This is a genomic window from Enterobacter sp. ECC-219, from assembly GCF_043966805.1.
Classification (GTDB): Bacteria; Pseudomonadota; Gammaproteobacteria; order Enterobacterales; family Enterobacteriaceae; genus Enterobacter; species Enterobacter cloacae_N.
Genome location: NZ_CP143680.1, coordinates 4,462,905 through 4,519,051, shown reverse-complemented (window position 1 = coordinate 4,519,051; position 56,147 = coordinate 4,462,905). Strand labels below are relative to the sequence as shown.

General features: G+C 54.2%; 53 protein-coding genes, 1 tRNA gene, 3 rRNA genes, 1 other RNA gene, 1 pseudogene and 1 other annotated feature (1 of these 60 only partly in view). Of the genes and pseudogenes, 35 read left to right on the top strand and 24 right to left on the bottom strand.

Annotated features, from left to right (window positions below):
* Positions 1-88 precede the first annotated feature (88 nt).
* From V1603_RS21495 to smpB, 3 genes and pseudogenes are all read right to left on the bottom strand, one after another.
* Positions 89-453 (bottom strand): annotated as a pseudogene (locus V1603_RS21495) (integrase arm-type DNA-binding domain-containing protein); the annotation flags it as partial.
* A 190-nt stretch (positions 454-643) separates the two neighbouring features.
* Positions 644-1,007: a transfer-messenger RNA gene (gene ssrA, locus V1603_RS21490) on the bottom strand.
* Between the two features lie 89 nt (positions 1,008-1,096).
* Positions 1,097-1,579: an SsrA-binding protein SmpB gene (smpB, locus tag V1603_RS21485; RefSeq protein ID WP_008502505.1), complete on the bottom strand. Its 483-nt coding sequence runs from the start codon at positions 1,577-1,579 to the stop codon at positions 1,097-1,099.
* Positions 1,580-1,735: 156 nt separating this feature from the next.
* On the opposite strand from smpB, the gene V1603_RS21480 reads away from it, so the two are divergent.
* Positions 1,736-2,173 (top strand): type II toxin-antitoxin system RatA family toxin, encoded by a 438-nt coding sequence (locus V1603_RS21480; protein ID WP_008502504.1) that lies wholly within the window; start codon positions 1,736-1,738, stop codon positions 2,171-2,173.
* Positions 2,163-2,450: an RnfH family protein gene (locus V1603_RS21475; protein WP_116343797.1), complete on the top strand. Its 288-nt coding sequence runs from the start codon at positions 2,163-2,165 to the stop codon at positions 2,448-2,450. Before V1603_RS21480 ends, V1603_RS21475 begins: the two co-directional genes overlap by 11 nt.
* 103 nt (positions 2,451-2,553) lie before the next feature.
* Here V1603_RS21475 and bamE read toward each other — a convergent pair whose 3' ends face one another.
* The 3 genes from bamE to nadK form a co-directional block, all read right to left on the bottom strand.
* Positions 2,554-2,892 carry an outer membrane protein assembly factor BamE gene (bamE, locus tag V1603_RS21470; RefSeq protein WP_116343796.1) on the bottom strand — a complete coding sequence of 113 codons (339 nt, stop codon included), beginning with the start codon at positions 2,890-2,892 and terminating at the stop codon, positions 2,554-2,556.
* A 138-nt stretch (positions 2,893-3,030) separates the two neighbouring features.
* Positions 3,031-4,692, bottom strand: a complete 1,662-nt coding sequence (gene recN / locus V1603_RS21465; RefSeq protein ID WP_116343794.1) for a DNA repair protein RecN — start codon at positions 4,690-4,692, stop codon at positions 3,031-3,033.
* An 85-nt stretch (positions 4,693-4,777) separates the two neighbouring features.
* Positions 4,778-5,656 (bottom strand): NAD(+) kinase, encoded by an 879-nt coding sequence (gene nadK, locus V1603_RS21460; RefSeq protein ID WP_008502500.1) that lies wholly within the window; start codon positions 5,654-5,656, stop codon positions 4,778-4,780.
* 122 nt (positions 5,657-5,778) lie between these two features.
* Here nadK and grpE point away from each other — a divergent pair, with 122 nt between their 5' ends.
* Entirely contained in the window at positions 5,779-6,372 is a 594-nt protein-coding gene (grpE, locus tag V1603_RS21455; protein ID WP_032644906.1) for a nucleotide exchange factor GrpE, read from the top strand.
* 51 nt (positions 6,373-6,423) lie between these two features.
* On the opposite strand, the gene V1603_RS21450 is transcribed toward grpE, so the two are convergent.
* Together V1603_RS21450 and V1603_RS21445 are read right to left on the bottom strand one after the other, a co-directional pair.
* Positions 6,424-7,710, bottom strand: coding sequence for an HlyC/CorC family transporter (locus V1603_RS21450; RefSeq protein WP_032644905.1), 1,287 nt, complete (start codon positions 7,708-7,710; stop codon positions 6,424-6,426).
* A 19-nt stretch (positions 7,711-7,729) separates the two neighbouring features.
* Complete coding sequence (locus V1603_RS21445; protein ID WP_116343829.1) at positions 7,730-8,521, bottom strand: inner membrane protein YpjD; 792 nt, start codon at positions 8,519-8,521, stop codon at positions 7,730-7,732.
* A 166-nt stretch (positions 8,522-8,687) separates the two neighbouring features.
* Here V1603_RS21445 and ffh point away from each other — a divergent pair, with 166 nt between their 5' ends.
* From ffh to V1603_RS21410, 7 genes are all read left to right on the top strand, one after another.
* On the top strand, positions 8,688-10,049 hold the full coding sequence (gene ffh / locus V1603_RS21440) for a signal recognition particle protein (protein ID WP_014884878.1): 1,362 nt from the start codon (positions 8,688-8,690) through the stop codon (positions 10,047-10,049).
* A 297-nt stretch (positions 10,050-10,346) separates the two neighbouring features.
* Positions 10,347-10,595: a 30S ribosomal protein S16 gene (gene rpsP / locus V1603_RS21435; RefSeq protein WP_022649067.1), complete on the top strand. Its 249-nt coding sequence runs from the start codon at positions 10,347-10,349 to the stop codon at positions 10,593-10,595.
* 15 nt (positions 10,596-10,610) lie between these two features.
* Positions 10,611-11,150, top strand: coding sequence for a ribosome maturation factor RimM (gene rimM / locus V1603_RS21430; protein WP_003863136.1), 540 nt, complete (start codon positions 10,611-10,613; stop codon positions 11,148-11,150).
* Positions 11,151-11,181: 31 nt separating this feature from the next.
* Positions 11,182-11,949 carry a tRNA (guanosine(37)-N1)-methyltransferase TrmD gene (trmD, locus tag V1603_RS21425; protein ID WP_008502493.1) on the top strand — a complete coding sequence of 256 codons (768 nt, stop codon included), beginning with the start codon at positions 11,182-11,184 and terminating at the stop codon, positions 11,947-11,949.
* A 43-nt stretch (positions 11,950-11,992) separates the two neighbouring features.
* Entirely contained in the window at positions 11,993-12,340 is a 348-nt protein-coding gene (gene rplS / locus V1603_RS21420) for a 50S ribosomal protein L19 (RefSeq protein ID WP_002914145.1), read from the top strand.
* Between the two features lie 132 nt (positions 12,341-12,472).
* Positions 12,473-12,877, top strand: coding sequence for a DUF2946 domain-containing protein (locus tag V1603_RS21415; RefSeq protein ID WP_395313240.1), 405 nt, complete (start codon positions 12,473-12,475; stop codon positions 12,875-12,877).
* A gap of 39 nt (positions 12,878-12,916) precedes the next feature.
* Positions 12,917-14,287 (top strand): PepSY-associated TM helix domain-containing protein, encoded by a 1,371-nt coding sequence (locus tag V1603_RS21410; protein WP_395313239.1) that lies wholly within the window; start codon positions 12,917-12,919, stop codon positions 14,285-14,287.
* Positions 14,288-14,289: 2 nt separating this feature from the next.
* On the opposite strand, the gene V1603_RS21405 is transcribed toward V1603_RS21410, so the two are convergent.
* From V1603_RS21405 to V1603_RS21390, 4 genes are all read right to left on the bottom strand, one after another.
* Entirely contained in the window at positions 14,290-14,775 is a 486-nt protein-coding gene (locus V1603_RS21405; RefSeq protein WP_166712105.1) for an OmpA family protein, read from the bottom strand.
* A gap of 12 nt (positions 14,776-14,787) precedes the next feature.
* On the bottom strand, positions 14,788-16,008 hold the full coding sequence (gene dgcN, locus V1603_RS21400; protein ID WP_395313238.1) for a diguanylate cyclase DgcN: 1,221 nt from the start codon (positions 16,006-16,008) through the stop codon (positions 14,788-14,790).
* A complete protein-coding gene (locus tag V1603_RS21395; protein WP_226857725.1) occupies positions 16,001-16,489 on the bottom strand; it encodes a YfiR family protein in 489 nt (162 codons plus the stop codon). The genes dgcN and V1603_RS21395 overlap by 8 nt, the downstream gene beginning before the upstream one ends.
* Positions 16,490-16,690: 201 nt before the next feature.
* Positions 16,691-17,065 (bottom strand): DUF2799 domain-containing protein, encoded by a 375-nt coding sequence (locus tag V1603_RS21390; RefSeq protein WP_395313237.1) that lies wholly within the window; start codon positions 17,063-17,065, stop codon positions 16,691-16,693.
* Between the two features lie 213 nt (positions 17,066-17,278).
* Between V1603_RS21390 and aroF the strand changes: the two genes are divergently transcribed.
* From aroF to V1603_RS21375, 3 genes are read left to right on the top strand one after another with little or no spacing between them, the layout of a single operon-like run.
* A complete protein-coding gene (aroF, locus tag V1603_RS21385) occupies positions 17,279-18,349 on the top strand; it encodes a 3-deoxy-7-phosphoheptulonate synthase AroF (protein ID WP_395313236.1) in 1,071 nt (356 codons plus the stop codon).
* 10 nt (positions 18,350-18,359) lie between these two features.
* Positions 18,360-19,481 carry a bifunctional chorismate mutase/prephenate dehydrogenase gene (gene tyrA / locus V1603_RS21380; protein WP_116343786.1) on the top strand — a complete coding sequence of 374 codons (1,122 nt, stop codon included), beginning with the start codon at positions 18,360-18,362 and terminating at the stop codon, positions 19,479-19,481.
* A 60-nt stretch (positions 19,482-19,541) separates the two neighbouring features.
* Positions 19,542-20,414, top strand: coding sequence for an SMP-30/gluconolactonase/LRE family protein (locus V1603_RS21375; protein WP_163330192.1), 873 nt, complete (start codon positions 19,542-19,544; stop codon positions 20,412-20,414).
* On the opposite strand, the gene pheA is transcribed toward V1603_RS21375, so the two are convergent.
* The 4 genes from pheA to bamD form a co-directional block, all read right to left on the bottom strand.
* Positions 20,411-21,571 carry a bifunctional chorismate mutase/prephenate dehydratase gene (pheA, locus tag V1603_RS21370; RefSeq protein WP_116343784.1) on the bottom strand — a complete coding sequence of 387 codons (1,161 nt, stop codon included), beginning with the start codon at positions 21,569-21,571 and terminating at the stop codon, positions 20,411-20,413. The two genes, V1603_RS21375 and pheA, sit on opposite strands and share 4 nt — an antisense overlap.
* A 30-nt stretch (positions 21,572-21,601) precedes the next feature.
* Positions 21,602-21,727 (bottom strand) — a sequence feature (Phe leader region).
* Positions 21,679-21,726: a pheA operon leader peptide PheL gene (gene pheL / locus V1603_RS21365; protein WP_100249759.1), complete on the bottom strand. Its 48-nt coding sequence runs from the start codon at positions 21,724-21,726 to the stop codon at positions 21,679-21,681. It overlaps the preceding feature by 48 nt.
* 103 nt (positions 21,728-21,830) lie before the next feature.
* Positions 21,831-22,172, bottom strand: coding sequence for a ribosome-associated translation inhibitor RaiA (gene raiA, locus V1603_RS21360; RefSeq protein ID WP_003863162.1), 342 nt, complete (start codon positions 22,170-22,172; stop codon positions 21,831-21,833).
* Between the two features lie 268 nt (positions 22,173-22,440).
* Complete coding sequence (gene bamD, locus V1603_RS21355) at positions 22,441-23,178, bottom strand: outer membrane protein assembly factor BamD (RefSeq protein ID WP_023308867.1); 738 nt, start codon at positions 23,176-23,178, stop codon at positions 22,441-22,443.
* Between the two features lie 131 nt (positions 23,179-23,309).
* On the opposite strand from bamD, the gene rluD reads away from it, so the two are divergent.
* From rluD to V1603_RS21315, 8 genes are all read left to right on the top strand, one after another.
* Positions 23,310-24,290 (top strand): 23S rRNA pseudouridine(1911/1915/1917) synthase RluD, encoded by a 981-nt coding sequence (gene rluD, locus V1603_RS21350; protein WP_080330260.1) that lies wholly within the window; start codon positions 23,310-23,312, stop codon positions 24,288-24,290.
* Positions 24,287-25,018, top strand: a complete 732-nt coding sequence (gene yfiH, locus V1603_RS21345; RefSeq protein WP_233003687.1) for a purine nucleoside phosphorylase YfiH — start codon at positions 24,287-24,289, stop codon at positions 25,016-25,018. The genes rluD and yfiH overlap by 4 nt, the downstream gene beginning before the upstream one ends.
* A gap of 129 nt (positions 25,019-25,147) precedes the next feature.
* On the top strand, positions 25,148-27,721 hold the full coding sequence (gene clpB, locus V1603_RS21340) for an ATP-dependent chaperone ClpB (RefSeq protein ID WP_116343782.1): 2,574 nt from the start codon (positions 25,148-25,150) through the stop codon (positions 27,719-27,721).
* A 426-nt stretch (positions 27,722-28,147) separates the two neighbouring features.
* A 16S ribosomal RNA gene (locus tag V1603_RS21335) occupies positions 28,148-29,687 on the top strand.
* An 85-nt stretch (positions 29,688-29,772) separates the two neighbouring features.
* A tRNA-Glu gene (locus tag V1603_RS21330) sits at positions 29,773-29,848 on the top strand.
* Positions 29,849-30,031: 183 nt separating this feature from the next.
* Positions 30,032-32,936: ribosomal RNA gene (locus V1603_RS21325) — 23S ribosomal RNA — on the top strand.
* Between the two features lie 73 nt (positions 32,937-33,009).
* Positions 33,010-33,125 (top strand): 5S ribosomal RNA (gene rrf, locus V1603_RS21320).
* Together the 16S, 23S and 5S rRNA genes with 1 tRNA gene alongside form the textbook arrangement of a ribosomal RNA operon.
* A 211-nt stretch (positions 33,126-33,336) precedes the next feature.
* Positions 33,337-34,632, top strand: a complete 1,296-nt coding sequence (locus V1603_RS21315; RefSeq protein ID WP_163330604.1) for an MFS transporter — start codon at positions 33,337-33,339, stop codon at positions 34,630-34,632.
* On the opposite strand, the gene V1603_RS21310 is transcribed toward V1603_RS21315, so the two are convergent.
* From V1603_RS21310 to trxC, 5 genes are all read right to left on the bottom strand, one after another.
* The gene (locus tag V1603_RS21310; RefSeq protein ID WP_116343333.1) at positions 34,629-34,952 is read right to left on the bottom strand and encodes a YfiM family lipoprotein; all 324 of its coding nucleotides are present in this window, start codon (positions 34,950-34,952) and stop codon (positions 34,629-34,631) included. The genes V1603_RS21315 and V1603_RS21310 overlap by 4 nt on opposite strands.
* Before the next feature lie 45 nt (positions 34,953-34,997).
* Entirely contained in the window at positions 34,998-36,353 is a 1,356-nt protein-coding gene (gene pssA / locus V1603_RS21305; protein ID WP_116343332.1) for a CDP-diacylglycerol--serine O-phosphatidyltransferase, read from the bottom strand.
* Between the two features lie 110 nt (positions 36,354-36,463).
* A complete protein-coding gene (gene pat / locus V1603_RS21300) occupies positions 36,464-39,127 on the bottom strand; it encodes a protein lysine acetyltransferase (protein ID WP_395313235.1) in 2,664 nt (887 codons plus the stop codon).
* A 35-nt stretch (positions 39,128-39,162) separates the two neighbouring features.
* A complete protein-coding gene (tapT, locus tag V1603_RS21295; RefSeq protein WP_116343330.1) occupies positions 39,163-39,861 on the bottom strand; it encodes a tRNA-uridine aminocarboxypropyltransferase in 699 nt (232 codons plus the stop codon).
* A gap of 69 nt (positions 39,862-39,930) precedes the next feature.
* A complete protein-coding gene (gene trxC, locus V1603_RS21290; RefSeq protein WP_061097357.1) occupies positions 39,931-40,350 on the bottom strand; it encodes a thioredoxin TrxC in 420 nt (139 codons plus the stop codon).
* A 204-nt stretch (positions 40,351-40,554) separates the two neighbouring features.
* On the opposite strand from trxC, the gene V1603_RS21285 reads away from it, so the two are divergent.
* Positions 40,555-41,685, top strand: coding sequence for a tRNA/rRNA methyltransferase (locus tag V1603_RS21285; protein ID WP_316380677.1), 1,131 nt, complete (start codon positions 40,555-40,557; stop codon positions 41,683-41,685).
* Between the two features lie 39 nt (positions 41,686-41,724).
* Here V1603_RS21285 and ung read toward each other — a convergent pair whose 3' ends face one another.
* Positions 41,725-42,414, bottom strand: coding sequence for a uracil-DNA glycosylase (ung, locus tag V1603_RS21280; RefSeq protein WP_023333064.1), 690 nt, complete (start codon positions 42,412-42,414; stop codon positions 41,725-41,727).
* A gap of 314 nt (positions 42,415-42,728) precedes the next feature.
* Here ung and grcA point away from each other — a divergent pair, with 314 nt between their 5' ends.
* Positions 42,729-43,112, top strand: a complete 384-nt coding sequence (gene grcA / locus V1603_RS21275) for an autonomous glycyl radical cofactor GrcA (protein ID WP_006176733.1) — start codon at positions 42,729-42,731, stop codon at positions 43,110-43,112.
* 52 nt (positions 43,113-43,164) lie between these two features.
* Here the strand turns inward: grcA and srmB are convergent, their stop codons facing one another.
* Positions 43,165-44,493 (bottom strand): ATP-dependent RNA helicase SrmB, encoded by a 1,329-nt coding sequence (gene srmB, locus V1603_RS21270; protein WP_395313234.1) that lies wholly within the window; start codon positions 44,491-44,493, stop codon positions 43,165-43,167.
* A 132-nt stretch (positions 44,494-44,625) separates the two neighbouring features.
* On the opposite strand from srmB, the gene V1603_RS21265 reads away from it, so the two are divergent.
* On the top strand, positions 44,626-45,363 hold the full coding sequence (locus V1603_RS21265) for a tRNA1(Val) (adenine(37)-N6)-methyltransferase (RefSeq protein WP_023344703.1): 738 nt from the start codon (positions 44,626-44,628) through the stop codon (positions 45,361-45,363).
* Here the strand turns inward: V1603_RS21265 and nadB are convergent.
* Complete coding sequence (gene nadB, locus V1603_RS21260) at positions 45,348-46,967, bottom strand: L-aspartate oxidase (protein ID WP_116343324.1); 1,620 nt, start codon at positions 46,965-46,967, stop codon at positions 45,348-45,350. The two genes, V1603_RS21265 and nadB, sit on opposite strands and share 16 nt — an antisense overlap.
* Before the next feature lie 344 nt (positions 46,968-47,311).
* Between nadB and rseD the strand changes: the two genes are divergently transcribed.
* From rseD to pdxJ, 11 genes are all read left to right on the top strand, one after another.
* The gene (gene rseD, locus V1603_RS21255; protein WP_233002681.1) at positions 47,312-47,395 is read left to right on the top strand and encodes a rpoE leader peptide RseD; all 84 of its coding nucleotides are present in this window, start codon (positions 47,312-47,314) and stop codon (positions 47,393-47,395) included.
* Complete coding sequence (rpoE, locus tag V1603_RS21250; RefSeq protein ID WP_006176728.1) at positions 47,392-47,967, top strand: RNA polymerase sigma factor RpoE; 576 nt, start codon at positions 47,392-47,394, stop codon at positions 47,965-47,967. Before rseD ends, rpoE begins: the two co-directional genes overlap by 4 nt.
* Positions 47,968-47,998: 31 nt before the next feature.
* Entirely contained in the window at positions 47,999-48,649 is a 651-nt protein-coding gene (gene rseA, locus V1603_RS21245) for an anti-sigma-E factor RseA (RefSeq protein ID WP_014832926.1), read from the top strand.
* Positions 48,649-49,602 (top strand): sigma-E factor regulatory protein RseB, encoded by a 954-nt coding sequence (gene rseB / locus V1603_RS21240; RefSeq protein ID WP_041908666.1) that lies wholly within the window; start codon positions 48,649-48,651, stop codon positions 49,600-49,602. The genes rseA and rseB overlap by 1 nt, the downstream gene beginning before the upstream one ends.
* On the top strand, positions 49,599-50,075 hold the full coding sequence (gene rseC, locus V1603_RS21235) for a SoxR-reducing system protein RseC (RefSeq protein WP_116343322.1): 477 nt from the start codon (positions 49,599-49,601) through the stop codon (positions 50,073-50,075). The genes rseB and rseC overlap by 4 nt, the downstream gene beginning before the upstream one ends.
* A gap of 185 nt (positions 50,076-50,260) precedes the next feature.
* Positions 50,261-52,060: a translation elongation factor 4 gene (lepA, locus tag V1603_RS21230; protein WP_014884847.1), complete on the top strand. Its 1,800-nt coding sequence runs from the start codon at positions 50,261-50,263 to the stop codon at positions 52,058-52,060.
* 16 nt (positions 52,061-52,076) lie between these two features.
* Complete coding sequence (lepB, locus tag V1603_RS21225; protein WP_116343320.1) at positions 52,077-53,051, top strand: signal peptidase I; 975 nt, start codon at positions 52,077-52,079, stop codon at positions 53,049-53,051.
* A gap of 222 nt (positions 53,052-53,273) precedes the next feature.
* Complete coding sequence (gene rnc / locus V1603_RS21220; protein WP_003860711.1) at positions 53,274-53,954, top strand: ribonuclease III; 681 nt, start codon at positions 53,274-53,276, stop codon at positions 53,952-53,954.
* Positions 53,951-54,856: a GTPase Era gene (gene era / locus V1603_RS21215; RefSeq protein WP_025757643.1), complete on the top strand. Its 906-nt coding sequence runs from the start codon at positions 53,951-53,953 to the stop codon at positions 54,854-54,856. The genes rnc and era overlap by 4 nt, the downstream gene beginning before the upstream one ends.
* A 17-nt stretch (positions 54,857-54,873) precedes the next feature.
* The gene (recO, locus tag V1603_RS21210; RefSeq protein WP_116343316.1) at positions 54,874-55,581 is read left to right on the top strand and encodes a DNA repair protein RecO; all 708 of its coding nucleotides are present in this window, start codon (positions 54,874-54,876) and stop codon (positions 55,579-55,581) included.
* Between the two features lie 33 nt (positions 55,582-55,614).
* Positions 55,615-56,147: the 5' portion of a pyridoxine 5'-phosphate synthase gene (gene pdxJ / locus V1603_RS21205; RefSeq protein WP_116343315.1), read on the top strand. It continues 199 nt past the right edge of the window; 533 of the gene's 732 nt are visible here — the first part of the coding sequence; its start codon is at positions 55,615-55,617; its stop codon lies beyond the right edge, outside the window.

Genomic DNA, 56,147 nt, shown 5'->3' with positions numbered 1-56,147 from the left:
CTGGTGATACAGGGTATATATCAGGAGTTTTATTCGCTACGCTCCTGACCTGCTCCCGTTGATTAATACACCCCGATGTTAGTAATGTCTTCACATTCAACCAACGCTCAGCAACTAACAGGAAAGCGTTGGTTTGGCCTCTTGAGAATTTCTCACCTGTTCTTTCTGATGTTCCTGAGGATCAATGTCTTTCGCCAATAAAACTTTAGATTCGGCTCTAAGTTTACGTGCATCAGAAAGCGAGACGGCAGGGTAGGCACCAAAGCTCTGCTTCGTTCGCTGCTTTGTCAGAGGTCGATAGTAACGGAACTGCCAGAGCTTACTGCCGCTGGACTTTATTAACAGAGTAAGCCCGTCACCATCATAAAGCTGGTAATCGGCATCTTTAGGTTAGGCGGGTTTGATTTCCGTCTCAGTTAACGGCTTAGTTTTTCTTGCATGGGGAATCTCCATGCGTTTAGGCCCAACGAAAACAATTGAGCTTTTCGTTGGGCCTATCAATGGACCCAAAAGGTTCGGATTTAATGAGTTCTCTTCGGATTTCGCGGGAAAAATTGCAGGCACAAAAAAGCCCGCAGGGCTTGCGCCGTGCGGGCTCTTAGGACTTCATCGGATGACTCTGGTAATCACCGATGGAGAATTTTGGTGGAGCTGGCGGGAGTTGAACCCGCGTCCGAAATTTCTACATCCTCGGTACTACATGCTTAGTTTGTCTTTACATTCGCACGCCAGCTGCGGACAGACACGCCACTAACGAACTAGCCTGATTAGTTTTAACGCTTCAACCCCAGGCAGGGCTTCCACGCGATCTCTTTTGGGTTTGACCTCTCTTTGATCCCCGTCTTAAGAGCGGAAGCTAGGGAGAGAGGGCTCAGAGCAGGTTATTAAGCTGCTAAAGCGTAGTTTTCGTCGTTTGCGACTATTTTTTTGCGGCTTTTAACGAGGCAAACCGCCCCTCGGCATGCACCTTGGGTTTCGCAAATCCCGTCGAATCCAGAATCAGCCCCAATAGTGTTGAACTGAGTATACCAGATTTCACTTCCTGGATACCAGCCCGGAACGCTAACTTATTGAATAGTACAATAAGTGTGCAGAATCAACGTCCTGCGTTTTTCATGATGCGCGCTTTATCCAACTGCCACTCGCGCTCTTTCAGGTCAGTACGTTTATCGTGCTGTTTTTTACCTTTCGCGACGCCAACTTTCACTTTGCACCAGGCGTTTTTCCAGTACAGCGACAGGGCGACCACGGTGAAACCTTCACGGTTGATGCGTCCGTAGAGGGATTCCAGCTCACGCTTGTTCAGCAGCAGCTTGCGGGTGCGCGTTGGGTCACATACGTAGTGTGATGAGGCGACGGTCAGCGGCGTAAAGTTCGCGCCGAACAGGAAGGCTTCGCCATCTTTAAGGATCACGTAGCTGTCGCCGATGTTGGCTTTCCCGGCGCGCAGCGATTTTACTTCCCAGCCCTGCAACGCAAGGCCAGCTTCGAATTCTTCTTCAATGAAATACTCGTGGCGAGCACGCTTGTTGAGCGCAATGGTCGCCGAGCCTGGTTTATGTGCTTTTTTCTTCGTCATAAGTGTCGTAAAGCCGTCGGTAATCTGATTTCAAAAAGTCACCTCATTGCGTCCTGTGAGGTCTAACGCGCTATCTTAGCACGAGATGAGCCTTAGCGTTTTTTTAACAGGTGATAAATGTTATTATTTGTCCGTTGTGTGACCATGGAAAATGCTATGCCTCAGATTAGCCGTACTGCGCTTGTGCCTTACAGCGCGGAACAAATGTATCAGTTAGTGAACGATGTTCAGTCTTATCCAGAGTTTATCCCGGGATGTACCGGGAGCCGCGTTCTGGAGTCTGGCCCGACGCAGATGACTGCGGCGGTGGATGTCTCCAAAGCGGGGATCAGCAAGACGTTCACCACCCGCAATACGCTGACCAACAATCAGAGTATTTTGATGCATCTGGTGGATGGTCCGTTTAAAACGCTGATGGGGGGGTGGAAGTTCACACCTCTGAGCGCTGATGCCTGCCGCATTGAGTTCCATCTGGACTTTGAGTTCACCAATAAGCTGATTGAGCTGGCGTTTGGCCGCATCTTTAAAGAGCTGGCGTCGAATATGGTTCAGGCGTTCACCACCCGCGCCAAAGAGGTTTACAGTGTCGCATAAGATCGCTGTTGAAGTGGTATACGCGCTGCCGGAGAAGCAGTATCTGCAGCGCGTGACGCTGGAAGAGGGGGCAACCGTAGAAGCGGCTATCCTCGCGTCCGGTATCCTTGAGCTTCGTAGCGATATCGACCTGGCGAAGAATAAGGTCGGGATATACAGCCGTCCGGTGAAGCTTGGCGACGTGCTGAAAGAGGGAGACCGGGTGGAGATTTATCGTCCGCTGATCGCCGACCCGAAAGAGCTGCGTCGCCAGCGTGCGGAGAAAGCGGGTAAGTAGCGTGTTTTCCCCTCAACCTGACCCTCTCCCCAAAGGGGCGACGGGATAAAAGAAATACAAAAAAGGTGCTCAATGAGCACCTTTTTGCATTTCTGGCTTCTGATTATTTGGTCAGGGCAGGCTTGTTGTCGATGTTGGTCAACACGCCGGCGCTGCTGAAGGTCAGCGTCAGGGTCTGCTGGGTCGCGTCTTCATGACCCGGCTTCTGACGGAATACATAGAACCAGGTATTAGTGCCGAATGGATCGGTCATCATCGGGGTTCCCAGTGTATAAGCGACCTGCTGTTGTGTCATCCCCACACGGATTTTGGACACATCGTTAGGGGTAAGGTAGTTCCCCTGGTTGATGTCAGGACGGTAAACCACTTTCTCCAGAGTGGAACAGCCTGCGGTCAACATCAGAAGAACCGCTGCGGCAGCGGTCAGCATTTTACAACGCATAGTGATTTGATTCCTTTTCGGGCCCGAGCAGAACGCGGCTCATATGTAATATGCCGATGATAATAGACCTTGCCCCACTTTGAAACCGGTCTGGCGGCGTTTTTGTTGTTCTGTATGACCCTGAGATCCCGAAAAAGTTTATGCCGCCAGCAGTTCTTTCGCGTTCGCGAGGGTATTACGCGTGACTTCGCTGCCGCCGAGCAGGCGTGCCAGCTCCTGCAGACGCGCACGTTTATCCAGCGGCTTCATGTGCGTTTCGGTCATTTCGCCGTCGGTTTCTTTACTGACGATGAAGTGATGATGACCGCAGCCCGCGACCTGCGGCAGGTGGGTGACACACATTACCTGCGTTGATTCACCTAGCTGGCGCAGCAGTTTACCTACCACCGCCGCCGTTGGGCCGCTGATGCCGACATCCACTTCATCGAAAATCAGCGCCGGGGTTTCCATTTTACGCGCGGTAATCACCTGAATCGCCAGCGCAATACGCGACAGTTCACCGCCGGAGGCCACTTTGGAGATAGCCTGCAGCGGCTGCCCCGGGTTGGTAGTGACGCGGAACTCGATGCGATCCGCTCCTTCTGCCGTCAGGTGGTTCTCTTCAAAACGGACATCAATGGTGAACACTCCGTGCGGCATCGCCAGCGTGTGCATGCTATCGGTGATGTGCTGGCCGAGCTCCTGAGCGTAATGCTGGCGGATCTCATGCAGCTTTTTCGCCGTGGTCAGCGCCTGCTGATGATGCAGGTTAACGGCCAGAGAGAGGGTTTCCTGCGAATCAGCCTGATCGTCAAGCTGCTGCTGTTCTTCCAGCAGAGACTGATAGTAGCCTGGCAGTTCTTCCGGCGTGACATGGTGCTTGCGCGCCAGTGAGATCTGACGGGAAAGGCGCTGCTCCAGCTCAAACAGACGGTTCGGGTCGAGGTCCAGCCGCTCACAGTAATGACGCAGTTCGTCACTGGCTTCAGAGATTTGAATCGCGGCCTCTTCCAGCATATCCAGCACGCCAGAAAGCTTGCTGTCCATGCCGGCCAGCTCGGTGACCAGTTGACGGACATTATACAGCTGGCTTTGGAGATTCACGTCTTCGCCATCTGCCAGCATGTTGAGGGCATTCTGGCTGGTTGAGAGCAGGTGGCCGCTGTTGGCCAGGCGCTTGTACTCTTCGTCGATTTGCTCAAACTCACCCGCCTGCGGGTTGAATTCGTTCAGCTCTTTTAGCTGATACGCCAGTAGCTCCGCACGTGCGGCGCGCTCCTGGCTTTGCTGCTGGTGCTGAGCGAGCTCGCGGCAGCTCTGATGCCACAGGCGGTAGTGCTCCGCCATGAGTTGAGTAAGCGCATACTCACCCGCATAGCCATCAAGCAGGGCTTTCTGCTGTTCTGGTTTGACGAGTTGCTGATGCGCATGCTGACCGTGGATCTGGATAAGCAGCTGGCCGAGTTCGCGGAGCTGGGAGAGCGGGACCGCCGTGCCGTTGATAAAGCCACGTGAGCGTCCGTCGCTGCTGATCACGCGGCGAAGTAAACACTCACGTCCATCTTCGAGCTGATTCTGTTCCAGCCAGCGCTGGGCCGCAGGGGTGTCTTTCAGAGAGAAACGCGCGCACAGGTCGGCACGGTTTGCGCCCATGCGCACCATGTCGCCCTCTGCACGGCCGCCAAGGCACAAGCCGAGGGCATCAATGGCAATGGATTTACCCGCACCGGTTTCCCCGGTGATCGCCGTCATGCCGCTGTGGAAATCGATCTCAAGCTCACGAACAATGGCAAAGTTGCTGATGGTCAGTTGTGCCAGCATAATTGTTTTCCTGTATGAAAAACCATAACTGTGTTTTCATACAGTATAAACTGGTTTTTTATACAGTAAAGTCCTGGATGCAAAATCAGAACAATTTTTTTGACCAGCCAAGCTTCGAGCTTAATGTATTGAAATAGCTGTAATCTTTCGGGTGAATCAAATTCAGGTGGTAATCACACCGGCGAATAAGAACATCTTCACCTTCCTGGATCGGCAGCGCGATCTGGCTGTCGCAGCTGATCTCCAGGTCGTTACGGCGGTGCGAGAAGCGCAGACGTATCGTGCTGTCTCCGTTAATCACCAGCGGGCGGGCGGAGAGCGTGTGCGGGAACATCGGTACCAGGGTGATGGCATCAAGAGAGGGCGTCAGGATCGGGCCGCCCGCAGAAAGTGAGTAGGCGGTTGAGCCGGTTGGCGTGGAGATAATCAGCCCGTCAGAACGCTGGGAGAAGGCAAAGATTTCATCGATATAAACTTCGAACTCAATCATGTGCGCCACTTTACCGGGGTGAAGCACCACCTCGTTAATCGCGGTGCTGATGCGCTTCTGACAGTCCTGCTGGCACACCTGCGCTTCCAGTAAGAAACGTTTTTCACTGATATAGTGACCTTCCAGCACGTCGGCCAGCTGCTGTTGCGCATTGTCCGGGTCGAGGTCGGTTAAAAAACCGAGATTGCCGCGGTTGATACCGATGACCTTGATGTCATAACGCGCCAGCGTGCGTGCCGCGCCGAGCATATTGCCGTCGCCGCCCACCACCACGGCGAGATCGGCCTGTTGGCCAATTTCCGCCAGCGTGCCGGTTTTGACGCTCTTCAGCTGCAGCTCCTGCGCAATCTGCTGCTCGACCATCACTTCATAGCCTTTGCTACACAACCAGCGATACAACATTTCATGTGTCGTCAATGCGGTAGGGTGACGCGGATGCCCGACGATCCCAATACACCTGAAATGATTATTCATTTTCTGGAGGTCCTTGTGCCTGATGAATGATGACAATCTCTCTTGTTCCCTTGAATCCAGGAAACTGATCCCCATAATAAGCGAAGTTAGCGAGATGAATGCAGAAAAACGCGGAGAAATTCATGAGTAGTAAAGAACAGAAAACGCCTGAGGGGCAAGCCCCTGAAGAAATTATCACGGAACAGCACGATGAGGTTGAGGCTGTAGAGCCAGACGCATCTGCTGAGCAGGTGGACCCGCGCGATGAAAAAATTGCGAATCTGGAAGCCCAACTGGTAGAAGCACAGAATCGCGAACGCGACACCGTTCTGCGCATCAAGGCGGAAATGGAAAATCTGCGTCGTCGTACCGAGCAGGACGTTGAGAAAGCGCATAAATTTGCGCTGGAGAAATTCGTCAACGAACTGCTGCCTGTGATCGATAGCCTCGATCGCGCGCTGGAAGTGGCTGACAAAGCGAATCCGGACAACGCGGCGATGATCGAAGGTATCGAACTGACGCTGAAATCCATGCTCGACGTGGTGCGTAAGTTTGGCGTGGAAGTGATTGCGGATACCGATGTGCCGCTGGATCCAAACGTTCACCAGGCCATCGCGATGGTTGAATCTGAAGAGATTGAAGCCGGTAAAGTGCTGGGCGTGATGCAGAAAGGTTACACCCTGAACGGCCGTACCATTCGCGCTGCGATGGTGACCGTCGCGAAAGCGAAAGCGTAATTTGCTACCTGTAGTGCCGGGTGGCGGCATTCGCCTTACCCGGCCTACGTTTTATTCGGCAATACTTTCCCGAAGTGGCGTGACGGGCAGCACCTTCACCTGCTTAATCATATTGTCCTGCACGTCCAGGATATCAATATCGTACTGCTCAATGCGCACCCGCGTGCCCGCCGCCGGGATCTCTTCCAGCGCTTCCAGAATCATCCCGTTCATGGTACGAGCTTCATCTTCCGGCAAATGCCAGTTAAAGGCTTTGTTGAGTTCCCGAATGTTCGCGCTACCGTCAATCAGCACCGAACCGTCGTTTTGCGGGGTGACCTCTTCCGCAAGGGAAGGAGACATTGACGTAGTAAAGTCCCCAACAATCTCTTCCAGAATATCTTCGACCGTCACCAGCCCCTGAATATCGCCGTACTCGTTGACCACCAGGCCGACCTTCTTCTTGTTGCGCTGGAATTTCACCAGCTGCGTGCTGAGCGGGGTTCCTTCCGGCACGTAGTAAATCTCGTCGGCGGCGCGCAGCATCACCTCTTTGGTGAACTCTTTTTTCTCGGTCATCAGACGGTAGGCTTCGCGCACGCGCAGCATGCTGATGGCGTCATCCAGCGAGTCGCGATACAGCACGATGCGCCCGTGCGGGGAGTGCGTCAGCTGGCGGACAATGGCTTTCCAGTCGTCGTTGATGTCGATACCGACGATTTCGTTACGCGGCACCATGATGTCGTTCACGCTCACCTTTTCCAGATCCAGCACCGACAGGAGCATATCCTGATTGCGCCGGGAGATCTGCGAGCGGGATTCGTTCACAATGGTGCGCAGCTCTTCTTTGCTGAGCGCGCTGCTGATAGTGACGTCCGCTTTGATTCCCACCATCCGCATCAAAACGCGCGTCACCATGTTCAGCAGCCAGACCAGCGGCATCATCAGGATCTGCAGCGGCGCCAGCAGGAAGCTGCTCGGGTAGGCCACCTTTTCCGGGTAAAGCGCGGCGATGGTTTTTGGCAGTACTTCGGCAAACACCAGCACCACAAACGTCAGCACGCCGGTGGCAATCGCCACCCCGGCGTTGCCGTACAGACGCATCCCAACGATGGTGCCGAGGGCTGAGGCCAGAATGTTGACAAGGTTGTTGCCGATAAGCACCAGGCTTATCAGCCGATCCGGTTTGCGGAGCAGTTTTTCAACGCGACGGGCGGCACGGTTACCCTGTTTAGCACGATGACGCAACCGGTAACGGTTTAAGGTCATCATGCCGGTTTCCGAGCCGGAGAAATAGGCGGAGATGACCACCATGACGATCAGGATAACGATCAGCGTGGTGGTAGAGATGTGTTCCAGGGGGAACTCCTTTTGTTACTTAGCCAGCAAATTGCTGTATGAAGCGGCTGCCAAAATAGGCAAGGGTGAGAATGCCCGCACCCGCGACGTTGAACCAGACGACGCGACGACCGCGCCAGCCTTCATGGTAATGGCCCCACAACAGGACAATATAGACAAACCACGCGATGATGGAGAGCACTGCTTTATCGATATTCTCCACGCTGAACAGGTTCTTCATGTAAAACAGGCCCGTGCAGAGCGTGAGCGTCAGCAGCACCACGCCTATCTGCGTGATGTGGAACATCTTACGCTCAATGACCATCAGCGGAGGCATTTCATGGTTGAACGCCAGCCTTTTGTTTTTCAGTTGGTAGTCAATCCAGGCGAGCTGCATGGCGTAAAGCGCGGCGATAATCAGCGTCGCGTAGGCAAACAGCGACAGGCCGATATGCACCAGCATCCCCGGCGTCGCCTCCAGATGCGTAATGAATTCATTAGGCATAAAGGTGGCGAGGGCCAGATTGATCAGCGCGAAGGTATAGACAATCGGCAGCAGCAGCCAGCCGCGATTTTTAGACGCGACGATGGTCATTACCGTACAGATCATCAGGCTGACCAGCGAGCCGACGTTGAGGACGCTCAGGTTTTGCACGCTGCCGTCGCCGGGAATAATGCGTGATTCCAGCGCAAACGCGTGGCTTATCAGTGCAATGACCGCCGAAAGAATAGCCATGCGCCGCCAGCCGCTGTTTTTTTGCAGCAGTCCGGGAATAATCAGCGCGAGGCTGACAGAGTAGGCAACAAGGGCGATCAGTGCGAAAACAGGCATATAGGCATCGACAGTTGTCTTAATAAGAAAGAGAAGCAGTATAACGTTACGTGACGCCTGCTCCAACCGTTGCATAACAACAAAGGCGCCTTCATGTTATACTCCGGCAAAATTCTGTGTATGTGTCGCTCAATGCGGCCCAACGTTTCTACTCAGGCGAGAGACAATGTTTGATAATTTAACCGATCGTTTGTCGCGCACGCTGCGCAACATCAGCGGCCGCGGACGCCTTACTGAAGAGAACATCAAGGAAACGCTGCGCGAAGTGCGCATGGCGCTGCTGGAAGCAGACGTGGCGTTGCCGGTTGTTCGTGATTTTATCAACCGCGTAAAAGAGAAGGCGGTTGGTCATGAAGTTAACAAGAGCCTGACCCCGGGTCAGGAGTTCGTCAAAATCGTTCGTAACGAACTGGTTTCGGCGATGGGCGAAGAGAACCAGGTGCTTAACCTGGCCGCTCAGCCGCCGGCCGTGGTGCTGATGGCGGGCCTGCAGGGTGCGGGTAAAACTACCAGCGTCGGTAAACTGGGTAAATTCCTGCGTGAAAAGCACAAGAAGAAAGTGCTGGTGGTCTCTGCGGACGTCTATCGCCCGGCGGCGATCAAGCAACTGGAAACCCTGGCCGAGCAGGTCGGCGTAGATTTCTTCCCGTCCGACGTTGCCCAGAAGCCTGTCGACATCGTTAACGCCGCGCTGAAAGAAGCGAAGCTGAAGTTCTACGACGTGCTGCTGGTGGATACCGCCGGTCGTCTGCACGTTGACGAAGCGATGATGGACGAGATCAAACAGGTGCATGCCTCTATCAACCCGGTAGAGACCCTGTTTGTTGTCGATGCCATGACCGGTCAGGATGCGGCGAATACCGCGAAAGCGTTTAACGAAGCGCTGCCGTTAACCGGCGTGGTGCTGACCAAAGTGGACGGTGACGCCCGCGGCGGTGCGGCGCTCTCCATTCGTCACATCACCGGTAAGCCGATTAAATTCCTCGGCGTGGGCGAGAAAACTGAAGCGCTGGAGCCGTTCCACCCGGACCGTATCGCATCCCGTATCCTCGGCATGGGCGACGTGCTGTCGCTGATCGAAGATATCGAGAGCAAGGTTGACCGCGCGCAGGCCGAGAAGCTGGCCAGCAAGCTGAAAAAAGGCGACGGTTTCGATCTGACCGACTTCCTTGAGCAACTGCGTCAGATGAAAAACATGGGCGGCATGGCAAGCCTGATGGGCAAACTGCCGGGCATGGGCCAGATCCCAGACAACGTGAAAGCGCAGATGGATGACAAGGTGCTGGTGCGTATGGAGGCGATCATCAACTCGATGACGCTGAAAGAGCGCGCTAACCCGGACATCATCAAAGGTTCCCGTAAACGTCGTATCGCAGCCGGTTGCGGCATGCAGGTGCAGGACGTTAACCGTCTTCTGAAACAGTTCGACGACATGCAGCGCATGATGAAGAAAATGAAGAAAGGCGGTATGGCGAAGATGATGCGCGGCATGAAAGGGATGATGCCCCCTGGATTCCCAGGACGTTGATCGGCCTGGCTTGTTTGCCATTTTGACGCCGGGGAGTGCTCGACAAAACACGATAGTGTTTTGAACGCCCTTTAGGGCGGCCCGAAGGGCGAGCGGAGCGAGTAAATGCTCACGTACTACGTGTACGCTCCGCTTTCTGCGCGCTCGCCGACGGCCTTTTACTGCAGACTTATGCAGACTTATCAACTGCTGATTGCATTTTCCCCAAAAATCAGTAAAATTTTCGGGCTTTTAATATGACACCCGGGCTCCGTTCCTCGATGGGGCCCGGTTGTTTTATTCACACAAGAGGATGTTATGGTAACTATTCGTTTAGCACGTCACGGCGCTAAAAAGCGTCCGTTCTACCAGGTTGTTGTGACTGACAGCCGTAATGCACGCAACGGTCGCTTCATCGAGCGCGTTGGTTTCTTCAACCCACTGGCCTCTGGCGCAGAAGAAGAAACCCGTCTGGATCTGGATCGTATCGCTCACTGGGTTGGCCAGGGCGCTACTGTTTCCGATCGCGTTGCTACGCTGATCAAAGCAGCAAACAAAGCAGCTTAATCTGTCACGGTGGTCATGATGAGCAATAAAGCACCTGTTGAACCGATCGTATTGGGAAAAATGGGTTCTTGCTACGGTATCCGTGGTTGGCTCAGAGTGTTTTCCTCCACTGAAGACGCTGATAGCATTTTTGATTACCAGCCCTGGTTCATCCAGAAAGCCGGTAAGTGGGAAGAGGTCGAGCTGGAAAGCTGGCGTCACCACAATCAGGACATCATCATCAAGCTGAAAGGCATTGACGATCGTGATGCCGCGAATGCGCTGACTAATTGTGAAATTGTCGTGGATTCGTCGCAGTTGCCACAGCTGGAAGAGGGCGACTACTACTGGAAAGACCTTATGGGCTGCCAGGTAGTCACCACTGAAGGTTACAGCCTGGGGAAAGTCATCGATATGATGGAAACCGGGTCAAATGACGTTCTTGTCATTAAGGCAAACCTGAAAGATGCATTTGGCATCAAGGAGCGGTTGGTTCCGTTCCTCGATGGACAGGTTATCAAGAAAGTCGATCTCACTACTCAAACCATTGAAGTAGATTGGGATCCTGGTTTTTAAATTCTCCGGATAAACGGTAAAAGACGGCGCTATGTGGATTGGCATAATTAGCCTGTTTCCTGAAATGTTCCGCGCGATTACCGATTACGGGGTAACTGGCCGGGCAGTAAAGAATGGCCTGCTGAGCATCCAGAGCTGGAGTCCTCGTGACTTTACTCATGACCGGCACCGTACCGTGGACGATCGTCCTTACGGCGGCGGACCGGGGATGCTAATGATGGTGCAACCCTTACGGGATGCTATTCACACAGCAAAAGCCGCGGCAGGTGAAGGCGCGAAGGTGATTTATCTGTCACCTCAGGGACGCAAGCTTGATCAAGCGGGCGTGAGCGAACTGGCGACGAATCAAAAGCTGATTCTGGTCTGTGGACGCTACGAAGGGATAGATGAGCGCGTAATTCAAACCGAGATTGACGAAGAATGGTCTATCGGCGATTACGTTCTCAGCGGTGGTGAGTTACCGGCAATGACGCTGATTGACTCCGTCGCCCGGTTCATCCCGGGTGTTCTGGGCCATGAAGCATCGGCAACGGAAGATTCCTTTGCCGACGGGTTGCTGGACTGTCCACACTATACTCGTCCTGAAGTGTTAGAAGGGATGGAAGTACCGGCGGTGTTACTGTCTGGAAACCATGCCGAGATACGTCGCTGGCGTTTGAAGCAGTCGCTGGGCCGAACCTGGCTTAGAAGACCTGAACTTCTGGAAAACCTGGCTCTGACTGAAGAGCAAGCAAAGTTGCTGGCCGAGTTCAAAACTGAACACGCGCAACAGCAGCATGAACATGATGGGAATGCGTAATACGCTCCCGAATATCAGTTTACCCAGGATAAGAGATTAAATTATGAGCAACATTATTAAGCAACTTGAACAAGAGCAGATGAAGCAGGACGTACCTTCCTTCCGTCCAGGTGACACCGTGGAAGTGAAAGTATGGGTTGTTGAAGGTTCCAAAAAACGTCTGCAGGCATTCGAGGGCGTGGTTATCGCTATTCGTAACCGCGGTCTGCACTCTGCATTCACTGTTCGTAAAATTTCCAACGGCGAAGGCGTTGAGCGTGTCTTCCAGACTCACTCTCCGGTAGTTGACAGCATTGCTGTTAAACGTCGTGGTGCTGTACGTAAAGCTAAACTGTACTACCTGCGTGAGCGTACTGGTAAGTCTGCTCGTATTAAAGAGCGTCTGAACTAAGATTCGCTTAAGCGACATCCTGTTAGAAAGGGCTGGCCGAAAGGCTGGCCCTTTTTTTATCCTATCGCACCTCTCGCGTTAACCCTTTCGTCATAAATCATTTACAATGCTTGCCTCTTGAATGGAGGGGAAGTGGATAACGTACTGCATCAGACTGACAGGAAACGCGCAGCGGCATTGACCGCGCTGTTTGCGATCCTGCTGATCGTGGTGGCGCCGCTTATCTCCGTCTCGCTGCAGAAAGACCCTATGAGCGCTATGCCGGGCATGCATCATGACATGAGTATGATGTCGATGGACGAGAATCATAGCGATATGCCGCACACGATGCCTGTCGACCATGCTGAAGCCTGTGGCTATTGCGTGCTGTTAGCCCACGTGCCGGGCGTGATGCTGGCGCTGATCGTTCTGCTCAGCGTAGTGCTGCAGAGGCTTCGCGTTAAGCCGCCGCGTCAGGCGGTCAGCCACTGGCACTTTTTCCCCTGGCTTTACCCCGATACCCGCGCGCCGCCGCGGCAGCCTGCTTTTTCCCTTTAAAAACTAAATCGATAACTTTTTGCCTTAAAAAGGAAAAGTATGACTACCTGCACGCCGCGCGTGGCATGGGGAAACCTGCTGCGTCGCCTCCATTTCTACGTCGGGCTGTTTGTCGGCCCGTTTATCTTCTTCGCCGCGCTGACCGGTACGCTGTACGTGGCGACCCCGCAGCTCGAGAATGCGCTCTACCGGCACGCGCTCCATACGGATTCTGTGGGCGAGCCGAAGCCGCTGGCGGAACAAATTACCGTGGCGGAAAAAGCCATTGGCTCAGATTTGCGTTTGCACGCCGTTCGTCCGGGGCTGGTTGAAGGCGAAACCACCCGCGTGATGTTTGCTGATCCGACGCTGGGGCCCTCGGAAAACCGGGCGATCTTTATCGATCCGGTAAGCCTGGCGGTGTTGGGGGATATGACGGTATACGGCACCAGCGGGATTTTACCGCTGCGTCAGACCATTGATTATCTGCATACCTCTCTGATGCTGGGCGATGTCGGGCGACTGTATAGCGAACTGGCCGCCTCCTGGATGTGGGTTGCCGCGCTGGGAGGGATTGCCCTGTGGTTTTATACCCGGCCAAAACGCCGGATTAACAATTCCTTCCAGAACCGTCGTCGGGTGCATGTGACGCTCGGCTGGATATTACTGGGGGGCATGCTGCTCTTCTCTGCAACCGGCCTGACCTGGTCCCAGTGGGCGGGGGGAAACGTTGATAAGCTGCGCGCTGAGATGAACTGGCTAACTCCGCAGGTAAATACGGCGCTTTCCGGCGTGCCGGAGAACGTGGATGAGCACTCTGAACACCGTGGTCACCATGGCGGAATGGTGATGCCTGAAATAGCGATGGATCTGGCGCAGTTTGATGGCGTGTTAAGCGCGGCGCGTAAAGCAGGAATTGATGCCAACAGGCTGGAGATCCGCCCGGCGAAAACGATGGATCGCGCATGGACAGTGACGGAAATCGACCGCAGCTGGCCGACTCAGGTGGATGCCGTTGCGGTTGATCCTGGTACGATGCAGGTCCTGGACAGAACCCGATTTGAAGATTTCCCGCTCATGGCAAAACTGACCCGCTGGGGCGTGGATTTCCATATGGGGATCTTATTCGGGCTGGTGAATCAGCTGCTGCTCGTAGCCTTCGGCCTTGCCCTGTGCGTGCTCATCATCTGGGGATACCGGATGTGGTGGATGCGTCGTCCGGCGCGATCTGCAATGAATCCGGTGCAGACGCTCTCTCAGAGCTGGCTTGCGCTGTCAGGGTGGGGAAGGGGCGTTACGGTGATAATCAGCGTACTGCTGGGGCTGGCTTTGCCGGTGATGGGCGTGAGTCTGATATTGTTTGTTCTGATTGACTGGCTGCGCTGGCGAGCGGCAACAGGCGTGTCGCTCACCGAATCATCCGCTAAATAATCCTATGGCGTGCTGATAACCACTGACACCCGGCGGTTTTCAGCACGCCCTTGTGCAGTGCTATTGCTCGCAATGGGGTATTTTTTTCCTAATCCCTGGGTGGTGAGATTAGTGCGCGGGATATTCGCTCCCTTCGCCCACGCGTCGGCAACGGCATCGGCGCGTTTTAACGACAGTGCTTCGTTGTAACTTTCTTCACCGTAGTTATCCGTATGACCGTCCATTCGCGCGTGATTCAGGCCAGTTTTCGCCAGGCGAGAGGCCATGGATTGGATCTGTGCTTCACTGTCCGGGCGCAGCCTGGCGTCATTTTTATCAAAGAGGATGGTATCCGACAGCCCCAAAGACCAGTCGCCGTTCAGTTCGTTAAAACCGTATGACTTCATCGCCGCGATTTGTTCAGGTGTGAATTTGCCCTGGGGCGGCGACTGGCAGCCAGCCAGAACCAGTGAGGCCATAACTAACGGCGCGAAATATCGTTTTAACATAGCATTTCCTTTCTAACTTATTGTTTTTGTACGCTGGTTTTTAACCTGGTACATATTGCGGTCGGCTTTCTCCAGTAATGCATCAACGGACGCATTTTCCCACGCCAGAGCAAAGCCAATGCTGAGTGACATCGATGCTTTTTGTCCGTTATGCAGATCAAACGGACGGATAAACTGCTGCGCTAGCGCAGCACAAATGTGTTGAACCTCAGTCTCAGAATGCACACCGTAGAGCACCATGGCAAATTCGTCACCGCCAAGGCGATAGGATTGATGGCGTTTATCGCCAAACTCCATCATCCTGCTGGCGACTTCAATCAATACGCAGTCTCCTGCCGCGTGTCCCCAGGTGTCGTTGATAAATTTAAAATTGTCACCGTCGAGGAAGAGCAGGGCCGAGTTTTTTCTGGCTGAAGGGTCGTTCATTAAGGCCGCAATGCTGTTACGAAACGCCGCACGGTTGGCAAGACCGGTGAGCGGGTCGTGCATGGCGGTACGCAGCAGCTGGGCGTTTTTGGCCTGGAGCTTAAGCTGCCACTCCTCCATCTCATCCAGCAGGCTGTTGAAGTCTTCACCAAACTGGTGAAATTCTTCGATACGGCCATCTTTCACCCGGCGGGAGAAGTTGCGGTTTGTGCGCACGTCATGCACAACGTCAGTGATATTTTGCAGCGCCGTTACCATGCCGCGGTGCAGAGAGTGGGTAATAGTAAGCGCGACGACGGTTGCAAAAAGAATACAGCCGGTGAGGACGGCAAACGACATCCAGATAAAATGACCGATCAGACTGTCACGCGCGGTAAGGCGAATTTCGCCGATTGCCGCGCCGTTATGCATGATGGGCTGTGCAACCGGAACGGGGAAAAGCCAGCGGCTCACCAGCGCGCCCAGCGTGTCATTGTTATCCTTCGGGTTCCAGGACCAGTAGGCGAAGCGCTTTTTATGCCCGTTGATGACTTCTGCTACGGCAAACTGCCCCTGCTTACCCAGCGCAGCGAGCGTTTCGTTGGCCGCCAGTGAATCGTTGAAAACCAGCGAGGCTTCCAGGCTGTGGCTCATTGTGGCGCCGGTTAATTCGAGATTTTTTTGCGCGTACTGTTTTAATGTTACGACCGAGGCAAAACAGAGCAGCAGCCATATTAACGTCATCGTGATGATGACGCTTATCATGCTGTTTCGCCTCAGCGTTCTTTTAAACGTCGGACGTGGCGTCGAGGTGAAATCTTTATCCATGCTGCTTATTCCGTGCAAGCATTAATACATCCGGGTTGACCCTGACGCCACTGCGTGTCAACGCATCCAGATTGACGGAAAACCGCACCTGGCCACGATCGATTATCAGGCAAAAGGCACTGCCAATAACACATTCCGGATTTTGCTCTGAGATTAATAGCAATGCTCTGCCCTGATATTGACTTATTAATTCAAGTTGTTTCGCAGGTGGTTCAGTCCCGAAATAAACAGCATCGCATGTCGCGGCCAGGGCTTCCCGATCGTTACGGACAATAACGGGGGTATAGGGTAACTCGTTATTCCCCTGGTCGCCGCTGAGCGCGTGCGTATAGTGAGAAGTGGCGTAGATACAGAGCTTAGGCTGACCGGAAAGCGACGGCCATCGCGTATAGCTCACTATGCCTGAGACAATCGAACGTACCGATTTATCTGTCTCCGTGAGCGCGCCTGCCATCGCCGGGCCCACCATAAGGAACAGCATTAGCACCAGAGTGAGTCGGAACAAAGAGTTCAAGTATAAATTTCTCACCAGAATCCGCCGTACCGCTCCGGAAATAGATGTCCTTAAGAGTTGCGGGCAGAATACCATTGTTTATCAGAGCCGTCATTATGTCAGAAATAGCCCATGGCTGACCTAAGCTAAATCCTACAGTTGTTTATTTTCCAAAGAATAAAAGCAAACTTAATTAAGCCTGCTGGAACGCATACTTTCATCCATTCCTTTTTGCCATGACGCGCGCAGTTTCGCTGCATTTTCAACGGTATCACAACTGGCGGGATAAGATTTGCCCGCTAATCCCCATGCGTGAATAAAGCCTTCTTCGCATACTTTTTTCTGACCATCAGCATAGCCACGGAGATATTCACTACGATCGATATTGGGGTCGTTAAAACTATCGGCCAGGGTCTGGTTATCTTTAACCGGCAGGCCATTCATGGCGTCTTCTTTTCCCGCGCTGAACCAGTCCGGGCTCGTCCAGTTGGGCTGGAAAGTATAAGGATTAATCTGGCAGCCCGATAAAAACAGAGACAGCAGGACGAGAGCAATCGATCGCATAATCCTTCTCCTTTTTCTTCAGCATAGCCTGGCGGAAGAAAGTTAGGGTGTAATTTTAACTTTACGTTTTTAGCGGCTGGTTTTTGCAATTAATTGGCTGATGTAAAGTAATGTGTACGTTTTTTGGATTGAAATGTTTACTTTTTATGGTATCGTGGTTTCACCTCACTGAGGAAAACAACTATCGCAAACGAGCTTTACAGGATCGCTATCATGCAAAAAGACGCGCTGAACAACGTACATATCACTGACGAACAGGTTCTGATTACCCCGGATCAACTGAAAGCGGAGTTTCCGCTGAGCGCCGCGCAGGAGGCTCAGAACGAGCACTCTCGCCAGACCATTTCTGACATAATCGCCGGCCGCGATCCGCGCCTGCTGGTGGTATGTGGTCCTTGCTCTATTCACGATCCTGAAACCGCCATTGAGTATGCTCGTCGATTTAAAGCATTAGCGGAGGAGGTCAGCGATAGCCTCTATCTGGTGATGCGCGTCTATTTTGAGAAGCCACGTACGACCGTCGGCTGGAAAGGGTTGATTAACGATCCGCACATGGATGGCTCGTTTGATGTGGAAGCAGGCCTGAAGATTGCGCGTCGCCTGCTGGTGGAGCTGGTCAGCATGGGGCTGCCGCTGGCAACCGAAGCGCTGGATCCGAACAGCCCGCAGTACCTGGGCGATCTGTTCAGCTGGTCCGCGATTGGTGCGCGTACGACTGAATCGCAAACCCACCGCGAGATGGCGTCTGGCTTGTCGATGCCGGTTGGCTTTAAAAACGGTACCGATGGCAGCCTGGCGACGGCGATCAACGCCATGCGCGCCGCCGCTATGCCGCACCGCTTTGTCGGTATCAACCAGGCGGGCCAGGTGTGTCTGCTGCAAACGCAGGGCAACCCGGACGGTCATGTGATCCTGCGCGGCGGTAAAGCGCCAAACTACAGCCCAGCGGACGTGGCGCAGTGTGAAAAAGAGATGGAACAGGCGGGACTGCGTCCGGCACTGATGGTAGATTGCAGTCATGGTAATTCGAATAAAGATTACCGTCGCCAGCCAGCGGTTGCGGAATCCGTGGTTGCACAGATCAAAGACGGAAACCGTTCGATTATTGGTCTGATGATTGAGAGCAACATTCATGAAGGCAATCAGTCATCAGAACAGCCGCGCAGCGCGATGAAGCACGGCGTCTCCGTCACGGATGCCTGCATCAGCTGGGAAACCACCGATGCGCTGCTGCGTGAGATCCATAAAGATTTAAGCGGCCAGCTGGCGACGCGTCTGGCTTAAGAGGGTAGTTATGGTTGCTGAATTGACCGCACTGCGCGATCAAATTGATGAAGTGGATAAGGCGCTGCTGGACCTGCTGGCGCATCGCATGGCGCTGGTTGCCGAAGTCGGTGAGGTGAAAAGCAAATACGGCCTGCCGATTTACGTCCCGGAGCGCGAAGCCTCAATGCTGGCCTCCCGTCGTAAAGAGGCCCAGGCGCTGGGCGTTTCGCCGGATTTGATTGAAGATGTTCTGCGTCGCGTGATGCGGGAATCCTATTCCAGCGAAAACGACAAGGGCTTTAAAACCCTCTGCCCGTCCCTGCGGCCGGTGGTGATTGTCGGCGGAGCAGGACAGATGGGGCGTCTGTTCGAGAAAATGCTGACGCTTTCTGGCTATCAGGTGCGCATTCTGGAAAAAGAGGACTGGGCGCATGCTCCGGAATTGATGAAAGATGCCGGAATGGTCATCGTCAGCGTGCCGATCCACGTGACGGAGCAGATCATCGGAAAGCTCCCGCCTCTACCGAAAGATTGCATTCTGGTGGATCTGGCCTCCGTCAAAAATGGTCCTCTGCAGGCGATGCTGGCTGCACATACCGGCCCGGTGCTGGGCCTGCACCCTATGTTTGGCCCGGACAGCGGCAGCCTGGCGAAGCAGGTGGTGGTTTACTGCGACGGTCGTCAGCCGGAAGCCTACCAGTGGTTCCTGGAGCAGATCCAGGTATGGGGCGCGAGGCTGCACCGCATCAGCGCGGTCGAGCACGATCAGAACATGGCGTTCATTCAGGCGCTGCGCCACTTTGCGACCTTTGCCTACGGTCTGCATCTGGCGGAAGAGAACGTGCAGCTTGAACAGCTGCTGGCGCTCTCTTCACCTATCTATCGTCTGGAGCTGGCGATGGTCGGGCGTCTGTTTGCGCAGGATCCGCAGCTTTACGCCGACATCATTATGTCGTCTGAAAATAACCTGGCGCTGATCAAGCGCTACTATCAGCGCTTTGGCGAAGCCATTACCCTGCTGGAGCACGGAGACAAGCAGGCGTTTATCGACAGCTTCCGCAAAGTGGAGCACTGGTTCGGCGATTACGCCACGCGTTTCCAGAGTGAGAGCCGGACGCTGTTGCGCCAGGCAAATGACAGTCGCCAGTAATCCAATGATGTATATACTGAAAGCCAGCAATGCTGGCTTTTTTCATTTTGGGGAACTGTCATGGCTGAACCGCAGCTGCTGTTGAACTACACCGGGCATCTGCCTGAATGCCCGACGTGGAGCGCAGAAGAAAATGCGCTTTACTGGGCGGATATTCTGGAAGGGGAGATCCACCGCTACCACTTGTCAACGGCGGAACATGCCGTGCTTTCCTTCCATGAAGAGGTGGGCTGCTTTGCCCTGCGCGAGCGCGGCGGCTTTATTGTCGCCATGCGCAACGGCATCTGGCTTGCCGATAAGCATGGGCTCCTGCAGCGCAAGGTGTGCGATAACCCCTCAAACCCGCAGCTCGCACGTTTTAATGATGGGGGGACCGACCATCAGGGACGCTTCTATGCGGGCACGTTCTGGGGGCCGGGAGATTACAACGGTGCCCTGCTGATGCGCATCGACAACGACCTGGCGCCGAAGGTGATCCAGTGCGATATTCACGGGCACAACGGCTTAGCGTTTAGCCCGGATAAGCGGTGGATGTTTACCTCCGACACGCCAAACGGCGTAATTTACCGTACGCCGCTTGATGAGCATGGTGACCCTGGCAGGCGCGAGGTGTTTCGTCAGTTTAAAGCGGGAGAAGGGATACCCGACGGCGCGGCGATGGATGTGGAAGGCTGCTACTGGAGCGCGCTGTTTGACGGCTGGCGTATTGCGCGTTTTTCTCCGCAAGGGGAGCAACTGGAAGAATACCGCATGCCGGTGCGTTGCCCGACGATGGTCTGCTTTGGCGGCGATGACATGAAAACGCTGTTCATTACCACCACGCGGGAAAATATGGATGCGGAGGAGGTGGAGAAGTATCCGCTCTCCGGCGGCATCTTCACCCTGCCTGTCAGCGTAGCAGGGATGAAGAAAAGTCGGTTTATCGAACGTTAAGCCGGGTCAACCGGGACGACGTTTTCGCTCGGATAGCAGCCCAGCACTTTCATGGAGCGCGTGATTTCGCCGAGTTCGCGCAGGGCTTTCTGCATGGAAGCTGACTCCAGGTTGGCCTGGATATCGAGGTAGAACATCTCTTCCCACGGGTTACCGTGGATTGGGCGTGATTCCAGTTTGGTCATGATCAGGTTGTGGTTGCGCAGCACCAGCAGGGCTTCAACCAGCGCGCCGGCCTGCTGGCCGGTTGCCATCAGCAGCGTGGTTTTCGCCGGCACCTGGTCTGACACGTTGATTGCCTTGCGGGCCAGCACCACGAAACGGGTGATGTTTTGCGTCTGGTTTGCCAGGTTGCGTTCCAGCACTTGCAGTCCATACAGCGCGCCGCCCGCTTCGCTGCCGAGCGCTGCAACGGTTGGGGAGTTGGCCTGCGCCACTTTTTCCATCGCCGCCGAGGTGCTTTCGGTGTACTCAATTTTCCAGTTCGGATAGCGGTTCAGGAACTGGCTACACTGCTGGAACGGCTGCGGATGGCTGTACACGGTTTCGATCGTGCTCAGGTCGGTTGAGCCGGAGACCAGCACGCAGTGATCGATAGGGATCGTCAGCTCGCCGACCAGTGACAGGCTGGTGTGCTGCAGTAAATCATAGACGTCGTTAATGGCACCGGAGCTGGTGTTTTCAATCGGCACGACGGCGTAATCGGCCTGGCCGGTCTCGACCTGGTTAAAAATGTCGGCAAACTTCGCACAGCCGCTCTCAATAAATTCTTCGAAGTGGCGCGCGGCATATTGACGTGCGGCCAGGTGAGAGTAGGAGCCTTTAGGCCCGAGGAAGGCGATGCGTGCCGAGTGCGGGTTGGTTTTGTTCAGATGCTGCTGGAGTAACGCTTGCTGGGTGAGAACGGAGTCTTCGATGATGAGCTGGAACAACCGGGTGATGTAATGGGCATCGAGGTGATGCGCTCTGCCTAGCTGGATCAGACGCTCCAGCAGGTCGCGCTCGCGGTCGATATCACGCACCGGGCGATGGGAGTCCAGTTTGGCTTTGCCTACTTCAATGGCGAGCGCGCGGCGTTCGGCCAGCAGCGCCAGCAATTTTTCATCCAGCGCGCTGATTTTTACTCGCAGATCCAGTAACGGGTTTTCCGGTGTCATAGTGTTGCCTGTCTCATTTTATCGTTATCAATAAAAAAGGCCCCCCGGTGTGGGAGGCCTTGTTGTTCGTCTTCGCATTCTTTATCACACGACGAAACGCCTCCCGTTCAGGGGAAGGTAAAAAAGAATGCGAAGAAGAACGGCGTAAGTTTCATAAAGTCATCCTGTGATTGATACCGTTAAAGTACCCGTACTGTTTTCACCCTGTCAATAAAAAACGCGCCCGAAGGCGCGTTGGCGGTACACTCAATTTAAAGGATTACTCTTCTTCAACTTCTTCCGCGAAGCTGGCGTCTTTCACCGATGTTGCGGCGCGACGGGCTTCACCTTTGTGTTGCACTTTATTGAGCTGCCGTTCCAGCTTGTTGATCAAATCGTTAATAGCGGTGTACATATCCTCGTGTTTTGCGCTGGCGACCAGATGGCCGTTTGGAGTATTGATAGTTGCGTCAGCGATGAAACCCTGGGGCTCCTTGGACAGGATGATATGTGGATTAATCAAATGAGTTTGCCATTTATCCAGTTTGGCGAGACGGTCTGCGACGTGCTGGCGAATTGCCGGAGTAATTTCCATTTGTTTACTGGTAATGTTCATTGTCATAAATTTTACCTCTTGTCTTTCCGTCTTGGTGATTCCAGCATACCCGACCTAATGTCAAAATGTGTGATTTAGATCACGTTATTTTGTCGGTTTTTGTCAGGGAATCTTTTTTGTGAGGCAGGGCAGGAAGAGGTGAGATTTACCTTGTGGAAGGTACGAATTGCGGTCATAGTTGACGGGATGTGTTGAGGCTAAAGCGCTTCAGCGGATGTCTGAAATGAATAAAGAAACGGCAGCCTTCTGGCTGCCGTTTTGCATTGAAGCGATATCAGGTGTTGCTGCTGTTCGCGGCGATGATTTTCGCCACTTTTTCAGCCTGAGCGGTCATCTGCATCTGACGGTAAGCATTTTCCATCAGCTTCAGGCCGTCACGCGTTGCCTGAGTATCCGGATAATCACGCAGCATACCTTCTACGCGGTTAACCACAGCAACCCATGCGCCACGGCGGGTATAGTATTCCGCAACGGAGTATTCATACTTTGCCAGACGATCTTTCAGGAACACCAGACGTTTGGTTGCGTCGGTGACGTACTGACTGTTCGGATAGCCGCGCACCAGCTTGGAGAAGTCATTGAAGGCATCGCGCGCATGCTGCGGGTCACGGTCGGAACGATCCACGCCGAAGAAGCCCTGCAGCGCACTGTCATCCAGCGCCATGTTGGTCAGACCGCGCATGTACATGACGTAATCGATGTTAGGATGAGTCGGGTTCAGACGCATGAAACGATCGATAGTTGCCTGAGCCAGCGGCAGATCGGCATTTTTGTAGTAGGCGTAGATGAGATCTAACTGTACCTGCTGCGAATACGGACCAAACGGATAGCGATTATCCAACGCTTCCAGTTGCGTTATCGCCTGTTTCCAGTTACCGTCCTGCAACTTTTGTTGTGCAGTCGCATAGATTTCATTCGGCGGATTGTCAGGGACCTGTTCATTCGAACCGGAGCAGCCCACCAAAGCCAGGCTCAACGTGGCCGCTGCCACCAGATATTTCATGCGCGTCATGACGTTTTGACTTTCCTCAAATGTTTGTCCGGGAGAAACTCTGTTCCTGCTCCCGATTAAGACCAGCTACAATAGCACACTATATTAAACGGCAAAGCCGTAAAACCCAACGTTAAACAAAGAAGCAGTTTATGGCACAACGAGTAGAACTCACCGCAACAGTCTCCGAAAATCAGCTCGGTCAACGCTTAGATCAGGCTTTGGCCGAATTGTTCCCTGATTATTCGCGTTCACGCATAAAAGAATGGATCCTTGACCAGCGTGTGCTGGTAAACGGCAAGATCTGGGACAAACCAAAAGAGAAAGTGTTTGGTGGGGAAGCTGTTGCCATCAATGCTGAAATCGAAGAGGAAATCCGCTTCGAGCCGCAGGATATCCCGCTGGACATCGTCTATGAAGATGATGACATTCTGGTGATCAACAAGCCGCGCGACCTGGTTGTACATCCGGGCGCGGGTAATCCTGACGGTACGGTGCTTAATGCACTTCTCCATTATTATCCGCCGATCGCGGATGTTCCACGTGCAGGCATCGTTCACCGTCTGGATAAAGACACCACCGGTCTGATGGTAGTGGCGAAGACTGTTCCTGCTCAAACTCGTCTGGTGGAATCACTGCAGCTGCGTGAAATCACCCGCGAATATGAAGCGGTGGCGATTGGGCACATGACTGCTGGCGGCACGGTAGAAGAGCCGATCAGCCGTCACCCGACGAAACGTACCCATATGTCGGTGCATCCGATGGGTAAACCTGCGGTGACGCACTATCGCATTATGGAGCACTTCCGTATTCATACCCGCCTGCGTCTGCGCCTGGAAACCGGGCGTACTCACCAGATCCGCGTTCACATGGCGCACATTACCCATCCGCTGGTGGGGGATCAGGTGTACGGTGGGCGTCCGCGTCCGCCAAAAGGCGCATCGGATGAGTTCATCAGCGTATTGCGTAAATTCGACCGTCAGGCGCTGCACGCGACCATGCTGCGTCTTTATCATCCGATTACAGGAATCCAGATGGAGTGGCATGCGCCTATCCCGCAGGATATGGTGGAACTTATTGACGCCATGCGTGCCGATTTCGAAGAACATAAGGATCAAGTGGACTGGCTATGACCAAACTGATTGTCCCGGAGTGGCCGCTGCCTGCAGGCGTGGCCGCCTGTAGTTCGACCCGTATTGGCGGCGTGAGCCAGGGCGCGTGGGAGTCTTTAAACCTCGGCGCGCACTGCGGCGACAGCCTGGAGCACGTTGAAGAGAACCGCACGCGTCTCTTTGCTGCGGGAAATCTGCCGTCGAAACCGGTCTGGCTGGAGCAGGTTCACGGTAAAGCGGTACTGAAGCTGACGGGAGAACCATACGCTTCTAAACGCGCCGATGCCTCTTACAGTAATACTCCGGGCACGGTTTGTGCCGTCATGACAGCCGATTGTCTGCCGGTTCTGTTCTGTAATCGCGCAGGCTCTGAAGTGGCTGCCGCGCATGCGGGCTGGCGTGGCCTGTGCGAGGGCGTTCTGGAAGAGACTGTCGCCTGCTTTAATGATGATCCCGCCAATATCATGGCGTGGCTTGGTCCGGCGATTGGGCCTCGTGCTTTTGAAGTGGGGCCAGAGGTTCGCGAAGCCTTTATAGATAAAGATCCGCAAGCTATTGAGGCCTTCCTGCCTGCCGGGGAAAAATATCTGGCGGATATTTATCAGCTTGCCCGCCAGCGCCTGAATAATATTGGCGTAACGCAGATCTTCGGTGGCGATCGCTGTACGTTCACCGAAAAGGGTGATTTTTTCTCCTATCGCCGCGACAAGACGACGGGTCGTATGGCAAGTTTCATTTGGCTGATATAACCTAAAGAATCAAGACGATCCGGCACGTGCCGTTTTCTTTTCACATAATTCAGGTCATTAACCTTGAATAATTGAGGGATGACCTCATTTAATCTCCAGTAGCAAATTTGACCTGTTATGGGAGGAGTTATGCGTCTGGATCGTCTTACTAATAAATTCCAGCTTGCTCTCGCCGATGCCCAGTCCCTTGCACTGGGGCACGACAACCAGTTTATCGAACCTCTTCATTTAATGAGCGCCTTGCTAAATCAGGAAGGGGGATCGGTACGTCCTTTATTAACGTCTGCTGGCATTAATGCCGGCCAGTTACGCACCGCTATCGATCAGGCGCTGAGCCGTTTACCGCAGGTAGAAGGTACCGGCGGCGACGTGCAGCCGTCTCAGGATCTGGTGCGTGTGCTAAACCTTTGCGACAAGCTGGCGCAAAAACGTGGGGACAACTTTATTTCGTCGGAGCTGTTTGTTCTGGCGGCGCTTGAATCACGCGGTACCTTGACCGACCTGCTGAAATCTGCCGGTGCAACCACCACCAATGTGACTCAGGCGATTGAGAAAATGCGCGGAGGTGAAAGCGTGAACGATCAGGGAGCCGAAGACCAACGTCAGGCTTTGAAGAAATTTACGGTCGATCTGACCGAACGCGCTGAGCAGGGCAAACTTGACCCGGTGATCGGCCGTGACGAAGAGATCCGCCGTACGATTCAGGTACTGCAGCGTCGTACCAAGAACAACCCGGTGCTGATTGGTGAACCGGGTGTCGGTAAAACCGCCATCGTTGAAGGGCTGGCACAGCGTATCGTGAACGGCGAAGTGCCGGAAGGGCTGAAAGGCCGCCGCGTACTGGCGCTGGATATGGGCGCGCTGGTGGCCGGTGCGAAATATCGCGGGGAGTTCGAAGAGCGTCTGAAAGGCGTGCTGAACGACCTGGCGAAACAGGAAGGCAACGTTATCCTGTTTATCGACGAACTGCACACCATGGTGGGTGCCGGTAAGGCGGACGGCGCGATGGATGCCGGGAACATGTTGAAACCTGCGCTGGCGCGCGGTGAACTTCACTGCGTTGGTGCCACTACGCTTGATGAGTACCGTCAGTACATTGAAAAAGATGCTGCGCTGGAACGTCGTTTCCAGAAAGTGTTTGTCGCTGAGCCAAGCGTTGAAGATACCATCGCGATCCTGCGTGGTCTGAAAGAGCGCTATGAACTGCACCACCACGTGCAGATTACTGACCCGGCCATCGTTGCGGCGGCGACGCTTTCGCATCGTTACATCGCCGACCGTCAGTTGCCCGATAAGGCCATTGACCTGATTGATGAAGCGGCTTCAAGCATTCGTATGCAGATTGACTCGAAGCCGGAAGAGCTGGACAGACTTGACCGACGCATCATTCAGCTCAAGCTGGAACAGCAGGCGCTGAAGAAAGAGTCTGATGAGGCCAGTAAAAAACGCCTCGATATGCTCAATGAGGAACTGGACGATAAAGAGCGCCAGTATTCTGAGCTGGAAGAAGAATGGAAGGCAGAAAAAGCCTCCCTGTCAGGCACGCAGACTATTAAAGCAGAACTCGAACAGGCAAAAATTGCCATTGAGCAGGCGCGACGCGTGGGCGACCTGGCGCGGATGTCGGAGCTGCAGTACGGCAAAATCCCTGAGCTGGAAAAACAGCTTGAAATCGCCACGCAGTCTGAAGGCAAAACCATGCGTCTGTTACGTAACAAAGTGACTGATGCGGAAATTGCTGAGGTGCTGGCGCGCTGGACCGGTATTCCGGTGGCACGCATGATGGAAAGCGAACGCGATAAGCTGCTGCGCATGGAGCAGGATCTGCATCAGCGCGTGATTGGCCAGGACGAAGCGGTTGAAGCGGTTTCCAACGCCATTCGTCGTAGCCGTGCCGGGTTGTCCGATCCTAATCGTCCGATTGGTTCATTCCTGTTCCTGGGGCCAACCGGTGTCGGTAAAACCGAGCTGTGTAAAGCGCTGGCTAACTTTATGTTCGACAGCGACGATGCGATGGTGCGTATCGATATGTCCGAGTTTATGGAGAAACACTCCGTCTCGCGTCTGGTCGGTGCGCCTCCGGGATACGTTGGTTATGAAGAGGGCGGTTACCTGACCGAAGCGGTGCGTCGTCGTCCTTATTCCGTCATTCTACTGGATGAGGTGGAAAAAGCGCATCCGGATGTGTTCAACATCCTGCTGCAGGTGCTGGACGATGGTCGTCTGACCGACGGGCAGGGGAGAACGGTCGATTTCCGTAATACGGTAGTTATCATGACCTCGAACCTGGGTTCCGATTTGATTCAGGAACGTTTCGGTGAACTGGACTACAGCCATATGAAGGATCTGGTGCTCGGTGTGGTGAGCCATAACTTCCGTCCGGAGTTCATTAACCGTATTGACGAAGTGGTGGTATTCCATCCTCTGGGTGAGAAACATATTGCGTCGATTGCGCAGATCCAGCTGCAGCGTCTGTACAAACGTCTGGAAGAGCGTGGTTATGAAATTCATATCTCCGACGATGCGCTGAAGCTGCTGAGCGAGAATGGTTACGATCCGGTGTACGGTGCGCGTCCATTAAAACGTGCTATCCAGCAGCAGATCGAAAACCCGCTGGCGCAGCAGATCCTCTCCGGAGAGCTGATTCCGGGCAAAGTTATCCGTCTGGAAGCCAACGACGATCGCATTGTGGCAGTGCAGTAAGTCACAAAACGCAAAAACGAGCCGCTTGCGGCTCGTTTTTGTTTAAAAACTAGGCGAAAATTGAGGTCTGGGATGCGTTTCGCCTGGAAAGTGAGCAGTCAGTAAATAATTTTCACTTTATCCTTGCAGCTTCGGAATTACTCCCTATAATGCGCCTCCACTGACACGGAACAACGGCACACACGCCGCCGGGTCAGCAGAGAAAAGCGAAACAAACGCTTGACTCTGAAGCGGGAAAGCGTAATATGCACACCCCGCGCCGCAGCGAAAACGAAGCGGCACTGCTCTTTAACAATTTATCAGACAATCTGTGTGGGCACTCAAAGTGACATGGATTCTTAATGTCTTCGGACAATAAATGAATACCAAGTCTCTGAGTGAACATGCGTAATTCATTACGAAGTTTAATTCACGAGCATCAAACTTAAATTGAAGAGTTTGATCATGGCTCAGATTGAACGCTGGCGGCAGGCCTAACACATGCAAGTCGAACGGTAGCACAGAGAGCTTGCTCTCGGGTGACGAGTGGCGGACGGGTGAGTAATGTCTGGGAAACTGCCTGATGGAGGGGGATAACTACTGGAAACGGTAGCTAATACCGCATAACGTCGCAAGACCAAAGAGGGGGACCTTCGGGCCTCTTGCCATCAGATGTGCCCAGATGGGATTAGCTAGTAGGTGGGGTAACGGCTCACCTAGGCGACGATCCCTAGCTGGTCTGAGAGGATGACCAGCCACACTGGAACTGAGACACGGTCCAGACTCCTACGGGAGGCAGCAGTGGGGAATATTGCACAATGGGCGCAAGCCTGATGCAGCCATGCCGCGTGTATGAAGAAGGCCTTCGGGTTGTAAAGTACTTTCAGCGGGGAGGAAGGCGATAAGGTTAATAACCTTGTCGATTGACGTTACCCGCAGAAGAAGCACCGGCTAACTCCGTGCCAGCAGCCGCGGTAATACGGAGGGTGCAAGCGTTAATCGGAATTACTGGGCGTAAAGCGCACGCAGGCGGTCTGTCAAGTCGGATGTGAAATCCCCGGGCTCAACCTGGGAACTGCATTCGAAACTGGCAGGCTAGAGTCTTGTAGAGGGGGGTAGAATTCCAGGTGTAGCGGTGAAATGCGTAGAGATCTGGAGGAATACCGGTGGCGAAGGCGGCCCCCTGGACAAAGACTGACGCTCAGGTGCGAAAGCGTGGGGAGCAAACAGGATTAGATACCCTGGTAGTCCACGCCGTAAACGATGTCGACTTGGAGGTTGTGCCCTTGAGGCGTGGCTTCCGGAGCTAACGCGTTAAGTCGACCGCCTGGGGAGTACGGCCGCAAGGTTAAAACTCAAATGAATTGACGGGGGCCCGCACAAGCGGTGGAGCATGTGGTTTAATTCGATGCAACGCGAAGAACCTTACCTACTCTTGACATCCAGAGAACTTTCCAGAGATGGATTGGTGCCTTCGGGAACTCTGAGACAGGTGCTGCATGGCTGTCGTCAGCTCGTGTTGTGAAATGTTGGGTTAAGTCCCGCAACGAGCGCAACCCTTATCCTTTGTTGCCAGCGGTCCGGCCGGGAACTCAAAGGAGACTGCCAGTGATAAACTGGAGGAAGGTGGGGATGACGTCAAGTCATCATGGCCCTTACGAGTAGGGCTACACACGTGCTACAATGGCGCATACAAAGAGAAGCGACCTCGCGAGAGCAAGCGGACCTCATAAAGTGCGTCGTAGTCCGGATTGGAGTCTGCAACTCGACTCCATGAAGTCGGAATCGCTAGTAATCGTGGATCAGAATGCCACGGTGAATACGTTCCCGGGCCTTGTACACACCGCCCGTCACACCATGGGAGTGGGTTGCAAAAGAAGTAGGTAGCTTAACCTTCGGGAGGGCGCTTACCACTTTGTGATTCATGACTGGGGTGAAGTCGTAACAAGGTAACCGTAGGGGAACCTGCGGTTGGATCACCTCCTTACCTTAAAGAACCTGCCTTTGCAGTGCTCACACAGATTGTCTGATGAAAAGTAAGCAGCAAGGCGTCTTGCGATTGAGACTTCAGTGTCCCCTTCGTCTAGAGGCCCAGGACACCGCCCTTTCACGGCGGTAACAGGGGTTCGAATCCCCTAGGGGACGCCACTTGCTGGTGCGTGAGTGAAAGTCACCTGCCGTCATATCTCAAAACTGACTTACGAGTCATGTTTGAGATATTTGCTCTTTAAAAATCTGGATCAAGCTGAAAATTGAAACGACACACATGTTATGTGTGTTCGAGTCTCTCAAATTTTCGCAATCATGAAGTGAAACATCTTCGGGTTGTGAGGTTAAGCGACTAAGCGTACACGGTGGATGCCCTGGCAGTCAGAGGCGATGAAGGACGTGCTAATCTGCGAAAAGCGCCGGCGAGGTGATATGAACCTTTGACCCGGCGATGTCCGAATGGGGAAACCCAGTGCAATTCGTTGCACTATCGTTAACTGAATACATAGGTTAACGAGGCGAACCGGGGGAACTGAAACATCTAAGTACCCCGAGGAAAAGAAATCAACCGAGATTCCCCCAGTAGCGGCGAGCGAACGGGGAGCAGCCCGGAGTCTGAATCAGCTTGTGTGTTAGTGGAAGCGTCTGGAAAGTCGCACGGTACAGGGTGACAGTCCCGTACACGAAAATGCACAGGCTGTGAACTCGAAGAGTAGGGCGGGACACGTGGTATCCTGTCTGAATATGGGGGGACCATCCTCCAAGGCTAAATACTCCTGACTGACCGATAGTGAACCAGTACCGTGAGGGAAAGGCGAAAAGAACCCCGGCGAGGGGAGTGAAAAAGAACCTGAAACCGTGTACGTACAAGCAGTGGGAGCACCTTCGTGGTGTGACTGCGTACCTTTTGTATAATGGGTCAGCGACTTATATTCTGTAGCAAGGTTAACCGTATAGGGGAGCCGAAGGGAAACCGAGTCTTAACTGGGCGTTAAGTTGCAGGGTATAGACCCGAAACCCGGTGATCTAGCCATGGGCAGGTTGAAGGTTGGGTAACACTAACTGGAGGACCGAACCGACTAATGTTGAAAAATTAGCGGATGACCTGTGGCTGGGGGTGAAAGGCCAATCAAACCGGGAGATAGCTGGTTCTCCCCGAAAGCTATTTAGGTAGCGCCTCGTGAACTCATCTTCGGGGGTAGAGCACTGTTTCGGCTAGGGGGCCATCCCGGCTTACCAACCCGATGCAAACTACGAATACCGAAGAATGTTATCACGGGAGACACACGGCGGGTGCTAACGTCCGTCGTGAAGAGGGAAACAACCCAGACCGCCAGCTAAGGTCCCAAAGTCATGGTTAAGTGGGAAACGATGTGGGAAGGCACAGACAGCCAGGATGTTGGCTTAGAAGCAGCCATCATTTAAAGAAAGCGTAATAGCTCACTGGTCGAGTCGGCCTGCGCGGAAGATGTAACGGGGCTAAACCATGCACCGAAGCTGCGGCAGCGACGCTTATGCGTTGTTGGGTAGGGGAGCGTTCTGTAAGCCGTTGAAGGTGGCCTGTGAGGGCTGCTGGAGGTATCAGAAGTGCGAATGCTGACATAAGTAACGATAAAGCGGGTGAAAAGCCCGCTCGCCGGAAGACCAAGGGTTCCTGTCCAACGTTAATCGGGGCAGGGTGAGTCGACCCCTAAGGCGAGGCCGAAAGGCGTAGTCGATGGGAAACAGGTTAATATTCCTGTACTTGGTGTTACTGCGAAGGGGGGACGGAGAAGGCTATGTCAGCCGGGCGACGGTTGTCCCGGTTTAAGCGTGTAGGTGTGTGTTCCAGGCAAATCCGGTTCACTTTAACACTGAGGCGTGATGACGAGGCACTACGGTGCTGAAGTGATAAATGCCCTGCTTCCAGGAAAAGCCTCTAAGCATCAGGTAACACGAAATCGTACCCCAAACCGACACAGGTGGTCAGGTAGAGAATACCAAGGCGCTTGAGAGAACTCGGGTGAAGGAACTAGGCAAAATGGTGCCGTAACTTCGGGAGAAGGCACGCTGATATGTAGGTGAAGCCCCTGCGGGCGGAGCTGAAATCAGTCGAAGATACCAGCTGGCTGCAACTGTTTATTAAAAACACAGCACTGTGCAAACACGAAAGTGGACGTATACGGTGTGACGCCTGCCCGGTGCCGGAAGGTTAATTGATGGGGTTAGCGGCAACGCGAAGCTCTTGATCGAAGCCCCGGTAAACGGCGGCCGTAACTATAACGGTCCTAAGGTAGCGAAATTCCTTGTCGGGTAAGTTCCGACCTGCACGAATGGCGTAATGATGGCCAGGCTGTCTCCACCCGAGACTCAGTGAAATTGAACTCGCTGTGAAGATGCAGTGTACCCGCGGCAAGACGGAAAGACCCCGTGAACCTTTACTATAGCTTGACACTGAACACTGGTCCTTGATGTGTAGGATAGGTGGGAGGCTTTGAAGCGTGGACGCCAGTCTGCGTGGAGCCGTCCTTGAAATACCACCCTTTAATGGCTGGTGTTCTAACGTGGACCCGTAATCCGGGTTGCGGACAGTGTCTGGTGGGTAGTTTGACTGGGGCGGTCTCCTCCCAAAGAGTAACGGAGGAGCACGAAGGTTAGCTAATCCTGGTCGGACATCAGGAGGTTAGTGCAATGGCATAAGCTAGCTTGACTGCGAGAGTGACGGCTCGAGCAGGTGCGAAAGCAGGTCATAGTGATCCGGTGGTTCTGAATGGAAGGGCCATCGCTCAACGGATAAAAGGTACTCCGGGGATAACAGGCTGATACCGCCCAAGAGTTCATATCGACGGCGGTGTTTGGCACCTCGATGTCGGCTCATCACATCCTGGGGCTGAAGTAGGTCCCAAGGGTATGGCTGTTCGCCATTTAAAGTGGTACGCGAGCTGGGTTTAGAACGTCGTGAGACAGTTCGGTCCCTATCTGCCGTGGGCGCTGGAGAATTGAGGGGGGCTGCTCCTAGTACGAGAGGACCGGAGTGGACGCATCACTGGTGTTCGGGTTGTCATGCCAATGGCACTGCCCGGTAGCTAAATGCGGAAGAGATAAGTGCTGAAAGCATCTAAGCACGAAACTTGCCCCGAGATGAGTTCTCCCTGACTCCTTGAGAGTCCTGAAGGAACGTTGAAGACGACGACGTTGATAGGTCGGGTGTGTAAGCGCAGCGATGCGTTGAGCTAACCGATACTAATGAACCGTGAGGCTTAACCTTACAACGCCGAAGATGTTTTGGCGGAAGAGACAGAACAATCAATATTCAGCCTGATACAGATTAACAGAATTTGCCTGGCGGCTTTAGCGCGGTGGTCCCACCTGACCCCATGCCGAACTCAGAAGTGAAACGCCGTAGCGCCGATGGTAGTGTGGGGTCTCCCCATGTGAGAGTAGGGAACTGCCAGGCATCAATCAAGAAGAACCCCGTACCGTAAGGTGCGGGGTTTTTTGCTTTGTGTTCCGGAAACTCTGGCCTTTCTCTTAATCCCTTATCCTGCTAATAAAATGTGTGATCCCTGTCTCAATGTTATTTATAACAAAATTATAACATTTCATTTACGAGGTAATTGAGTTTGCTAGCTCAATAAGCCGCTGTATATGGCAGGAGCATAATCACAATGACAGAAAGCATAGCATCAAACGGGACGCTGGCTAACAGCGATACCCGAAGAAGGGTATGGGCAATCGTCAGTGCCTCTTCAGGGAACCTGGTAGAATGGTTCGACTTTTACGTCTACTCATTCTGTTCACTCTACTTCGCACATATTTTCTTCCCCTCCGGCAACACCACGACGCAGCTGCTACAAACGGCGGGAGTATTTGCCGCAGGATTCTTAATGCGCCCCATCGGTGGCTGGCTGTTTGGCCGCATTGCGGATCGCCGCGGGCGTAAGGCCTCCATGCTGATCTCCGTGTGTATGATGTGCTTTGGTTCTCTGGTGATCGCCTGTTTACCGGGATATGAATCGATTGGCACCTGGGCTCCGGCGCTACTTTTGCTGGCCCGCTTATTTCAGGGGCTATCGGTCGGTGGTGAATACGGCACCAGTGCGACCTATATGAGTGAAATTGCGCTGGAAGGCCGTAAAGGCTTTTACGCCTCATTCCAGTATGTAACGCTTATTGGTGGACAACTGCTGGCGATTCTCGTGGTGGTGATCCTGCAGCAAATCCTGACAGATGAACAACTCCACGCCTGGGGATGGCGAATTCCTTTTGCGATGGGGGCCGTGCTGGCAGTTGTTGCACTTTGGCTACGTCGTCAGCTGGATGAAACCTCGCAGAAAGAGGTCAGAACGCTGAAGGAGGCGGGAACCTTTAAAGGGTTATGGCGTAACCGCAAGGCTTTCCTGATGGTGCTGGGCTTTACAGCGGGCGGCTCACTCAGCTTTTACACATTCACCACCTATATGCAGAAGTACCTGGTGAACACCACCGGGATGCACGCAAATGTCGCCAGCGTTATTATGACTGTGGCGCTATTTGTCTTTATGCTCATCCAACCGATTATCGGAGCGCTTTCGGATAAAATTGGCCGACGTACGTCAATGCTGATCTTTGGCGGGCTGTCGGCGTTGTGTACCGTGCCTGTTCTGTCTGCGCTCCAGCACGTATCATCGCCATATGCCGCATTTGCGCTGGTCATGCTGGCGATGGTGATTGTCAGTTTCTATACCTCTATCAGCGGGATACTGAAAGCCGAAATGTTCCCGGCACAGGTGCGTGCGCTGGGGGTTGGGCTTTCTTATGCAGTAGCCAACGCGTTGTTTGGTGGTTCGGCGGAGTACGTTGCGCTGTCGCTTAAATCATGGGGAAGTGAAACGACATTCTTCTGGTACGTGACGGTAATGGGGGCGCTGGCCTTTGTTGTCTCCCTGATGCTGCATCGCAAAGGGAAAGGCATTCGTCTTTAATAATGCGCCATCTGCCACACGGCATAGCCGGTCGTTGCGCCGGCGACATCCCAGGCGAAATCTTTCCAGCTCCAGCCGCTCCCTGAGGGGCGGCTATCCCACAGTTCTTTTGATGCCCCAAGGCCCACAGAGAACATCAACCCTATCCCCGCGCTACGGTCACGGCTGTATCCCTGATGCTGCGCGTACTCATTACCCGCTGCGGAAAGCATAGCGGAAGCGAGGAAATGCTGTGCTTTATCCTGACCGGACCAGCTATCGTTGGCCATATGACTGCAGCCACTCAGAAAGAGGACGCTCAGTAACAGGAGGATGCGCATTATAGGGCTCCATAAAAAAGCCCTGCGGGTGGCAGGGCCTGGACATTACAGAATACGGCTGATAAGTCGATCAATACGGATACGACGCAAGCGGCGAATCAGCTTGCGGACTTTCACCGGATAATCGGCAATGCTCTGCAGCTCGCGGTAATGATTAACCACCGTGGTATGCGTGCGAATCAACTCCAGTTCACGCTCACGCTGTGCGGCTAACTCATGCTGAGGGTCATGGATCAGGATCGCGTTTTCCAGATCCAGCCGCCACGCGCGCGGGTTCAGATTGTTACCGGTCAGCAGCATCCACTCATCGTCGACCCATATGCCTTTCAGATGGTAACTGTTGTCTTCATCTTTCCAGAGACGCACAACCAACTGGTCAGTGTTTACGTAATATTGTAAACGGCTCAGGAAACGGCGCAGGTTAATCTCATAAAGATAAGGCAGCGCGCCGATGATTTTGAACGGCTGATCTTCAGGGATGAAGAAGTCGTTTGCCGTTTTATCCCCGACGATAATTTCCACTTTTTTACCATCGCGCAGTAGCTGAATAATGTTACGTACCAGTACGGCGGGAAGGTTAAAGTACGGCGTGCAGATGGTAAGTTTCTGCTCCGCGCACGGCATCAGATGGAAGATCGTTTTATTCAGCAGGCTTGATTTGCCGAGCCCTACCAGAGGGGTAACGGATAACTCTTCGTTATTCGCATCGCCCTGAAAATGGTAGACCGCATCGCGCAGCTCCTGGCGGAAGGCGCGAACATCATTTTTGATCTCCGGGCTTTTAGGGCGCTCAGGATCGTCAAGGCGATTAACGCCACGGCCATGTACCAGGTTTTTATCAACCCAGTTAAACATAATATCGGCCATCTGCGGATTACGGATCAGATGATAACGATCGTAGCGATATTTATCGAGCTGATGAAGGTAAACGTCATTCAGACTTGCGCCGCTGTACAGGACGCTGTCATCAATGATAAACCCTTTAAAATGGAGAACGCCGAGCGCTTCACGGGTATTCACCGGTACGCCATAAACAGGCACATCGACGCCAGGATTTTCCTGCGCCGTGCGGCAATACCAGTCTGCATTGGTATTTGAAGCGGCCGCGCCAATACGGCCACGCTGGGCGCGATGCCAGTCAACCAGTACGCGAACATCCAGCTCTGGACGCTGACGCTTGGCTTCATAGAGCGCGTTCAGGATCGCGCGCCCGCCTTCATCTTGTTCAAGATACAGGGCCACAATGCAAATGCGTCGCGTGGCACTGGCAATTTTTTCCAGAAGCGTCTCCCGAAAATGAGCGGGAGCGTAAAAGAACTCTACATCATCAACTGACTGAGAAATCTTCGGTAGTTGAGCAAGGTGTTGTTGATGTTTATTACGCTTAAATTTTGACAACATCACAGTGCGTTTCTTCTCTGTTCATTGAAGGGTTGTCTGTACCATGCAAACAACATAAGCGGACAATGATACCACCAGTCCCGTCCAAAGTGGGTAACATTTCCAGTAGCTTACTCGGGTTTGTCTGCTGATGTCAGGCCGAGGGATAAGGCGACAATACCTTCGTCCAGCTGAATATCAACGTCAAATCCGAGTTTTCGCGCCAGGGTCACCATACCGCGATTGTTCGGCATAGTAATGCCATTCAGACGTAACAATCCGTGATCTCGCGTATAACTGATGAGTTTTTCCAGCAGCCGTCTGCCCAGACCCAGGCCTTTAAGATCGGAGCGTACCAGGACGGCAAACTCCGCGTCGACGTTATCCGGGTCAGAAATAGCGCGCGTCACGCCCAGGATCTCATCGCCCCGATCGGAACGCCGAACAGCGACAAATGCCATTTCTCGATCGTAGTCGATCTGGGTCATATTGGCTAAATCATCATGGGTAAATTCGTTGATTTCGCTAAAGTAGCGGTAATAAAGATCCTCTTTCGTGACCTGAGAGATAAAGGCCCGCAGCTGAGGTTCATCTTCCGGCAGAATAGGGCGGAACAAGGCGCGTTCCCCATTCTTCATCTCAACCCACTCTTCCAGCTGCAGAGGATACGGACGGATCGCCAGGCGGCTCTCTCTGTCCCCTTCGAATGGCGCGATATCCAGCGTCACGTCCAGCGCCGTAAATTCAGTGCCGGAAGCGAGCAGCGGATGGATATCTAGCCTCTGGATCTCCGCACAATCTACGATTAGGTTAGACACCTGCACCAGGAACTGACTCAACCCGGCAATATCGAGCGGACGCAGGGCACTGCGGCCTCGGATCTTTTTGCTTTTAATCGCCTGAATGATGAGATAGCGCGCCAGATTCATGTTCAGCGGTGGTAATGCCACCGCGGCCTGCTCTTCCGGACGCCACTCAACGCCGCCTTCTCCCAACATAATGAGCGGGCCAAAGACGGGATCGTGTTCAACCACTACCCGCAGTTCCTGAGCGCCCGCGCGGTTAGCCATGCTCTGCACCAGCAGCCCGTGGATCCGCGCCTGCGGCCAGGCCATTTTGACGCGATCGAAAATGGCATCGGCTGCCTGCTGCACCTCCGTTGCCGTACGCAGGTACAGCATGACCCCCTGAACGTCCGACTTATGCGGAATATCGGGGGAACGCAGCTTAAGGGCGACCGGGTAGCCAATTTGTTCGGCTATATGTACGGCCTCAGGGCTGTCGCTGGCGATCCAGGTTGGCAGAGTTTGCATCCCGTAGCTGCCCAGAATGGGCTGCACTTCATGCGTATCAAGCGAGGTCGCGCCTTCTTCGATAGCTTGCTGCAATAGCCGGTGAACGTCGACGGTGTTCGCCGTCAGATTACCCGGCAAAGCCGGCGTCTCACGCAGCTGTTTCTGGTTGCGTCGATATTCCACCATATGCATAAATGCCGTGATGGTGCCTTCCGGCGTGCGGTAGGTTGGCAGTCCGGCTTCACTGAACAGGCGTCGTGCCTCCTGAGAGGAAAACTCACCGCACCAGTTGGTCAGTAGGGTGACGTATTTGCCGCGCGGATGGTTTCGTACTGCCTCAATCATCGCCCGCGCGCTTTCACTGCCCGGCGCGACCGCACTAGGGGAGTGGATAATCATCAGCGCATCGAAATCCTGGCTGTCCAGCAAAATGGAGATTGCCCTGATATAGCGATCGCTGCTGGCGTCATCGCGCAAATCAAGCGGATTGTCGGGCGTCACGCTTGCGGGAAGCGCCTCTCTGAGGCGTTGCAGCGTCTCTTCACCCAACGTGGCCAGTTTGCCGTTACGCAGCCAAAGCTCATCCAGCGCGAGTGCGGCAGGTGCGGCACCATTACTGACGATCATCAACTTCTCACCGCGCAGCGGTCGCATATGGCTTAGCGTCTCAACGGCGGAAAAAAGTTCATGCGTATCCTGCACCCGCAGTAACCCCGCGCGCTGAATGGCGGCATCCCAGGCGGGATCCATGCCGGAATGGGACTGCAGCAGACGCTGAGCCGCAGGACTGCGACCGCTTTTGATAACGAGGATCGGCTTATTGCGGGAAGCACTTCGTGAAGCCGATACAAAACGACGGGCGTCGCTCAGATGCTCAAGGTAAAGGAGGATTGCGCTGGTTTTGCTGTCTCTCGCCAGGAAATCCAGCAGCTCGTCAACGTCGATATCCATGCTGTCGCCCAGGGCAATGAAGTAGGAAAATCCCATCTCACGCTGCTGCGCCCAGTCGAGGATAGTGTTCGATACGGCTGCCGACTGCGAGATAAAGGCGAGTTTGCCTTTGCGAATTGGCACCGGGGAGAAGCTGGCGTTCAGCCCCTGCCAGGGCGCGAGCAGACCCAGGCTGTTCGGCCCAAGAATGCGCATCTGATAACGGCTGGCGCAGGCCAGCAGTTCGGGTTGCTGTTCAGGCGGAGACGAGAGAATAATGCAGGTTTTACACCCTTTCTTGCCGAGTGACTCCAGCAGTTCCGGATTGCGTTTGGCGTTTGTACACAGAACGGCGAGATCCGGTACGAAAGGCAGGCTCTCCACGTCCGGCCACGCAAGCACGCCCTGAACGGCCTTATAAGCCGGCGTGACGGGCATAACGGGACCGTTGAATCCCCCGGCCAGCAGGTTACGCATCATCAGATAGCCAGCACGATCGGGTTTCATTGATGCGCCGATGACGGCAATGGATTTAGGTCGGAGTAGCGCTTCTAACCCTCTCTGGCTCATGCAGGCCTCCTGTAAATGCAAGCGACCTGATGATTTTAAACGCTTTCCGTCTCCGTTGCTGTGATGCTGCCCTTATGAACGGTTTTTCCCGCCAGATAGCGCTCCCGGAAACATGAGAAATGGTTGCCCAGGGCGCCGGCCGCTGCGGTATCTCCTGCTAAATCCAGCAGCGCAATGGCCACTTCGGCGGTGCAATATTGGCCGTCAGCATGGGCTTCGCGCAGGCGGTAGGCCGAGACGCGGGAAAGATCGACAGAAATCACCGGCAGCGCGTCAAGATAGGGGCTTTTACGAAACATTTTCCGCGCTTCGGTCCAGGTTCCGTCCAGCATAATAAACAGTGGCGGTTTCCCGGATGGCGGCGCGGTAAGGACCTGACGCTGTTCTCCCGCATAAGACGCCGGGAAAACCACCATCGGCTGATAGTTCGGGCTTGCCACCAGGTCGAGCAGAGCCTGAGGCGGTGCCGTACGGGACCACTGAAACGCGGCGGTATCCGGCAGAATATCGGCGATAAGACGCCCCGTATTGCTGGGTTTCATCGGCTCGGTATCGAACATGACCAGACAAAAGCGGCTCTCCGCCGAACTCGGGGCCAGCGTTTCGCACAGACAAACCTTCAGCGGCAGCAGGCAGCGCTGACAGCGGCGAATACGGTTGCCGCGGGCGAGGAACGGTCGGGTAGCGCGCGCAAGGCGCTCGGCGCGTAATGTAAGGACAGCGTTATCAGTCATGGGCGAAATGGAGGAAAAACCCTATTTTCGCAGAGGCGGGAACGGGGCACAAGATGTGCCCCGGGAATGTTACAGCGATTCGTTTAACCAGCTATCAAAGGGGGCTTTTGGAACCGCACCGTTGAGCATATCGATCACTTCACCATTTTTGAAAATCATGATGGTCGGGATACTGCGAATACGAAAACGTGCGCTCAGCTCGCGTTCGGCTTCGGTATTGACCTTCACGAACCGCATTTTCCCGCTGCGCTCTTCGGCCACATCTTCGAAGATTGGCGCAAAGCTGCGGCACGGACCGCACCAGGGCGCCCAGAAATCGACCACCACCGGGAGATCGTCCTTGAGGAGTTTGTCCAGCGTAGCACCCGTCGCGTTAATGACATCGCCATCAAACAATTCATGGCCACAACGTCCGCATTTCGCACCATCTTCAATCCGATCGTCCGGAATGCGATTAAGAGCCTGACAGTTGGCACATACGGTATTCATAACTAACCTCTGATAGAGCCGTGGGACAGCGGCAGAACGCCGATAATGTTTCTAATATGTTACATATTATCAATGAGCCTGTTTGAAACAACAATGCGTTTTATTCAATGAGAATAATAGTCACAGGCTTTTGTACGAAATTATGGCTATGCGCTGGCACATCGGGTAATCTGCGCGCTTCGCGCAGCGCTGGTGGAGAAAAGCATGAACGACGAAATGAAAAACAAAAGCGGCAAGGTCAAAGTGATGTATGTCCGCAGTGATGATGACTCTGATAAACGCACCCAAAATCCGCGTACCGGAAAAGGGGGCGGGCGTCCGGCGTCCTCTCGTGCAGACGGTGGCCGTCGCCCCGCCCGCGATGACAAAAATACCCGCGGTGATGACCGCAAACGTGACGATCGCAAACGCGATGACCGTCCGCGTTCCGACCGCCCACGCAGTGACCGTCCACGCGACGATCGTCCGCGTGATGACTTCTCACGCGATAACGCCTCACCGTGGCGCACCGTTTCTCGCGCCCCTGGCGATGAGACGCCGGAAAAACCAGATCACGGCGGTATCAGCGGTAAAAGCTTTATTGACCCGGAAGTACTGCGCCGTCAGCGCGCGGAAGAGACCCGCGTATATGGCGAGAACGCCTGCCAGGCGCTGTTCCAGAGCCGTCCTGAGTGTATCGTCCGCGCCTGGTTCATCCAGAGCGTGACCCCGCGCTTTAAAGAAGCGCTGCGCTGGATGGCCGCGAACCGTAAAGCCTACCACGTTGTGGATGATGCCGAGCTGACCAAAGCCTCCGGTACTGAACACCACGGCGGCGTCTGCTTCCTGATCAAAAAACGTAACGGCACGACCGTGCAGCAGTGGGTCAGCCAGGCGGATGCCGATGACTGCGTGCTGGCGCTGGAAGACGTGGGCAACCCGCATAATCTGGGCGCAATGATGCGCAGCTGCGCGCACTTTGGCGTGAAGGGCGTGCTGCTGCAGGATGCCGCGCTGCTGGAATCCGGCGCCGCGATCCGTACTGCGGAAGGCGGGGCCGAGCACGTACAGCCTATCACTGGCGACAGCGTTCTGGATGCCCTTGAGCAGTTCCGTAAAGCGGGCTATTCCATCGTAACCACTTCGAGCCATGCCGGTACGCCGCTGTTTAAAGCGACGCTGCCGCGTAAAATGGTGCTGGTATTAGGTCAGGAACGCGATGGTCTGTCTGACGCGGCGCTCTCCAGTGCAGATCTGAGCGTCTCTATCGACGGAACAGGCAATGTGGAAAGTCTGAACGTATCCGTTGCGACCGGCGTGCTGCTGGCCGAGTGGTGGCGTCAGAATAAGGCTTAAGCCTCTTATATGCCGGGCTTGCCCCGGCACATTCAAACCCTACTCGCTCTCTGCCGGTAACACAGGCATCCAGTCAATTGGCGTTTCGCCACGTTTTTCCAGCCATTCATTTGCCAGAACAAAATGATTACTGCCAAAGAAGCCGCGATGCGCAGACAGCGGTGACGGATGCGGTGCCTTCAACACGTGATGGCGCTGACGGTCGATAATCGCACCTTTCTTCTGTGCATGCGATCCCCAGAGTAAAAACACGACCCCTTCACGATGCTCGTTGATAAGGCTGATGACTTTATCGGTAAAGGTTTCCCACCCAAGGCTGGCGTGCGAATGCGCCTGACCCGCCCTTACGGTGAGCACCGTGTTCAGTAACAGCACGCCCTGGCGCGCCCAGCTTTCCAGATAACCGTGGTTAGGGCGGGTAAACCCGGGCACGGTTCCCTCAAGCTCTTTATACATGTTGAGCAGAGAAGGGGGGATAGCCACGCCCGGACGAACGGAAAACGCCAGCCCGTGCGCCTGCCCAGGGCCGTGATAGGGATCCTGGCCCAGTATGACCACTTTCACATCGCTCAGCTCGGTATAGCGAAACGCGTTGAACACATCTTTTTGCGGCGGATAAATCGTCTGCCCGGACTGACGCTCAGCGGCAACGGTGCTGAGCGTGTTGATAAAATAAGGCTGCTGCTTTTCTTCTGCCAGCACGTCATGCCAGGTTAAAGGTGTCGTCATGTCGCTCTCCTGCGAATCTCAATCTGTGACTAGCTTACCTGTTTAACTCCGGTGAGCAAAATTACGCGCTGAAATGCGTGCTAAGCAATTAAATTTATTTTGAAATGATGCAGGTTAAGTTTAATTGGCAGGGGTGTGAAATTGATCTTAAACAATAAATTCAAACCACACTCTTTATGTGGTTGGTGTTTTTGTTGATTTAAATCAATAAATCACCGGGGTGTGAATGATATATATACACACAAGAAACAATGGTTTTACCAATTGGCCGCGTAAGGCCAGCATCAGTTAATGTAGCCTAAGGGAGGCAACACATGATTACAGGTATCCAGATTACCAAAGCGGCAAATGACGATCTGCTCAACTCTTTCTGGCTGCTGGACAGCGAGAAAAATGAAGCGCGCTGTGTAGTAGCGAAAGCGGGTTTTGCTGAAGATGAAATCGTACCGGTGAACAAACTGGGCGAAATCGAATACCGTGAAATCCCAATGGAAGTGCAGCCGGAAGTGCGCGTTGAAGGGGGTCAGCACCTGAACGTTAACGTGCTGCGCCGCGAAACGCTGATGGATGCCGTTGAGCACCCAGAGAAATACCCGCAGCTGACTATCCGTGTGTCTGGCTATGCGGTTCGTTTTAACTCACTGACTCCAGAACAGCAGCGCGACGTTATCGCCCGTACCTTTACTGAAAGCCTGTAAGGTTTCAGCCACGGGGGTGGAATAAAAAAGCCGGGAAATGCCCCGGCTTTTTTTACTCTTCAGTTTTGGTCTCTGGCGCAGCAGAGCTTGGCTTACGGCGCTTACCAATGTTTTTGGTATCGCGGTGGCGTTGCTTCACGCGCGGCTTCTCTTTTTCTTTCTCTTTTCTCTCAGCACGTTTCGCCAGCGCTTTCTTGGACGGTTTACCCGTCATTTTTTCACTCGGCGCACGTGTAGTTGGGCGCAATCCATCAATAACGCGCGCTTTCAGCGGCTCGTCAACATAGCGGCCAATTTTCTGCAGCAGCAGGTGGTCATGCGCTTCAACCAGTGAAATCGCAATCCCTTTGCGGCCCGCGCGACCGGTACGGCCAATGCGGTGCAGATAGGTATCTCCGCTACGCGGCATATCGAAGTTAATGACATGGCTTACGTCAGGGATGTCGATCCCGCGTGCGGCAACGTCTGTTGCGACCAGCACGTTAACGCGGCCATCGGTCAGACGCTTAATACCTTCGGTACGCTTGATCTGCGCCATCTCACCTTCAAGATAGCAGTTGTTGATCCCGGCGTTACGCAGCATTTCAGCCAGCTCGTGCACGCGCTCGCGCTTACGCACAAACACGATGGTGCGGGTGGCGTCTTCCTGCTTAAGCAGGTGCTTGAGCAGCTCAACCTTGTGCTCAAGATTGTCCGCACGGTAATACCACTGGTGGATCTTCTTACGCTCTCGCGTGGACGGCGTCGCAGAGACTTCCACCGGATCTTCCAGCAGACGCTCTGCGAAGTCCTTGATCGCATCCCCTTCAAGGGTGGCAGAGAACAGCATCGTCTGGTTACGCCAGCGCGTTTCACCTGCAATATGCTCGATATCCTGCGCAAAGCCCATGTCCAGCATGCGGTCGGCTTCGTCGAGGATCAGCGTCTCTACCGCGCGGCAGTCGAAGTTCTCTTCTTTAATGTACTGCAGCAGGCGGCCCGTCGTCGCGACGACGATGTCCTGGTTTTCGCTGAACACTTCAGCGTGGTTCATATACGCAACGCCGCCGGTGATAGTGGCAATATCCAGACGTGTATTCGCCGCGAGTTCACGCGCGTGATCGGCAACCTGCATAGCCAGTTCGCGCGTAGGCGTCAGGATCAAAATACGCGGCGGGCCAGATTTTTTACGTGGAAAGTCGAGCAGGTGCTGCAACACAGGCAGCAAATAGGCTGCTGTCTTCCCCGTGCCGGTTGGCGCAGAACCGAGCACATCGCGGCCCTCAAGCGCAGGCGGAATGGCCGCTGCCTGAATGGCGGTCGGGCGTGTAAAGCCTTTGCTCTCAAGTGCATTGAGCAGGCTTTCATCGAGTTCAAGTTCGGAAAAAGTCGTTACAGTCATGTTCTACCTCTGTGTGGGGCGCTGATTATAGACGTTACGGCTGTAATCTTCATCTGTTTGTATGGATATCGCTTTGCGGCCACTTCGCTTTCCCCTATGCTACTCCAGTTTCACTTAGAAGGTTGTCCTGACATGTCTCAACTCAAAGCGCAGCTGCGCCGCGATGGTTTTACGTTTAAACAATTTTTTGTCGCCCACGATCGCTGTGCCATGAAAGTCGGTACAGACGGCATTTTACTGGGAGCATGGGCACCTGTCGCAGGCGTTAAGCGTATTCTTGATATCGGTACCGGCAGCGGGCTGGTGGCGTTGATGCTTGCGCAGCGTACGGAAGAACATGTCACCATTGATGCCGTCGAACTGGATGCGCAGGCCGCAGAGCAGGCGAGTGACAATATGGCCGAATCTCCCTGGGCAGCCCGAATGAAAGTGGAATGCGCAGATGTGCTCGCCTGGGCGCCTGAACAAACCGCGCGTTACGATCTGATTGTCAGCAACCCTCCCTACTACGAGCCCGGCGTTGAGTGCGGGACACCCGAGCGTGAACAGGCGCGTTATACCGGCTCCCTCGATCATAAAGCGCTGCTCACCAGTGCGGCAGAACTCATCTCCGAAGAAGGTTTTTTCTGTGTGGTCCTGCCCGAGAGTACCGGCAACACGTTCATTGGTATCGCGCAGGAGATCGGCTGGACGTTACGTCTGCGAACTGACATCTCTGATACGGAAGGCCGGTTGCCGCACCGCGTGCTGCTGGCGCTCTCGCCAAAAGAGGGTGAATGCTTTAATGACCGAATGGTGATCCGTGGGCCAGACCAGCGTTATTCCGAAGATTACACGGCTCTGACCCAGGCGTTTTATCTGTTTATGTAAACCTGCGGGGCGAGTATCGACGGGCCGGACTCAGGAAGCTGATCCGGGTAGTCGAGGGTGTAGTGCAGCCCGCGGCTCTCTTTACGCATCATCGCGCAACGAACAATAAGCTCGGCAACCTGCACCAGATTGCGCAGCTCCAGCAGATTATTGGAAACGCGGAAATGGGCATAATATTCATCAATTTCCTGTTGCAGCATCGTAATGCGGCGCAACGCCCGTTCCAGACGTTTCGTGGTGCGCACAATCCCAACGTAGTCCCACATAAATAGCCGTAGCTCGTGCCAGTTGTGCTGGATCACGACCCGCTCGTCCGGGTTATCCACGCGGCTTTCATCCCAGGCAGGCAACTGCTCTGTCTCGCGGGCGTAAGGCATTCGCCTGGTGATGTCTTCCGCTGCTGACCAGCCGTACACCAGACATTCAAGCAACGAGTTAGAGGCCATACGGTTCGCGCCGTGAAGTCCGGTATAGCTGACCTCACCAATAGCATACAGTCCGTCTACGTCAGTGCGTCCATGATCGTCAACCATGACGCCACCGCAGGTATAGTGTGCCGCAGGCACAATGGGCACTGGATCGCGGGTCAAATCAATCCCCAGGCTCAGCAGTTTTTCGTAAATCATCGGAAAATGCTGGCGAATGAACTCTGCTGGCTTATGGCTGATATCAAGATACATGCAGTCCACGCCAAGACGCTTCATTTCATGGTCGATGGCGCGCGCGACGATATCGCGCGGGGCCAGCTCACCCCGGGCGTCGAAGTCGGGCATAAAGCGGGAGCCATCAGGGCGTTTCAAATAAGCGCCTTCGCCACGCAGGGCTTCCGTCAGCAGGAAGTTGCGCGCCTGAGGATGGAACAGGGCGGTGGGATGAAACTGATTAAATTCGAGGTTTGCCACGCGGCAGCCGGCGCGCCAGGCCATGGCGATACCGTCCCCGGAAGCGATATCCGGGTTCGTGGTGTACTGGTACACCTTGGAGGCGCCACCTGTAGCCAGCACGACGGCCTTTGCCTGACAGGTTTCCACCTTCTCTTTATTACGGTTCCAGACCCACGCCCCCACCACGCGACGCGTGCCGGGCAAGCCAATCTTGTCGGAAATGATCAGATCAACGGCGTTGCTCCGCTCAAGGACCCGGATATTAGGATGGTTCAGCGCTTTGCTGACCAGCGTGGTTTCCACTTCTTTTCCGGTAGCATCCGCGGCGTGCAGGATGCGGCGGTGGCTGTGGCCGCCTTCACGGGTCAGGTGGTAGCTCTCTTCACCGTTAGGCTGAACCTGGGTATCAAATAATACGCCCTGATCGATGAGCCACTGAACGCAATGGCGGGCATTGCTTGCGACAAACTCTGCGGCGTGCGCATCCACGATCCCGGCTCCGGCAATCAGCGTATCTTCCACATGCGACGCAATGCTGTCGGTCTCGTCAAACACCGCGGCAATACCGCCCTGGGCATAAAATGTTGAGCCTTCACTTATCGGACCTTTGCTCAGGACAATAACGTTCTGATGCTCGGCCAGACGAAGCGCCAGAGAAAGACCGGCAGCACCGCTGCCGATGATCAGTACATCACAATGAAGTTCAGGTGTTGTGTTCATGATTTTTTGTTTAATGTACTAAACAGTGATTGGGCAGAATAGCACCTGAATGCGAGATATCGCACGTTTTTTTTAGTGGGTGTTGCAATTGCTAAACGCGTAAGCAGGGGTAAACGAGAGGTAAATGAATGAAATTATTTTGCGAAGCAGATCGTTAGCGTCAGATTTTGTGGTGAAATAAAGCCCGTGTTGCGTTACTCTTCTGGCGGGAAAAAGATGTTTCTTGTCAGAAAGTGGTGCGTATCGTGAACAGACTTATAATGAGAGAAAATGAACGGTCTGCGGCGCGATGAACAAAAACAAAGGCGTTACGGAACTTATTGAAGATCAGACACTCTAAGCTGGTGCTTGCTCAAAGTGCGGTAGTTGTAGAGTGGCGTTTCGATAACGCGTGGAATTTAGGTTTGGGGAGACATTACCTCGGATGAGCGAGCAGTTAACGGACCAGGTCCTGGTTGAACGGGTCCAGAAGGGAGATCAGAAAGCCTTTAACTTACTGGTGGTGCGCTACCAGCATAAGGTGGCGAGTCTGGTGTCCCGCTATGTACCGTCAGGTGATGTACCTGACGTGGTGCAAGAGTCTTTTATTAAGGCCTATCGCGCGCTGGATTCGTTCCGGGGAGATAGTGCTTTTTATACCTGGCTATACCGTATTGCTGTCAATACGGCAAAGAATTATCTGGTTGCTCAGGGCCGTCGTCCGCCGTCCAGTGATGTAGACGCTATCGACGCCGAAAACTTCGAAAGTGGCGGTGCGCTGAAAGAAATTTCGAACCCTGAGAACTTAATGTTGTCAGAAGAACTGAGACAAATTGTTTTTCGCACGATCGAGTCGCTCCCGGAAGATTTACGCATGGCAATTACGTTACGGGAGCTTGATGGTCTGAGCTATGAAGAGATAGCCGCTATCATGGATTGCCCGGTCGGCACGGTGCGTTCACGAATTTTCCGTGCGCGAGAAGCTATTGATAATAAAGTTCAACCGCTTATCAGGCGTTGACGATAGCGGGATACTGGAAAAGGTATTAGGCATGCAGAAAGAAAAACTTTCCGCTTTAATGGATGGTGAGACGCTGGATAGTGAGCTGCTCAACGAGCTGTCTCATTCTCCCGAAATGCAAGAGACCTGGGAGAGTTACCATCTCATCCGTGACACGCTGCGCGGTGATACCGGAGAGGTTCTCCATTTCGATATCTCAGCCCGCGTGATGGCGGCCATCGAGAATGAGCCTGTTCATCAGACCACTCCGCTGATTCCTGAAGCTCAACCTGCGCCTCACCAGTGGCAGAAAATGCCGTTCTGGCAAAAGGTGCGTCCATGGGCCAGCCAGCTCACCCAAATGGGGGTGGCTGCATGCGTATCGCTTGCAGTTATCGTTGGCGTCCAGCACTATAATACTCAGTCTGAAACTAATCAGCAGCCAGAAGCGCCAGTGTTCAACACACTGCCGATGATGGGCAAAGCCAGCCCGGTAAGTCTGGGCGTACCGGCTGATGCCTCCGCCAGCGGCGGTCAGCAACAGCAGGTGCAGGAGCAGCGCCGTCGCATTAATGCGATGTTGCAGGATTACGAGTTGCAGCGTCGTCTGCACTCTGAACAGCTTCAGTTTGAGCAGGCCCAAACTCAGCAAGCTGCTGTGCAGGTGCCCGGAAACCAAACTTTAGGAACGCAATCGCAGTAATGAAGCAACTTTGGTTCGCCATGTCTCTGATGGCGGGTAGCCTGTTCTTCTCTGCTAACGCCTCGGCTGATGTTTCATCCGGGGCGTTGTTGCAGCAAATGAATCTGGCCAGCCAGTCACTCAATTACGAGTTGGCATTTATCAGCATCAACAAGCAGGGCGTCGAGTCGTTACGCTATCGCCATGCCCGTCTTGATAACCAGCCGCTCGCCCAGCTTTTACAGATGGATGGTCCACGTCGGGAAGTTGTCCAGCGTGGCAACGAAATCAGCTATTTCGAACCCGGTCTGGAGCCTTTCACGCTGAATGGCGACTATATCGTTGATTCTCTGCCGTCGCTTATCTATACCGACTTCAAACGGCTTGCCCCTTACTATGATTTTATTTCGGTAGGGCGTACCCGTATTGCAGACAGACTGTGTGAAGTGATTCGCGTGGTTGCGCGCGATGGCACGCGCTACAGCTATATCGTCTGGATTGATGCGGAAACCAAGCTGCCGATGCGTGTGGATCTGCTCGACCGCGACGGTGAGACGCTTGAACAGTTCCGCGTCATCTCCTTCAGCGTGAACAATCAGGTTGGCAACAGCATGCAGAATCTGGCGAAGGCCAGCCTGCCGCCGCTGCTTTCTGTTCCGGCAGGGGACTCCGCTAATTTCAACTGGGTTCCTTCATGGATCCCGCAAGGCTTTAGCGAAGTGTCCAGCAGCCGCCGTCAGTTGCCCACTATTGATACGCCAGTTGAATCACGCCTCTATTCCGATGGCTTGTTCAGCTTCTCGGTGAACATCAACCGCGCAACGGCAAATAGCGCTGAACAAATGCTTCGTACCGGGCGTCGTACGGTCAGCACAACGGTACGCGATAACGCAGAGATCACGATTGTGGGGGAATTACCTCCGCAGACGGCGAAGCGCATTTCAGACAGCATTAAATTCAGGGCCGCACAATGATTAAAGAGTGGGCTACCGTCGTCTCATGGCAGAATGGTATTGCGCTGGTCAGCTGTGATGTTAAAGCCTCATGCAATAGCTGTGCATCCCGAGCCGGTTGTGGCAGCCGCGTGCTGAATAAGTTAGGGCCACAGACATCGCATACGATTTCCGTGCCGAGCGAACAGCCGCTGGTGGCGGGTCAGAAGGTGGAACTGGGGATTGCGGAAGGTAGCCTGCTCAGTTCCGCGATGCTGGTCTATCTCTCTCCGCTGGTGGGGCTGTTTGTCATGGGCGGCCTTTTTCAGATGCTGTTTGGTACCGACGTGGCCGCCATGTGCGGTGCCGCGCTGGGGGGCGTGGGAGGATTTTGGCTTGCCAAAGGTCTCTCGCCGAAGCTCGCCGCGCGCGAAGAGTGGCAGCCTGTCATTCTCAGCGTCGGGCTTGCGCCAGACCAGCTTCGTGTTGAGACGCTCTCTTCTGAGGCCCGGTGATCCATCGGGCTTTATCATTTTTTACGACCTAATACAGAAAACGCCCTCTCTTCACGCTATACCTGTCTCTAAGTGCATTTCCAGGTAGCGAGGATGTAGTGTAGAATGCTGCGTTTTCGCACTGAAAAACGTCAGGCTAAGAACAGCGGCCTCCAGGAATTCGTAAGGCATAATTATTTAACTATATGAAGAACATACGTAACTTTTCGATCATTGCTCACATTGACCACGGTAAGTCGACGCTGTCTGACCGTATTATCCAGATTTGCGGTGGCCTGTCTGATCGTGAAATGGAAGCCCAGGTTCTGGACTCCATGGACCTGGAACGCGAACGCGGTATCACCATTAAGGCGCAAAGCGTTACGCTGGATTACAAAGCGGCTGATGGTGAAACCTATCAACTGAACTTTATCGACACCCCAGGCCACGTTGACTTCTCCTATGAAGTATCACGCTCGCTGGCGGCCTGTGAAGGCGCGCTGCTGGTTGTCGATGCCGGGCAGGGCGTTGAAGCCCAGACCCTGGCAAACTGCTATACCGCGATGGAGATGGATCTCGAGGTTGTGCCGGTTCTGAATAAGATCGACCTGCCGGCCGCCGATCCTGAGCGCGTCGCGGAAGAGATTGAAGACATTGTCGGTATTGATGCGACCGACGCCGTCCGCTGCTCTGCCAAAACCGGTGTGGGCGTGACCGACGTACTGGAACGCCTGGTACGTGATATTCCGGCACCTGAAGGTGACCCGGATGGTCCGCTGCAGGCGCTGATCATCGACTCCTGGTTCGATAACTACCTGGGCGTTGTTTCACTGGTGCGTATTAAAAATGGCACCATGCGTAAAGGCGACAAAATCAAGGTCATGAGTACCGGGCAGGTCTACAACGCAGACCGTCTGGGTATCTTTACGCCAAAACAGGTTGACCGTACCGAACTTAAATGCGGCGAGGTAGGTTGGCTGGTCTGCGCTATTAAAGACATCCTCGGCGCGCCAGTGGGCGATACCCTGACCGGTGCCCGTAACCCGGCAGATAAAGCGCTGCCAGGCTTTAAAAAGGTGAAACCGCAGGTTTACGCGGGCCTGTTCCCGGTCAGCTCTGACGACTACGAAAACTTCCGTGATGCGCTTGGTAAACTGAGCCTGAACGATGCCTCCCTGTTCTACGAGCCAGAAAGCTCAACGGCGCTGGGCTTCGGCTTCCGCTGCGGCTTCCTCGGCCTGCTGCACATGGAGATCATTCAGGAACGTCTGGAGCGTGAATACGATCTGGATCTGATCACTACCGCACCGACCGTAGTCTACGAAGTGGAAACCACCTCGAAAGAAGTGATCTACGTCGACAGCCCGTCTAAGCTGCCGCCGCTGAACAATATTCACGAGCTGCGCGAGCCTATCGCAGAGTGTCACATGCTGCTGCCGCAGGAGTTCCTGGGCAACGTTATCACGCTCTGTATTGAGAAGCGTGGCGTGCAGACCAACATGGTTTATCACGGTAACCAGGTGGCGCTGACCTATGAAATCCCGATGGCGGAAGTGGTACTCGACTTCTTCGACCGTCTGAAGTCTACCTCCCGTGGCTATGCGTCACTGGATTACAACTTCAAACGTTTCCAGGCCTCCAACATGGTCCGCGTAGACGTGCTGATCAACGGCGAGCGTGTGGACGCGCTGGCGCTGATCACCCACAACGACAATGCGCCGTACCGTGGCCGCGAGCTGGTTGAGAAGATGAAAGATTTAATCCCGCGTCAGCAGTTCGACATTGCGATTCAGGCAGCAATTGGCAACCACATCATCGCGCGTTCTACAGTGAAACAGCTGCGTAAAAACGTTCTGGCGAAGTGCTACGGCGGTGACGTCAGCCGTAAGAAAAAGCTGCTGCAGAAGCAGAAAGAGGGTAAGAAGCGTATGAAGCAGGTCGGTAACGTTGAGCTGCCGCAGGAAGCATTCCTTGCCATTCTTCATGTTGGTAAAGACGGCAAATAACCTTTAAGGAGTTGGCATGGCGAACATGTTTGCCCTGATCCTGGTCATCGCTACGCTGGTGACAGGTCTGCTGTGGTGTCTGGATAAGTTTATCTTCGCCCCAAAACGCCGTGAACGTCAGGCTGCCGCGCAGGCGGCCACTGGCGACCAGCTGGATGCGAAAACCCTCAAGAAAGTTGGCCCGAAACCGGGTTGGCTGGAAACGGGCGCGTCGGTATTCCCGGTGCTGGCGATTGTGCTGGTGGTACGTTCGTTTATTTACGAGCCGTTCCAGATCCCATCAGGTTCAATGATGCCAACGCTGCTGATTGGTGATTTTATTCTGGTGGAGAAATTTGCCTACGGCATTAAAGATCCTATCTACCAGAAAACGTTGATTGAAACCGGTCATCCAAAACGTGGCGACATTGTGGTGTTTAAATATCCGGAAGATCCGCGTCTGGACTACATCAAGCGTGCGGTAGGCCTGCCGGGTGATAAGGTGACCTACGATCCGGTTGCGAAGGAAGTCACCGTTCAGCCGGGCTGCAGCTCCGGTACCGCCTGTGAAAACGCGCTGCCAATCACCTACTCCAACGTCGAGCCAAGTGATTTTGTGCAGACCTTTGCCCGTCGTAACGGCGGTGAGGCGACCAGCGGGTTCTTCCAGGTGCCGAAAGGCGAAACCAAAGAGAACGGTATCCGCCTGGTCGAGCGTAAAGAGACGCTGGGTGACGTGACGCACCGTATTCTGACCGTGCCAATCGCGCAGGATCAGGTGGGGATGTATTACAAACAGCCGGGTCAGCAGCTGGCCAGCTGGATCGTACCGCCGGGACACTACTTCATGATGGGTGATAACCGCGATAACTCCGCGGACAGCCGTTACTGGGGCTTTGTGCCGGAAGCGAATCTGGTGGGTAAAGCAACTGCGATCTGGATGAGTTTTGAGAAGCAGGAAGGCGAATGGCCGACCGGCGTACGCCTGAATCGTATTGGCGGAATCCATTAATTCTCAGGAAAAGAACACGTAGCCGCGTTATTTCGCGGCTACGTGAATTATTTCCTCGATAAATCTCTTTGAACTAACGACATCCCCTGTCGTTGTGTATAGAATATTCCCCCGAAGTTTAAGGTTGGCCCTGCAAGGGTGCCACGGCACACGAAACCGCGTTGGTTTTCTCAGGTCGGTTTCGTGTGCTGCATTTTTGACGCATTCATTTATTGGTATCGCATGAACCCCATCGTAATTAATCGGCTTCAACGGAAGCTGGGCTACACTTTTCATCATCAGGAGTTGTTGCAACAGGCATTAACCCACCGCAGTGCCAGCAGCAAACATAATGAGCGTCTCGAGTTTCTGGGTGACTCTATTTTAAGTTTCGTGATTGCGAATGCGCTTTATCATCGTTTCCCGCGCGTGGACGAAGGTGATATGAGCCGCATGCGTGCCACGCTGGTTCGGGGTAATACCCTTGCGGAAATCGCGCGCGAATTTGAACTGGGCGAATGTCTGCGTCTTGGGCCGGGTGAACTGAAAAGCGGCGGCTTCCGTCGTGAATCTATTCTTGCCGATACGGTCGAAGCATTAATTGGTGGCGTGTTCCTGGACAGCGATATCCAGACCGTAGAAAAGCTGATCCTTAACTGGTATCAGACCCGTCTGGACGAAATCAGCCCGGGCGATAAACAAAAAGATCCGAAAACGCGCCTGCAGGAATATCTGCAGGGTCGTCATCTGCCGCTGCCATCCTATCTGGTGGTGCAGGTCCGTGGCGAAGCGCACGATCAGGAATTTACCATCCATTGCCAGGTCAGTGGCCTGAGTGAACCGGTGGTGGGCACAGGTTCAAGTCGCCGTAAGGCTGAACAGGCTGCCGCCGAACAGGCGTTAAAAATGCTGGAGCTGGAATGAGCATCGACAAAACCTATTGCGGATTTATTGCCATCGTCGGACGTCCGAACGTTGGTAAATCCACCCTGCTGAATAATCTGCTCGGGCAGAAGATTTCTATCACCTCGCGTAAGGCGCAGACCACGCGTCACCGCATCGTCGGCATCCATACTGAAGGCGCGTATCAGGCGATCTACGTCGATACCCCGGGCCTGCACATGGAAGAGAAACGTGCCATCAACCGCCTGATGAACAAGGCGGCGAGCAGCTCCATCGGCGACGTAGAGCTGGTGATTTTCGTTGTGGAAGGCACCCGCTGGACGCCGGACGATGAGATGGTGCTGAACAAGCTGCGTGACGGTAAAACGCCGGTCATCCTCGCGGTCAACAAAGTTGACAACGTGCAGGAAAAAGCTGACCTGCTGCCTCACCTGCAGTGGCTGGGCAGCCAGATGAACTTCCTGGATATCGTCCCGCTGTCTGCTGAGACTGGCCTGAACGTGGATACCATCGCGGGCATCGTGCGCAAGCATCTGCCGGAAGCGATTCACCACTTCCCGGAAGACTACATCACCGATCGCTCTCAGCGCTTTATGGCGTCTGAAATCATCCGTGAAAAGCTGATGCGTTTCCTGGGCGCTGAACTGCCGTACTCTGTGACGGTGGAGATCGAGCGTTTCCAGAGCAACGAGCGCGGTGGCTACGACATCAACGGCCTGATCCTCGTTGAGCGTGAAGGGCAGAAGAAGATGGTGATCGGCAACAAAGGCGCCAAGATCAAAACCATCGGTATCGAAGCTCGCAAAGACATGCAGGAGATGTTCGAAGCACCGGTTCACCTGGAGCTGTGGGTGAAGGTGAAATCTGGCTGGGCCGATGATGAGCGTGCTCTGCGCAGCCTCGGTTACGGCGAAGACCAGTAAACAAAGACGGCGAGTATATGGAAGGTTGGCAGCGCGCCTTCGTTCTGCATAGTCGTCCCTGGAGCGAAACCAGCCTGATGCTGGACGTCTTCACGGAAGAGTCCGGTCGCGTGCGCCTTGTTGCGAAAGGCGCACGTTCCAAACGTTCTAACCTGAAGGGTGCTCTACAGCCCTTCACGCCGCTGCTGGTCCGCTTTGGTGGGCGAGGGGAAGTCAAAACCCTGCGCAGTGCCGAAGCCGTCTCCCTGGCGCTTCCTCTTTCTGGTATCACCCTGTACAGCGGTCTGTACGTCAACGAACTTATCTCACGGGTTCTTGAACATGAGACTCGCTTCTCTGAACTTTTCTTTGATTATCTGCACTGTATCCAGGCCCTGGCTGGTGCGACCGGCACGCCCGAGCCCGCCCTGCGTCGTTTTGAACTGGCGCTGCTGGGGCACCTGGGTTACGGGGTTGATTTTCTGCACTGCGCGGGAAGCGGAGACGAGGTTGAAGACGAGATGACCTACCGCTATCGGGAAGAAAAAGGATTTATCGCCAGCGTCGTGATAGACAACAGTACCTTTACCGGGCGCCAGTTGCGGGCGCTATATGAGCGTGAGTTTCCCGATCGGGATACCCTGCGCGCAGCAAAACGCTTTACCCGGATTGCCCTCAAGCCGTATCTTGGCGGCAAGCCCTTAAAGAGCCGCGAATTATTCAGGCAGTTTATGCCGAAACGTTAGACCACAGAATCGAAAAGAAAACCGAGGATTGTCATGGCTGAATTACTGTTAGGCGTCAACATCGACCACATCGCCACGCTGCGTAATGCGCGCGGCACGGCGTATCCCGATCCGGTTCAGGCGGCGTTTATCGCTGAACAGGCTGGCGCCGACGGTATTACCGTGCACCTGCGTGAAGACCGCCGCCACATTACCGACCGCGACGTGCGCATTCTTCGCCAGACGCTGGACACCCGCATGAATCTGGAGATGGCGGTCACCGAAGAGATGCTGGCGATTGCCTGCGAGACCAAACCGCACTTCTGCTGTCTGGTGCCGGAAAAACGCCAGGAAGTGACCACCGAAGGCGGGCTGGACGTGGCGGGGCAGCAGGACAAAATGCGCGATGCCTGTAAACGCCTGGCGGATGCCGGTATCCTGGTTTCTCTGTTTATCGACGCCGATTTCGCCCAGATTAAAGCGGCGGCCGACGTGGGCGCGCCGTATATCGAAATCCACACCGGCTGCTATGCCGATGCCAAAAACGATGCCGAGCAGGCCAAAGAGCTGGAGCGTATCGCCAAAGC

What these genes read in the sequence shown, in the direction of transcription:
- smpB (WP_008502505.1), bottom strand. Translation starts at nt 1,579, where the DNA reads ATGACGAAGAAAAAAGCACATAAACCAGGCTCGGCGACCATTGCGCTC.
- V1603_RS21480 (WP_008502504.1), top strand. Translation starts at nt 1,736, where the DNA reads ATGCCTCAGATTAGCCGTACTGCGCTTGTGCCTTACAGCGCGGAACAA.
- bamE (WP_116343796.1), bottom strand. Translation starts at nt 2,892, where the DNA reads ATGCGTTGTAAAATGCTGACCGCTGCCGCAGCGGTTCTTCTGATGTTG.
- recN (WP_116343794.1), bottom strand. Translation starts at nt 4,692, where the DNA reads ATGCTGGCACAACTGACCATCAGCAACTTTGCCATTGTTCGTGAGCTT.
- nadK (WP_008502500.1), bottom strand. Translation starts at nt 5,656, where the DNA reads ATGAATAATCATTTCAGGTGTATTGGGATCGTCGGGCATCCGCGTCAC.
- grpE (WP_032644906.1), top strand. Translation starts at nt 5,779, where the DNA reads ATGAGTAGTAAAGAACAGAAAACGCCTGAGGGGCAAGCCCCTGAAGAA.
- V1603_RS21445 (WP_116343829.1), bottom strand. Translation starts at nt 8,521, where the DNA reads ATGCCTGTTTTCGCACTGATCGCCCTTGTTGCCTACTCTGTCAGCCTC.
- ffh (WP_014884878.1), top strand. Translation starts at nt 8,688, where the DNA reads ATGTTTGATAATTTAACCGATCGTTTGTCGCGCACGCTGCGCAACATC.
- rpsP (WP_022649067.1), top strand. Translation starts at nt 10,347, where the DNA reads ATGGTAACTATTCGTTTAGCACGTCACGGCGCTAAAAAGCGTCCGTTC.
- rimM (WP_003863136.1), top strand. Translation starts at nt 10,611, where the DNA reads ATGATGAGCAATAAAGCACCTGTTGAACCGATCGTATTGGGAAAAATG.
- trmD (WP_008502493.1), top strand. Translation starts at nt 11,182, where the DNA reads ATGTGGATTGGCATAATTAGCCTGTTTCCTGAAATGTTCCGCGCGATT.
- rplS (WP_002914145.1), top strand. Translation starts at nt 11,993, where the DNA reads ATGAGCAACATTATTAAGCAACTTGAACAAGAGCAGATGAAGCAGGAC.
- V1603_RS21410 (WP_395313239.1), top strand. Translation starts at nt 12,917, where the DNA reads ATGACTACCTGCACGCCGCGCGTGGCATGGGGAAACCTGCTGCGTCGC.
- V1603_RS21405 (WP_166712105.1), bottom strand. Translation starts at nt 14,775, where the DNA reads ATGTTAAAACGATATTTCGCGCCGTTAGTTATGGCCTCACTGGTTCTG.
- dgcN (WP_395313238.1), bottom strand. Translation starts at nt 16,008, where the DNA reads ATGGATAAAGATTTCACCTCGACGCCACGTCCGACGTTTAAAAGAACG.
- V1603_RS21395 (WP_226857725.1), bottom strand. Translation starts at nt 16,489, where the DNA reads ATGCTGTTCCTTATGGTGGGCCCGGCGATGGCAGGCGCGCTCACGGAG.
- V1603_RS21390 (WP_395313237.1), bottom strand. Translation starts at nt 17,065, where the DNA reads ATGCGATCGATTGCTCTCGTCCTGCTGTCTCTGTTTTTATCGGGCTGC.
- aroF (WP_395313236.1), top strand. Translation starts at nt 17,279, where the DNA reads ATGCAAAAAGACGCGCTGAACAACGTACATATCACTGACGAACAGGTT.
- tyrA (WP_116343786.1), top strand. Translation starts at nt 18,360, where the DNA reads ATGGTTGCTGAATTGACCGCACTGCGCGATCAAATTGATGAAGTGGAT.
- V1603_RS21375 (WP_163330192.1), top strand. Translation starts at nt 19,542, where the DNA reads ATGGCTGAACCGCAGCTGCTGTTGAACTACACCGGGCATCTGCCTGAA.
- pheA (WP_116343784.1), bottom strand. Translation starts at nt 21,571, where the DNA reads ATGACACCGGAAAACCCGTTACTGGATCTGCGAGTAAAAATCAGCGCG.
- raiA (WP_003863162.1), bottom strand. Translation starts at nt 22,172, where the DNA reads ATGACAATGAACATTACCAGTAAACAAATGGAAATTACTCCGGCAATT.
- bamD (WP_023308867.1), bottom strand. Translation starts at nt 23,178, where the DNA reads ATGACGCGCATGAAATATCTGGTGGCAGCGGCCACGTTGAGCCTGGCT.
- rluD (WP_080330260.1), top strand. Translation starts at nt 23,310, where the DNA reads ATGGCACAACGAGTAGAACTCACCGCAACAGTCTCCGAAAATCAGCTC.
- yfiH (WP_233003687.1), top strand. Translation starts at nt 24,287, where the DNA reads ATGACCAAACTGATTGTCCCGGAGTGGCCGCTGCCTGCAGGCGTGGCC.
- clpB (WP_116343782.1), top strand. Translation starts at nt 25,148, where the DNA reads ATGCGTCTGGATCGTCTTACTAATAAATTCCAGCTTGCTCTCGCCGAT.
- V1603_RS21315 (WP_163330604.1), top strand. Translation starts at nt 33,337, where the DNA reads ATGACAGAAAGCATAGCATCAAACGGGACGCTGGCTAACAGCGATACC.
- V1603_RS21310 (WP_116343333.1), bottom strand. Translation starts at nt 34,952, where the DNA reads ATGCGCATCCTCCTGTTACTGAGCGTCCTCTTTCTGAGTGGCTGCAGT.
- pssA (WP_116343332.1), bottom strand. Translation starts at nt 36,353, where the DNA reads ATGTTGTCAAAATTTAAGCGTAATAAACATCAACAACACCTTGCTCAA.
- pat (WP_395313235.1), bottom strand. Translation starts at nt 39,127, where the DNA reads ATGAGCCAGAGAGGGTTAGAAGCGCTACTCCGACCTAAATCCATTGCC.
- tapT (WP_116343330.1), bottom strand. Translation starts at nt 39,861, where the DNA reads ATGACTGATAACGCTGTCCTTACATTACGCGCCGAGCGCCTTGCGCGC.
- trxC (WP_061097357.1), bottom strand. Translation starts at nt 40,350, where the DNA reads ATGAATACCGTATGTGCCAACTGTCAGGCTCTTAATCGCATTCCGGAC.
- V1603_RS21285 (WP_316380677.1), top strand. Translation starts at nt 40,555, where the DNA reads ATGAACGACGAAATGAAAAACAAAAGCGGCAAGGTCAAAGTGATGTAT.
- ung (WP_023333064.1), bottom strand. Translation starts at nt 42,414, where the DNA reads ATGACGACACCTTTAACCTGGCATGACGTGCTGGCAGAAGAAAAGCAG.
- grcA (WP_006176733.1), top strand. Translation starts at nt 42,729, where the DNA reads ATGATTACAGGTATCCAGATTACCAAAGCGGCAAATGACGATCTGCTC.
- srmB (WP_395313234.1), bottom strand. Translation starts at nt 44,493, where the DNA reads ATGACTGTAACGACTTTTTCCGAACTTGAACTCGATGAAAGCCTGCTC.
- V1603_RS21265 (WP_023344703.1), top strand. Translation starts at nt 44,626, where the DNA reads ATGTCTCAACTCAAAGCGCAGCTGCGCCGCGATGGTTTTACGTTTAAA.
- nadB (WP_116343324.1), bottom strand. Translation starts at nt 46,967, where the DNA reads ATGAACACAACACCTGAACTTCATTGTGATGTACTGATCATCGGCAGC.
- rpoE (WP_006176728.1), top strand. Translation starts at nt 47,392, where the DNA reads ATGAGCGAGCAGTTAACGGACCAGGTCCTGGTTGAACGGGTCCAGAAG.
- rseA (WP_014832926.1), top strand. Translation starts at nt 47,999, where the DNA reads ATGCAGAAAGAAAAACTTTCCGCTTTAATGGATGGTGAGACGCTGGAT.
- rseB (WP_041908666.1), top strand. Translation starts at nt 48,649, where the DNA reads ATGAAGCAACTTTGGTTCGCCATGTCTCTGATGGCGGGTAGCCTGTTC.
- rseC (WP_116343322.1), top strand. Translation starts at nt 49,599, where the DNA reads ATGATTAAAGAGTGGGCTACCGTCGTCTCATGGCAGAATGGTATTGCG.
- lepA (WP_014884847.1), top strand. Translation starts at nt 50,261, where the DNA reads ATGAAGAACATACGTAACTTTTCGATCATTGCTCACATTGACCACGGT.
- lepB (WP_116343320.1), top strand. Translation starts at nt 52,077, where the DNA reads ATGGCGAACATGTTTGCCCTGATCCTGGTCATCGCTACGCTGGTGACA.
- rnc (WP_003860711.1), top strand. Translation starts at nt 53,274, where the DNA reads ATGAACCCCATCGTAATTAATCGGCTTCAACGGAAGCTGGGCTACACT.
- era (WP_025757643.1), top strand. Translation starts at nt 53,951, where the DNA reads ATGAGCATCGACAAAACCTATTGCGGATTTATTGCCATCGTCGGACGT.
- recO (WP_116343316.1), top strand. Translation starts at nt 54,874, where the DNA reads ATGGAAGGTTGGCAGCGCGCCTTCGTTCTGCATAGTCGTCCCTGGAGC.